General features: G+C 62.8%; 47 protein-coding genes and 1 pseudogene (1 of these 48 running past the window's edge). 12 read left to right on the top strand and 36 right to left on the bottom strand.

Annotation, left to right across the window (positions count from 1 at the left end):
• The 5 genes from PQR02_RS25440 to PQR02_RS25420 form a co-directional block, all read right to left on the bottom strand.
• A protein-coding gene (locus PQR02_RS25440) for a CaiB/BaiF CoA transferase family protein (protein WP_408237627.1) crosses the window boundary here: on the bottom strand, nucleotides 1-395 show its 5' portion. The gene continues 841 nt to the left of window position 1, outside the view; 395 of the gene's 1,236 nt are visible here — the first part of the coding sequence; the start codon lies at nucleotides 393-395; its stop codon lies beyond the left edge, outside the window.
• 181 nt (nucleotides 396-576) lie between these two features.
• Nucleotides 577-1,410, bottom strand: a complete 834-nt coding sequence (locus tag PQR02_RS25435) for an enoyl-CoA hydratase-related protein (RefSeq protein WP_408237624.1) — start codon at nucleotides 1,408-1,410, stop codon at nucleotides 577-579.
• Nucleotides 1,411-1,518: 108 nt separating this feature from the next.
• Nucleotides 1,519-2,790 carry a TRAP transporter large permease gene (locus tag PQR02_RS25430; protein WP_408237621.1) on the bottom strand — a complete coding sequence of 424 codons (1,272 nt, stop codon included), beginning with the start codon at nucleotides 2,788-2,790 and terminating at the stop codon, nucleotides 1,519-1,521.
• An 11-nt stretch (nucleotides 2,791-2,801) separates the two neighbouring features.
• Entirely contained in the window at nucleotides 2,802-3,335 is a 534-nt protein-coding gene (locus tag PQR02_RS25425; protein ID WP_408237618.1) for a TRAP transporter small permease, read from the bottom strand.
• A gap of 12 nt (nucleotides 3,336-3,347) precedes the next feature.
• Nucleotides 3,348-4,379 carry a TRAP transporter substrate-binding protein gene (locus PQR02_RS25420; protein WP_408237615.1) on the bottom strand — a complete coding sequence of 344 codons (1,032 nt, stop codon included), beginning with the start codon at nucleotides 4,377-4,379 and terminating at the stop codon, nucleotides 3,348-3,350.
• Nucleotides 4,380-4,801: 422 nt separating this feature from the next.
• Between PQR02_RS25420 and PQR02_RS25415 the strand changes: the two genes are divergently transcribed.
• From PQR02_RS25415 to PQR02_RS25385, 7 genes are all read left to right on the top strand, one after another.
• A complete protein-coding gene (locus PQR02_RS25415; RefSeq protein ID WP_187631451.1) occupies nucleotides 4,802-5,227 on the top strand; it encodes a MaoC family dehydratase in 426 nt (141 codons plus the stop codon).
• Nucleotides 5,228-5,275: 48 nt separating this feature from the next.
• The gene (locus PQR02_RS25410; protein ID WP_408237611.1) at nucleotides 5,276-6,421 is read left to right on the top strand and encodes an acyl-CoA dehydrogenase family protein; all 1,146 of its coding nucleotides are present in this window, start codon (nucleotides 5,276-5,278) and stop codon (nucleotides 6,419-6,421) included.
• A 43-nt stretch (nucleotides 6,422-6,464) separates the two neighbouring features.
• Entirely contained in the window at nucleotides 6,465-7,658 is a 1,194-nt protein-coding gene (locus PQR02_RS25405) for a CaiB/BaiF CoA transferase family protein (protein WP_408237608.1), read from the top strand.
• The gene (locus tag PQR02_RS25400; RefSeq protein ID WP_408237605.1) at nucleotides 7,655-8,098 is read left to right on the top strand and encodes a MaoC family dehydratase; all 444 of its coding nucleotides are present in this window, start codon (nucleotides 7,655-7,657) and stop codon (nucleotides 8,096-8,098) included. The genes PQR02_RS25405 and PQR02_RS25400 overlap by 4 nt, the downstream gene beginning before the upstream one ends.
• Nucleotides 8,099-8,287: 189 nt before the next feature.
• The gene (locus PQR02_RS25395; protein WP_408237602.1) at nucleotides 8,288-9,181 is read left to right on the top strand and encodes a helix-turn-helix domain-containing protein; all 894 of its coding nucleotides are present in this window, start codon (nucleotides 8,288-8,290) and stop codon (nucleotides 9,179-9,181) included.
• 143 nt (nucleotides 9,182-9,324) lie between these two features.
• Nucleotides 9,325-10,545 (top strand): glycoside hydrolase family protein, encoded by a 1,221-nt coding sequence (locus PQR02_RS25390; RefSeq protein WP_408237599.1) that lies wholly within the window; start codon nucleotides 9,325-9,327, stop codon nucleotides 10,543-10,545.
• A 46-nt stretch (nucleotides 10,546-10,591) separates the two neighbouring features.
• On the top strand, nucleotides 10,592-11,764 hold the full coding sequence (locus PQR02_RS25385) for a fumarylacetoacetate hydrolase family protein (protein ID WP_408237596.1): 1,173 nt from the start codon (nucleotides 10,592-10,594) through the stop codon (nucleotides 11,762-11,764).
• Nucleotides 11,765-11,904: 140 nt separating this feature from the next.
• Here PQR02_RS25385 and PQR02_RS25380 read toward each other — a convergent pair whose 3' ends face one another.
• The 8 genes from PQR02_RS25380 to PQR02_RS25345 form a co-directional block, all read right to left on the bottom strand.
• Entirely contained in the window at nucleotides 11,905-13,437 is a 1,533-nt protein-coding gene (locus PQR02_RS25380) for a methyl-accepting chemotaxis protein (RefSeq protein WP_408237593.1), read from the bottom strand.
• A gap of 11 nt (nucleotides 13,438-13,448) precedes the next feature.
• Nucleotides 13,449-15,050 (bottom strand): aldehyde dehydrogenase (NADP(+)), encoded by a 1,602-nt coding sequence (locus PQR02_RS25375; RefSeq protein ID WP_408237590.1) that lies wholly within the window; start codon nucleotides 15,048-15,050, stop codon nucleotides 13,449-13,451.
• A 100-nt stretch (nucleotides 15,051-15,150) separates the two neighbouring features.
• On the bottom strand, nucleotides 15,151-16,242 hold the full coding sequence (locus tag PQR02_RS25370; RefSeq protein WP_408237587.1) for an Ldh family oxidoreductase: 1,092 nt from the start codon (nucleotides 16,240-16,242) through the stop codon (nucleotides 15,151-15,153).
• An 84-nt stretch (nucleotides 16,243-16,326) separates the two neighbouring features.
• On the bottom strand, nucleotides 16,327-17,664 hold the full coding sequence (locus tag PQR02_RS25365; protein ID WP_408237584.1) for an MFS transporter: 1,338 nt from the start codon (nucleotides 17,662-17,664) through the stop codon (nucleotides 16,327-16,329).
• Between the two features lie 146 nt (nucleotides 17,665-17,810).
• Nucleotides 17,811-18,569, bottom strand: coding sequence for a ribonuclease activity regulator RraA (locus PQR02_RS25360; RefSeq protein WP_408237581.1), 759 nt, complete (start codon nucleotides 18,567-18,569; stop codon nucleotides 17,811-17,813).
• A gap of 42 nt (nucleotides 18,570-18,611) precedes the next feature.
• Nucleotides 18,612-19,778: a porin gene (locus tag PQR02_RS25355; protein WP_408237577.1), complete on the bottom strand. Its 1,167-nt coding sequence runs from the start codon at nucleotides 19,776-19,778 to the stop codon at nucleotides 18,612-18,614.
• A gap of 197 nt (nucleotides 19,779-19,975) precedes the next feature.
• Entirely contained in the window at nucleotides 19,976-21,172 is a 1,197-nt protein-coding gene (lhgD, locus tag PQR02_RS25350; protein WP_408237574.1) for an L-2-hydroxyglutarate dehydrogenase, read from the bottom strand.
• Nucleotides 21,173-21,315: 143 nt separating this feature from the next.
• The gene (locus PQR02_RS25345) at nucleotides 21,316-22,017 is read right to left on the bottom strand and encodes a FadR/GntR family transcriptional regulator (protein ID WP_408237571.1); all 702 of its coding nucleotides are present in this window, start codon (nucleotides 22,015-22,017) and stop codon (nucleotides 21,316-21,318) included.
• Between the two features lie 573 nt (nucleotides 22,018-22,590).
• Here PQR02_RS25345 and PQR02_RS25340 point away from each other — a divergent pair.
• Nucleotides 22,591-23,532: a LysR family transcriptional regulator gene (locus PQR02_RS25340; protein WP_408237568.1), complete on the top strand. Its 942-nt coding sequence runs from the start codon at nucleotides 22,591-22,593 to the stop codon at nucleotides 23,530-23,532.
• A 109-nt stretch (nucleotides 23,533-23,641) separates the two neighbouring features.
• Here PQR02_RS25340 and PQR02_RS25335 read toward each other — a convergent pair whose 3' ends face one another.
• The 9 genes from PQR02_RS25335 to PQR02_RS25295 form a co-directional block, all read right to left on the bottom strand.
• Nucleotides 23,642-25,021, bottom strand: a complete 1,380-nt coding sequence (locus PQR02_RS25335) for an MFS transporter (RefSeq protein ID WP_408237565.1) — start codon at nucleotides 25,019-25,021, stop codon at nucleotides 23,642-23,644.
• Nucleotides 25,022-25,131: 110 nt separating this feature from the next.
• A complete protein-coding gene (locus PQR02_RS25330; protein ID WP_408237562.1) occupies nucleotides 25,132-26,874 on the bottom strand; it encodes a GMC family oxidoreductase in 1,743 nt (580 codons plus the stop codon).
• Between the two features lie 36 nt (nucleotides 26,875-26,910).
• Nucleotides 26,911-27,717 (bottom strand): enoyl-CoA hydratase/isomerase family protein, encoded by an 807-nt coding sequence (locus tag PQR02_RS25325; RefSeq protein WP_408237559.1) that lies wholly within the window; start codon nucleotides 27,715-27,717, stop codon nucleotides 26,911-26,913.
• Nucleotides 27,710-29,296, bottom strand: coding sequence for an AMP-binding protein (locus PQR02_RS25320; RefSeq protein WP_408237556.1), 1,587 nt, complete (start codon nucleotides 29,294-29,296; stop codon nucleotides 27,710-27,712). The genes PQR02_RS25325 and PQR02_RS25320 overlap by 8 nt, the downstream gene beginning before the upstream one ends.
• Nucleotides 29,289-29,816 (bottom strand): (2Fe-2S)-binding protein, encoded by a 528-nt coding sequence (locus PQR02_RS25315; RefSeq protein WP_408237643.1) that lies wholly within the window; start codon nucleotides 29,814-29,816, stop codon nucleotides 29,289-29,291. Before PQR02_RS25315 ends, PQR02_RS25320 begins: the two co-directional genes overlap by 8 nt.
• 29 nt (nucleotides 29,817-29,845) lie before the next feature.
• On the bottom strand, nucleotides 29,846-30,667 hold the full coding sequence (locus PQR02_RS25310; protein ID WP_408237553.1) for an FAD binding domain-containing protein: 822 nt from the start codon (nucleotides 30,665-30,667) through the stop codon (nucleotides 29,846-29,848).
• Nucleotides 30,664-33,726, bottom strand: a complete 3,063-nt coding sequence (locus PQR02_RS25305; RefSeq protein ID WP_408237550.1) for a xanthine dehydrogenase family protein molybdopterin-binding subunit — start codon at nucleotides 33,724-33,726, stop codon at nucleotides 30,664-30,666. Before PQR02_RS25305 ends, PQR02_RS25310 begins: the two co-directional genes overlap by 4 nt.
• On the bottom strand, nucleotides 33,723-34,388 hold the full coding sequence (locus PQR02_RS25300; RefSeq protein WP_408237547.1) for a UbiX family flavin prenyltransferase: 666 nt from the start codon (nucleotides 34,386-34,388) through the stop codon (nucleotides 33,723-33,725). Before PQR02_RS25300 ends, PQR02_RS25305 begins: the two co-directional genes overlap by 4 nt.
• Nucleotides 34,389-34,401: 13 nt before the next feature.
• Complete coding sequence (locus PQR02_RS25295; protein ID WP_408237544.1) at nucleotides 34,402-35,898, bottom strand: UbiD family decarboxylase; 1,497 nt, start codon at nucleotides 35,896-35,898, stop codon at nucleotides 34,402-34,404.
• Nucleotides 35,899-36,242: 344 nt separating this feature from the next.
• Between PQR02_RS25295 and PQR02_RS25290 the strand changes: the two genes are divergently transcribed.
• The gene (locus PQR02_RS25290) at nucleotides 36,243-37,196 is read left to right on the top strand and encodes a LysR family transcriptional regulator (RefSeq protein WP_408237541.1); all 954 of its coding nucleotides are present in this window, start codon (nucleotides 36,243-36,245) and stop codon (nucleotides 37,194-37,196) included.
• Between the two features lie 281 nt (nucleotides 37,197-37,477).
• Here PQR02_RS25290 and PQR02_RS25285 read toward each other — a convergent pair whose 3' ends face one another.
• The 6 genes from PQR02_RS25285 to ehuA form a co-directional block, all read right to left on the bottom strand.
• On the bottom strand, nucleotides 37,478-38,827 hold the full coding sequence (locus tag PQR02_RS25285) for an MFS transporter (RefSeq protein ID WP_408237538.1): 1,350 nt from the start codon (nucleotides 38,825-38,827) through the stop codon (nucleotides 37,478-37,480).
• 207 nt (nucleotides 38,828-39,034) lie between these two features.
• Nucleotides 39,035-39,808, bottom strand: a complete 774-nt coding sequence (eutA, locus tag PQR02_RS25280; RefSeq protein WP_408237535.1) for an ectoine utilization protein EutA — start codon at nucleotides 39,806-39,808, stop codon at nucleotides 39,035-39,037.
• 3 nt (nucleotides 39,809-39,811) lie between these two features.
• Complete coding sequence (gene ehuD / locus PQR02_RS25275) at nucleotides 39,812-40,471, bottom strand: ectoine/hydroxyectoine ABC transporter permease subunit EhuD (RefSeq protein WP_408237532.1); 660 nt, start codon at nucleotides 40,469-40,471, stop codon at nucleotides 39,812-39,814.
• Between the two features lie 4 nt (nucleotides 40,472-40,475).
• Complete coding sequence (gene ehuC, locus PQR02_RS25270) at nucleotides 40,476-41,135, bottom strand: ectoine/hydroxyectoine ABC transporter permease subunit EhuC (protein WP_408237529.1); 660 nt, start codon at nucleotides 41,133-41,135, stop codon at nucleotides 40,476-40,478.
• Between the two features lie 72 nt (nucleotides 41,136-41,207).
• On the bottom strand, nucleotides 41,208-42,050 hold the full coding sequence (gene ehuB / locus PQR02_RS25265) for an ectoine/hydroxyectoine ABC transporter substrate-binding protein EhuB (RefSeq protein WP_408237526.1): 843 nt from the start codon (nucleotides 42,048-42,050) through the stop codon (nucleotides 41,208-41,210).
• Nucleotides 42,051-42,132: 82 nt separating this feature from the next.
• Nucleotides 42,133-43,035, bottom strand: a complete 903-nt coding sequence (gene ehuA, locus PQR02_RS25260; protein WP_408237523.1) for an ectoine/hydroxyectoine ABC transporter ATP-binding protein EhuA — start codon at nucleotides 43,033-43,035, stop codon at nucleotides 42,133-42,135.
• Between the two features lie 332 nt (nucleotides 43,036-43,367).
• Between ehuA and doeA the strand changes: the two genes are divergently transcribed.
• Both doeA and PQR02_RS25250 read left to right on the top strand, forming a co-directional pair.
• Entirely contained in the window at nucleotides 43,368-44,588 is a 1,221-nt protein-coding gene (gene doeA / locus PQR02_RS25255) for an ectoine hydrolase DoeA (RefSeq protein ID WP_408237519.1), read from the top strand.
• 65 nt (nucleotides 44,589-44,653) lie between these two features.
• Nucleotides 44,654-45,745, top strand: a complete 1,092-nt coding sequence (locus PQR02_RS25250) for an alcohol dehydrogenase family protein (RefSeq protein WP_408237516.1) — start codon at nucleotides 44,654-44,656, stop codon at nucleotides 45,743-45,745.
• Between the two features lie 69 nt (nucleotides 45,746-45,814).
• Here the strand turns inward: PQR02_RS25250 and PQR02_RS25245 are convergent, their stop codons facing one another.
• The 7 genes from PQR02_RS25245 to ehuR form a co-directional block, all read right to left on the bottom strand.
• Nucleotides 45,815-47,212: an aspartate aminotransferase family protein gene (locus PQR02_RS25245; protein WP_408237513.1), complete on the bottom strand. Its 1,398-nt coding sequence runs from the start codon at nucleotides 47,210-47,212 to the stop codon at nucleotides 45,815-45,817.
• 44 nt (nucleotides 47,213-47,256) lie between these two features.
• The gene (locus PQR02_RS25240; protein WP_408237510.1) at nucleotides 47,257-48,780 is read right to left on the bottom strand and encodes an NAD-dependent succinate-semialdehyde dehydrogenase; all 1,524 of its coding nucleotides are present in this window, start codon (nucleotides 48,778-48,780) and stop codon (nucleotides 47,257-47,259) included.
• Nucleotides 48,781-48,946: 166 nt separating this feature from the next.
• On the bottom strand, nucleotides 48,947-49,438 hold the full coding sequence (locus PQR02_RS25235; protein ID WP_408237507.1) for an Lrp/AsnC family transcriptional regulator: 492 nt from the start codon (nucleotides 49,436-49,438) through the stop codon (nucleotides 48,947-48,949).
• A 7-nt stretch (nucleotides 49,439-49,445) separates the two neighbouring features.
• Nucleotides 49,446-50,471 carry a N(2)-acetyl-L-2,4-diaminobutanoate deacetylase DoeB gene (gene doeB / locus PQR02_RS25230; protein WP_408237504.1) on the bottom strand — a complete coding sequence of 342 codons (1,026 nt, stop codon included), beginning with the start codon at nucleotides 50,469-50,471 and terminating at the stop codon, nucleotides 49,446-49,448.
• A gap of 54 nt (nucleotides 50,472-50,525) precedes the next feature.
• The gene (locus tag PQR02_RS25225) at nucleotides 50,526-51,530 is read right to left on the bottom strand and encodes a cyclodeaminase (RefSeq protein ID WP_408237501.1); all 1,005 of its coding nucleotides are present in this window, start codon (nucleotides 51,528-51,530) and stop codon (nucleotides 50,526-50,528) included.
• Nucleotides 51,527-52,558: a hydroxyectoine utilization dehydratase EutB gene (eutB, locus tag PQR02_RS25220; protein WP_408237498.1), complete on the bottom strand. Its 1,032-nt coding sequence runs from the start codon at nucleotides 52,556-52,558 to the stop codon at nucleotides 51,527-51,529. Before eutB ends, PQR02_RS25225 begins: the two co-directional genes overlap by 4 nt.
• Before the next feature lie 167 nt (nucleotides 52,559-52,725).
• Nucleotides 52,726-54,123, bottom strand: coding sequence for a MocR-like ectoine utilization transcription factor EhuR (ehuR, locus tag PQR02_RS25215; RefSeq protein WP_408237640.1), 1,398 nt, complete (start codon nucleotides 54,121-54,123; stop codon nucleotides 52,726-52,728).
• Nucleotides 54,124-54,487: 364 nt separating this feature from the next.
• Here ehuR and PQR02_RS41050 point away from each other — a divergent pair.
• A pseudogene (locus PQR02_RS41050) lies at nucleotides 54,488-54,563 on the top strand (IS6 family transposase); the annotation flags it as partial.
• Between the two features lie 3 nt (nucleotides 54,564-54,566).
• On the opposite strand, the gene PQR02_RS25210 reads toward PQR02_RS41050, so the two are convergent.
• The coding region (locus PQR02_RS25210) for an SET domain-containing protein-lysine N-methyltransferase (protein ID WP_408237495.1) at nucleotides 54,567-57,671 on the bottom strand (3,105 nt) is incomplete at its 5' end.

The following is a 57,671-nucleotide window of genomic DNA, read 5'->3' as shown; positions in this document are numbered from 1 at the left end:
GGTCCGTCCGGACCGAATCCCGAGCCGGACGCATAGATGATGTCCGGCTTGACTGTCCTGAGTACCTCGTAACCCAATCCCAGCTGTTCCATCACACCGGGACGATAGTTCTCGGCGACAACGTCGACTTGAGGCAGCAAGCTCATGACGATATCGATCGCCCGCGGGTCCTTGAGATTCAGCGCCAGACTGCGCTTATTGCGATTACCCATCAGAAGCAGCATCGTCTGTCCATCGATGGCGCGGTTCGCGCCGCCCCACTTGCGCTGAAATGCGCCGTCGACTGGTTCGACCGATATGACTTCGGCCCCGCAATCGGCGAGGTGCTGCACGCCTAAAGGTCCCATCAGAAAATGATTGAAGCTGAGAATGCGGATACCGTTCAGCCCGTTCATGCAATCTCCGTTACGTCGTGAGTCCGGCTATCTGGCGAGGCGGACCGAGGCCCTGCTGAACTCCGCGTCGCCCTGAACATTCGAAAGACCGCGGCATGGGTACCTGCATCCGATCCCGCTCAGAACTAAAGGCAAGCGTTGCCAATCGCCATCGAAAGGCGCATGCGCGACGCACCCGTGATCAGCGACCCTTGAAGTGCGGCGGCCGCTTTTCGACGAATGCGCGATGGCCTTCGGCACGATCTTCGGTCTTGAACACGTCGAGATTCGCCTGATGCTCGCACTCCAGGCCTTGTTGAAGGTTGGTTTCGAACGAATCGAGCACGGCGCGCTTGGCCAGTCGGACCGCGAGCGGCGCGCGGGCGGCGATCAGCGACGCGATCTCAACAGCGCGCGCGATGCTGCGTGCCGGCGCGACGACCTCGGTCACCAGTCCGTGGCGCTCGGCCTCGGCTGCCGTCAGCGGCTCGCCGGTAAGCACGAGTTTCATCGCCAGTGTCTTGCCGAGCACCCGCGGCAGGCGCTGGGTGGCGCCATCGCCCGGGAGCGCGCCGATGACGATTTCTCGCTGCGAGAAGGTCGCGTCGTCCGCCGCGACGACGATATCGGCCAGCATCACCAGCTCGTGGCCACCACCGATGGCGAAGCCGTTGACCGCCGCGATCAGCGGCTTCGGAAACGTTTCGATCGCCTTCCAGCTCGCGAGGCGCACCGGGTCCGCATACGCTGCGGCCCCCCGTGCCGCCATGTCGGCAATATCCGCCCCTGCGCTGAAGAAACGCTCGCCGCCGGTGAGCACGACAGCCCTGACGTCGTCGCTGACTTCGGCTGCCGCGAGCACGCGCGCCAGTTCCGCCAGCAGCGGCACACACAGCGCATTGCGCTTATCGTGATGATTCAACGTGATCAACCAGACGAACTCAACGGGTTGTTCCAGCTTCAGGTACTGCAGGTTCTCGCATGCGGCCAGCGGGACCGGCGCCGCGCCGCTTCGCTCGATGTGAGCCGTGTTCATGATGAGCCTCTCGGTAATTCGATCGCTTTGCGCGTGCGAACAGTCGCCGCATACGGGGTCGTGGAGATTGGGCCAGGGGCGTGCAGCCGGCGGCCCATCGTCCTCGTGTTATTTGATTGCCAGCAGGTTCGGCAGGAAGCGTGGGATATGCGGGAAGACGATGATCAGCAGCAGGTCGACCGCCAGCGCGAAGATGAACGGCAGGATCGCCCGAGTCGCTTTTTCGACGGACACACCGCCGATAGATGCCGCCGTAAAGAGGCAAAAGCCGATCGGTGGCAGGTTGATGCCGATGGCCGAGTTGACCAGTACGATGACGCCGAACACGACCGGGTCGATATGCATCTGCACGACGAGCGGCAGAAACACAGGGATCACCACCGCGATACTCGAGATCGTTTCCAGTACCGTATGGGCTACCAGAAGGAAGATATTGATCAGGATCAGCAACACGAACGCGCTGGTCGTCACGGCGAGGAAGCTGTTGGCGACGTGCAACGGAATTTGCGCCTCGATCAGATAGCGGCCGAGCACGAACGCGAGCCCGAGAAGAAACGATACCCGCGTGGTATTGATGGCCGTGCGCGTGAGTATTTCCCTGAAGTGCGACAGCTTGAGCGACTTGAAGATGAAGGCGCTCACCAGCGTCACATAGAGCGCCGCGACGACGCCTGCCTCAACCGGCGTGAAGACGCCGCCGAGGATGCCGCCCAGAATGATCACAGGAGTCAGCAATGCCCAGATCGCCTGTCTGAACGTGGTCCACAGCCGCGCGGCGGAAAACGCTTCGACCGCCGTATAGTTCTGGCGCACGGCAGTCACGTAGTTCACGAGCATGAAGGAAACGACCACCAGCAGCATCGGCACGATCCCCGCGACGAACATCGTTCCGACCGAAACGTTGGCGGTGTACGCATACACCAGCATGCTCATCGACACGGGCGACAGCAGTCCGAGCGAGCCCGCTGCCGACTGCAGCGCCACTGCGAACGCGCGTGAATAGCCCTGCTTGACCATCCCCGGAATCATGACCGAGCCGATCGCTGCGGTGTCCGCAGTCGCCGAACCGGAGAGGTCGGCGAAGAACATGCTTGCAACGATCGTCACCTGCCCGATGCCGCCGCGCATAAACCCGACAAGCGCCTGCGAAAAGTCGATGATCCGGCGCGAGACGCCGCCCGCATCCATGATGGCGCCTGTCAACATGAAGAACGGGATGGCCAGCAGGCCGACGTTATTCAGGTTCGAAAACAGCTGCTGCGGAATCACCAGCAGCGGGGTTCCATTCAGCGTCAATGCAATCGTCGCCGCAATGCCGATGCAAATGGCCACCGGTACACCCAAGCCGAGAAATCCGGCGCCTAGAGCGAGTGCCCACATGTTGATTCACCTCAGATATGTTCGGAGACGCCCTGCAACAGAGAGGGCCTCGTTTGCGCGCCGGGCGCGAGATGGGAAACCGCGATTCGCACCGCGGAATGAAAGACCAGCAACGCGCCGCAGACGGGAATCGCGAGATACGGGTACACCATCGAGATCGGCAGAGAGGTCGCCGTTTCGGTGCCCATCAGCTCCAGCATGTCGCCACCATACATGACGAACACCACGCCGAGCCCGAGGACGACACAGTCGGTCAGGTCCGCCAGTGTCTGCGCGAAGGCGGGCGGACAACGATCGGCCAGTACCCGCACTTCCGGATGAACCCGCAGCTTGGCTCCTGCCGCCGCACCGAGACACGTGAGCCACACGAACAGATAAGCCGCGAGCTCGTCGGACCACGACAACGAGTTGTGCAGGATGAAGCGAAACACCACCCCGAGTCCAGCGACGAGCACCATCACGAGAAGCAGTCCACCGCATAGGAACAGCGTGATCTTCAGGAGCAGGTCGTCGATCAACAGGAGATTACGGGCAAGCTTTTCCATCGCACTCTCCGTTCATTTCGAAGCGACAGCGGACTTGTCGGCCGCCTTGATTTCTTGATAAAGCGCCTGGCCATCGGGAATGTCGCTGAACAGGCTCTGGCGCGCCCTTTCGGTCGCGGCGGCCCACGGCGCTGTGTTGATCACGGTCACCTGGGTGCCGTTCTTCTTCATCGTGGCGAGCGCGTCGTCGTATTCGTGCTTGTATTCCCTCACGTCATAGTCCGCGGCGACGGCGGCAGCTGCCTGAAACGCCTTCTGATCGTCAGGCGAAAGACGCGTCCAGGCGCTCTTGCTCATTGCCAGCACCACGGGCAAGTAGTTCACGTGGGTCAGGTAGTAATGCTTGGCGACATCGGAAAATTTGTCCTGGATGAACTGCTCCGGGGAAGTATCGCCGCCGTCGACCAGGCCTTGCGAAAGCGCCAGAAATAACTGGTTATAAGGCAGCGGCGTCGGGTTTGCGCCCAGTGCCTTATAGCCCGCGATATAGCCGCGACTCTGCATCACTCGCACTTTCATATCCTTCATGTCACCGAGCGAGCCGACGGGCTTTTTAGCCGTGAACAGATTACGTTCGCCCACCGACAGCCACGTCAGGCCGATCATGTTGACCGTCGGCATCATGTCGAGGAACTTGCGGCCGACCGGTCCTTGCAGAACCCGGTTGGCGTCGTCGATGCTGCTAAAGAGATAAGGCGTATCGAAGATCTGCCACTGCTTGATCGTGTTTCCGATGGGCGCCTGTGCGGAAATCATGAGCTCCTGGGTGCCGGTGCGCAGCGCTTGCGCCATCTGCACTTCGCCGCCGAGCTGTGACTGCGGGAAGATCTCGATCTTGACCTTGCCGTGGGTTCGCTGCGCGACCTCCTTCGCGAACACCTGGGCAGTCAGCTGATAGTGATTGTCCGGAGCGAGGGTATGGCCCAGCTTCATGACGATCGGCTCGTCGGCACGGGCGACGCTTGCGATAACGACGCCTGCTGCGAGCAGCGTACCTACCATCATGGCGCGTCCTGCGCGGCGCGCGTTAAAGAATGATTTCATTTCGTCTCCTTCCGTACTGGATGTAATTTTCGCGCCGCATCAGGTCGATCCGTCTGCAGGCGTTTCAAGTATTCGTGAGTGCACGCAGCGGGCGTTAGGACCGGTCTCCCGATTTCTTGTACTTTTTTACGGCGTCTTCGATAGCAAGCGCTTGCCGGACTGTCTGGCGATTTATCCGGCGCACACGGGGGGAAACCCTTGGCGATAGTGACGAATGACTGACCGGGCGCTATCCGCGGGCTCCTTGGGGATCGGGCCAAGACTGAAATCACTACGTGCGTGCAGTCAAAAAAGTCCAAGCATTCGCCCAAACCGTCCTAACGGTCGGCAACCCGCACTGATTAAATTTGAGTCACGCCCGTCGGCCCCAATCAACAAGGAACAGGCCGGCTCCTCAACCGACTCTCACTTTCAGAACCACCATGGCCAAACGCCCGCACATGGATTGTTACGCGGTCGGCGACACTGCCGATTTCGCCAAGACCGTAACTGAATTCGATATCTACGGCTTCGCCGGGATCGTCGGCGATTTCTATGCCGTGCATTTGAACGAGGAATTCGCCAAAACCACGCGCTTTGAAAAGCGCATCGCGCAAGGATGTCTGTCGGTCGGTTTCCTATCGACTGTGATGGGTTATATGGCGCAAAAGGCGCCGAGCCCCGGTGCGGTTTCTTACCGCTACGACATCACGTTCAACGCGCCGGTATTTATCGGCGACACGGTCACTGCCCGGCTCACGCTGCGCGAGAAGGACGACGATCGCAACATATGTGTGTTCGGAGCAGAGGTCACGCGCCAGGACGGCACGGTGGTCGCATCTGGCGATACCTATCTGAAGGTGCTGTAACACAGCGCCCCGCCTTCAACCCATCTCCCGCTTTTCAAAGAGTCGAACATGCCGCATTGGTTAAACGAACAACACACCGCGATACGCGACGCCGTGCGCCGTTTCGCGGAAAACGAAATCGCTCCTGTCTCGGAAGAGCTTTGGGAAGCGGAAGCCTTTCCCTACGACATCTGGAAGCGTGCCGGCGAGCTCGGCTTCGCCGGCCTGCCCTATCCGGAGAGTTGGGGTGGCGGCGGTGGCGAATGGCTTTCCTATGTGATCGTGCTGGAAGAACTCGCACGGGTAGATTGCGCAATCGCCAACTCGCTCATGGCCAATTCGACGGTCGCGAGCCTGCTCTCCAACTATGGCACCGATGAGCAAAAGGACCGCTATTTGCGCCCTATCCTCGACGGCCGCAAGGTCGGCGCGATCGGATTATCGGAGCCCAACGCGGGCTCCGACGCGGCCAACATCGCGACGCGTGCGACGCTGGAAGGCGACCGATGGATTATTGATGGATCAAAGACCTTCATTAGCAACTCCGGCACGGAAGTGACCGGACCAGTCGTCATCGCCGCGGTAACGGGCACCCGCCCTGACGGCCGCAAGGAAATTTCCAACTTCATCGTGCCCAACGGCACCCCCGGTTTCAGCTACGGGCGCAAGCTGCGCAAGATCGGCTGGCGCGCATCGAGCACCTACGAGCTGTTCTTCGAGCGCTGCGCGATCCCGGCCGCCAACCTGCTCGGCGAACGCGGTGCGGGCTTGCGACAGACGCTCGCCCAGATCAGCACCGGCCGAATCCTGATCGGCGCGCTCGCGCTAGGCATCCTGCAGGGTTCACTAGATCGGTCGATCGCGTACATGAAGGAGCGGCGCGCATTCGGCAAGCCGATCGCCGAGTTCCAGGCGCTGCAGTTCAAGATCGCTGACATGGCGGCCCACGCGCACGCCGCGCGGCTGATGCTCTACGATGCCGCCGCGCTGAAAGATGCGGGCGTTCGCTTCGATCAGCAGGCGTCGATGGCCAAGCTCTTCGCCACCGAGCGCGCGATGGAGGCGGCTCATCAGGCGTTGCAGATACATGGCGGTTACGGCGTGATGAGCGAGTACCCGGTGTCGCGCGCATTCGGCGACGCCAAGGTGCTGGAGATCGTCGAAGGGACCTCGGAGATTCAAAGAATGATCATTTCGCGAAACCTGCTTGCCTGAGTCCTCAGTCAACAGATACGGACACGCGTTCAGGAGACAAGTCATGCTGGAAGGCATCAAGGTGGTAAGTTTTACTCACTTCTTGCAGGGCCCCGCCGCCGTGCAGATGTTGGCCGACGTCGGCGCGGACGTGATCAAGATCGAACCGCCGGGCGGCGCGTTCGAGCGTAGTTGGACCGGCTTCGATGCGTATGTCGAAGGGGTGAGCATGTTCTTCCTGCTCGGCAATCGCAATCAGCGCAGCATCTCGCTGGATCTGCGCGACGAGCGCGCGCGAGAGATCGTCTGGCGGCTGATCAAGGAAGCCGATGTCCTGATCGAAAACTACCGCCCAGGCGTCCTGCAGCGCATGGGCTTCGGTTACGACGATGTCCGCGAGATCAATCCGCGGCTCGTGTACTGTTCGTGCACCGGCTACGGATCATCGGGACCCTATCTCAAGCGGCCGGGGCAGGACCTGCTGCTGCAGGCCATAAGCGGCATGACGATGCTCTCCGGCGAAGCCGATTCCCCGCCCACGCCAGTCGGATCCGCGATCGTCGACCAGCACGCGGCGGCGTTGGCAGCCTTCGGCGTCGTCGCGGCCTTGCAGGCGCGTGAACGTACCGGAAAAGGCACGCTGGTCGAAAGCAATCTGCTCAATGCGGCGCTCGATCTTCAGATCGAGCCGTTCACCTACTACCTGAACAAGGGGCCGCTCTGGCCGCGCACAAACCCGCCGACCGGCAGCCGGTTCCATCCGGCACCCTACGGGATTTACCGGACTCTCGACGGCTGGATCGCCGTTTCGCTGACGCCCACTGAGAAGCTGGCGGCGGCCTTGTCTCAACCCATGCTCGCCGGGTTTTCGCACCCAAAGGACAATGTGCGCCGCCGCGACGAATTGAACCGCATCGTGTACGACGCGCTGACCACGCGCACGACGGCCGACTGGATGACGACCTTCGACGAGCACGACATCTGGTACGCGCCCGTGAACGATTACGATCAGGTCGAGGCCGACCCGCAAGTGGCGCACAACCGCATCATCATGGAGGTCGACCATCCGCAGGCCGGGCCGGTTCGTTTGCTCGCGCATCCGGTTCGATACGACGGCGCAGCACCACCGCTCACCCGTCAGCCGCCGCGCCAAGGCGAGCACACCCGCGAGGTGCTCGCCGAACTGGGCTACGAGCCGCACGAAATCGATACGCTGGTCGAAGCCGGCACAGCGCTGACCGAGCGGAGAACCGCATGAACACTCATCTGAATCAGAGCCACGAGATGCTGCGCTTTGACGATATCCAGATTGGCCGCTGCCAGATCCTCGTGCGTACCATTGCGGAAAGTGACGTGAACGCTTTCGGCCATCTGTCGGGCGACCTGAATCCGTTGCACATGGATCAGCACTTCGCGGCACGCACGCCATTCGGCCAGCGCGTGGCGCACGGCCTGCTGACCGCGGCATTGGTGTCGACGACGCATACCGGGTTGACCGGTCCCGGCTTCGTCTACGTTGGGCAGGAGTTGCGCTTTCTCGGACCGGTGTTCATCGACGATACGATCAAAATCCATGTGACCGTAGTCGAGAAGAAACCCGCCAAGCGCATCCTCGTGATGGACACGATGGTTCGCAATCAGGACGGCAAGCCAGTGCTGACCGGACTGTCGGCGCTGAAGGAATTGCGTTTCCAATGAGCTGACAATCAGCACGCAAGGCCGAACCTGTGCGGGTTTTCGACAACAGCCGTCACGCCGCTTTGCTCGTTACAATTACACTACTTTCGATGCCGAACAGGCGAAGGAGAAACAGCACGCTTGACTTAGCTGGGGGGTCAGTTGGCCAAGCGAGCCAGATAGGTGCGCTGGATGCAGGAGACAAATCAGATGCCTAGCGGTTGTGGTTGTGAGTTGCCGGTCTTCAAGATCGCCCACTACGAGTATGGGTCGCGAATCAAGTCGATCGATTTTCATCTCGCGCCTCTCGAAGATATGAAATCGACGTTGCCGTATCCTCATCGGCACGAGTTCTATCACATCGTCTGGGTCGAGTCTGGCAGCGGTTACCACATCATCGACTCGATTCGCTACGAGGTGCGGCCCAATACGCTGTTTTTCATGGCCCCCGGTCAGATCCACGATTTCGCGTTGTCCGACGACACCGTCGGGCACGCGATCAGTTTCTCGTCCGAATTTTTCGCGTTCAAGGTGCAGAACCGCCATTCGCAGACCGAGCTTCCCGTCTACGATTTCGAGCGAATTCCGAACACGGTTTATATGAGCGACGCACAGGCTCAGGACCTTCGTCGTGTGCTGGATGGAATCAATGCGGAATATCAGGGTGAAGAGGCAGGCTACGAGGACGTGATCTGGTCATATCTGCGGGTTCTGCTAATCAAGTCCGCGCGCCTGGGCGGCGACGCCGTCACCGAGGTCAATTCGTCGCGTAGCGTGCTGTTGTCGCGACGCTTCAAAAGCCTGCTGGAAAAACATTTCACCACGATCCACGACGTCGCTCGCTACGCATGCCTGCTGAACGTCACGGAACGCGCGCTGAACGATGCAACGCGCCAGGCGCTCGGCAGCACCGCGGCCAAGCTGATTCGTGAACGCGTGATGCTGGAAGCGAAGCGTCTGTTGCTCCATTCCGAGGTCAATGTGGCGGAGATCGCAACACAGCTTGCCTTCGACGACCCGGCCTACTTCAGCCGATGTTTTCGCAAGCATACGGGCCGCTCGCCAATCGACTTTCGCCGCAGCCTGGAAAAACTGAGCATCTAAAGCAGTGGCACGACAGACGTCCGGTGCGAGTAGAAAAGTCCAACATAAGCCGCACTTCGTCCTAACTGCCAGCACCGCCGCACTCCTAGAATTTGCGTGTCCCCGTCACTCGGGAAACGTGAAAGTAATCAGGAGACAAAGGCGTGAATGCTTCGTACCAAGATCAAGGGCTGTCCTCTGAACGGTTCGCCCTCTTCAACAGTATCCTCGATCGCATGGCGGCCAAAGTTGCAGAGGACGAGCCGACGCTCGGCGTCGAATTCCCTCAGATCACGGCGCCCGATGGAAAGTGGGTGCTGCTTCCGGCGTCGCTGTCCGCGGGCTACAGCGGTTCAGCGTGGAGCCACGGCAACTGGTTTTGCGGGTTCTGGGTCGGACTTCTGCTGACGTCGTATTTGCACACCGGCGAGGACAAATACCTCTCGTGGGCCCGCGAGCGCATGCGCCTCGTCGCGCAGCGCGCGCAGGACCCTAACACGCACGACATTGGCTTCATCTTCGACAGCAGCGCCGTCCCCGGTTACGAAATCACCCGCGACCCGTGGTACGCGCAAATTGCAATGGAAGCCGCGGACAAATTGCGCGCGCGTCTTGTCACCACGCGCAGCGGCGCCTATCTCGCTTCCTGGGGCCCGCTCGACGATCCGCGCGGACGCAGCGCCTCGGCTATCGACACGATGGCTAATCTATCGTTGCTTTACTGGGCGGCGAACCATTCCGGGGACGGCAGTTATCGCCTCGCCGCCGAAGCGCACTCCGTCATGACCGCGAAGGCGTTTATCCGCCCCGACGATTCGACTTACCACGCGGTCGAGTACGACGTGACAACCGGTGTGCGCCGGCGCGGCTACACGTTTCAGGGCGCATTCGACGAATCGGCGTGGAGCCGGGGCCAGGCGTGGGCCGTCTATGGCTACGTGAACACGGCGCGTGAAACCGGCAAGCGCGTCTGGCTGGATCTTGCAGGGCGGCTAGCGGCGTACTATCTGCGCCGGCTCGATGGACGTCAGGTGCCACCGTGGGATTTCGACGCCACCGGCGCGGACGCGGAAATCAAGGACACTGCCGCAGCAGCGGTGATGGCGTCAGCGCTGATCGAGATGGGCCGTCTGCATCCCGACCCTGCCGATGCGGTTCGCTGGCGCGAACACGGACTTGCGATGCTCGAAGCTCTATGTCGTGACGAGTTTGCCTACGAACCTGCGCAGCGCGGACTCCTGAGGAATTCCTGCTATTCGAAGCCGCACAATGAAGGCGTCGACGGCGCGACGATGTTCGGCGATTTCTTCTTCGCCGAAGCGCTGAGTCGCGTAATGCTGCCAGGCAGGCTTCGGCCCGGCACGCAACGCGTATCGCTCGCCTGAAGCGTACCTCCCACGCGGTTCCCAACTCTCGCTAGCCAGTCCGCCCATGATATCGAACAATCTTCCGCATTTTGTACCTGCTGACCTACCCGATGCCCTGCTGGTCGGACGCATCTGGCGAAACGTGCCGATAGACGGGCCGTCGGTCGTCGTTGTTCGTGCCGGTCAGGTCTTCGACATCACGGCGTCGGCGCCGACGACCTCCGATCTGTTCGAGCGCGTGGACCTGTTGGAGTTTGCGCGTCACGTCGAGGGCGAGGCGCTCGGTCCCGTCGAGAACATCGGCCAGGCATTGCTCGCGCCATGCGATCTTCAGGCCATCAAGGCATGCGGCGTGACCTTTGCCGTAAGCCTGCTCGAACGGGTCATTGAAGAACAGGCTGCCGGCGACGCGACGCAAGCCGACACTGTACGCGCGACGATCGCGCAACTGATCGGCACTGATCTCTCCAGGATTCGCCCCGGCACGCCAGCTGCGGACAGTCTGAAGCGGGAACTGGAACGGCGCGGCGCATGGTCGCAATATATGGAGGTCGGCATTGGGCCTGACGCAGAGGTGTTCACCAAGTCTCAACCGATGTCGGCAGTCGGCTACGGCGCGGACGTCGGGCTTCACCCGGCCTCCCACTGGAACAATCCCGAGCCGGAAATCGTTCTGGCGGTAAACAGCCGCGGAACGATCGTCGGTGCAACCCTTGGCAACGACGTCAATCTGCGCGACATCGAGGGCCGCAGTGCGTTGCTGCTCGGCAAAGCGAAAGACAACAACGGCTCATGCGCGATCGGTCCTTTTATCCGCTTGTTCGATGATCGCTTCACGATGGACTCGGTGCGGGCGGCCAGCGTGTCGCTCAGGATAGAAGGCGCGGACGACGGATTCATTCTCGAAGGCGTGAGCCACATGCGCGAGATCAGTCGTGACCCGGAGGAACTCGTCGCCCAGACTGCCGGGCCGCATCACCAGTATCCCGACGGCTTCATGCTGTTCCTCGGCACGATGTTCTCTCCGATTGAAGACCGGCATGCGCCGGGCAGCGGCTTCACGCATCACCTCGGAGACAAGGTGACGATTGCAACGCCGGAGCTCGGCGCACTTGTCAACACCGTGCAGTCGTCAACTGAGATCGCGCCCTGGCGATTCGGCGTACGCGCTCTTTACGAGGCCCTTGCAAAGCGGCGGGCGCTTGCCCGCGCCAAGGGGCAGGTAAGCGATGCGTAAATCAGCGCTGAGCGTAATAAGAAAGTTTCCGCGAGACCGTCGGTGACGGTCGGTCGAAGGCGGTCTGTCGCGTTGTGCTGACGCGGCCGAGCGCACTTTTTATGTACAGGTGCGCTTGGAATGGTGGTGTCGTCGCTTGTCTAGAGACGAAACACCGCGACCGTCTCCTCCAACTGCCGCGCCTGTTGCTCGAGCAACTGCGCCGCTGCCGCCGCCTGCTCGACCAGTGTCGCATTCTGTTGAGTCGCCGTATCCATCTGCGCTACCGCGAGAGCGACCTGTTCGATACCCGAGCTTTGCTCGGACGAGGCGGCCGATATCTCGCCCATAATATCGGCCACGCGCTTCACACTGGTGAGGATTGCCTGCATGCGGCCACCCGCCTGGTTCACCAGCGCGCCTCCCACCTGCACTTTTCCGCTCGACGTCTCGATCAGTTCCTTGATCTCCTTGGCCGCCGCCGACGAGCGCTGCGCAAGCGTGCGCACTTCGGAGGCGACCACCGCGAAGCCGCGCCCCTGCTCACCCGCACGCGCGGCTTCGACAGCCGCATTGAGGGCAAGGATATTGGTCTGAAACGCGATTCCTTCGATGATCGCGATAATGTCGCCGATGCGTGCAGAACTCTGATCGATCTCGGCCATCGTCGCCACCACCCCCTCGACCGCACTGCTGCCATGGTGGGCCGTATCCGTGGCACTGGTCGCGAGCGTCAGCGCCTGGCTCGCGTTCTCGGCATTCTGCCTTACCGTACCGGTCAGCTCTTCCATGCTTGCCGCCGTTTCCTGCAATGACGCCGCCTGCTGTTCCGTGCGTGAAGACAAATCGAGGTTGCCCGAGGCGATCTGCTGCGCGGCTGTTGCGATAGTGTCGCTCGCGCGGCGCACAGCATTCACCGTGTTCGCGAGACCGTCGCGCATTTGCGAAAGACCCTGTAGCAGCGCGCCCATTTCATCGTTTGAACGAATTTCGATTCGTTGCGACAGGTCACCCGCCGCGATCCGGTCGAAGTGCCTCAGCGCCTCGTCGAGCGGACCGCTGATCGCGCGGCGCAGCGACACGAACGTTAACGCGCCGGCGAGCAGGCCGAGCACGACGGTACCGGCCGTTATTGCGCGAAAAAGCCGGAAACCGCCTTCTGCACCAGCGTACCGCGCCTTCGCTTCGTCACGCTGAAACTGCTTGAGATTCGCACTTGCCGTGACATAGTCGGTATTGGCCAAAGCAATTTTCTTCAACGCGAGTTTGACCGCCGCGCCGTCCATGCCCTTGACCGAATCCGCGAAAGCATCAAGGTCATTCTGCACCTGACTGCGCTTTGCGTTGACCACTGCGGCAAGACTGCTTTCAGTCGACATGGCGGGCAGCGCCAGGTATTGCGTCCAGGCCTCCATGCCTTGCCCTTTGAGCATGCGGTAAGTGGCCACGTCTTTGTCGACGGTGGGTGCTGTGGGATCGAAGGCGATCCGGTCGACGGTCGTCCGCTCGCGGCTGATCGACAGTTCGGCATCGCCGATCAGCCGTGTGCTGGCGAGCCGGTTTTCGTATGTCTCGCGGTTGGCGTCGTTGCTGCGCGCCATACCGGTCACGCCCAGCGCGCCGATGACGATCAGCAGCACCGACAGCAAAAGTATCGCGGCGCCAAGTCGCGCGCGTATGGACAATTTTGGCATCGTGTCTATCCTCAACGGGCGCTCGAACCGTCGAGCGGACGCTGCGTCATTTCTCCATCGACAAGCCGCATCAGCTTGAGCGGATTGGCATTCTTCAGCGCGTCGGGCAGCAGTTCGTCCGGGTAATTCTGGTAGCACACCGGCCGCAGGAAGCGGTCGATGGCGAGCGTGCCGACCGAGGTGCCGCGCGCATCGGATGTGGCGGGCCAGGGTCCACCATGGACAATCGCGTCCGAGACTTCGACGCCGGTCGGATAGCCGTTCACAAGCAGACGGCCAGCCTTTTCCTCGAGCCGCTCGATCAGCGTGCAATGCGACCGCAGATCATCGGATGAGGCGATCAGCGTGGCCGTCAGTTGACCGCGCATTGCCGATGCAAAGCGCAATAGCTGGTCGGCATCATCGACTTCGACGACGATGGTGGCCGGCCCGAAGATTTCTTCTTCGAGTGGCCGGCTTTGATCGAACAGGAGGTTCGCGTCGGCAATGAACAGTTGCGGTGCGGCTTGCCGGGCGTCGCCTCGGGCGCTCGCGTGCAACCGGATGCCGCGCTGCGCAGCGGCGCGTTCGACCGCCGCGTTGAAGTTCGAAAAAATGCCTGGGTTCAGCATGGTCTGCGGCGCCTGCCGCTCGATCGCGCGGCTGAGATGGTCGACAAACGCGCTGAAGCTTGCCGAGCGCACGCCGAGCACAAGACCCGGGCTCGTGCAAAGCTGTCCGCAACCGGTGGCCACCGAGGCCGCCAGTTCATTGGCGATCGCCAATCCCCGCTCCTCCAGTGCGCCATTCAGCAGGAACACCGGATTCACGCTCGACATCTCCGCGAACACCGGAATCGGCTGCTCGCGAGCCGCCGCGAGATCGCATAGCGCACGCCCGCCACGCAGTGAACCGGTGAAGCCTACCGCCTGAATGCCGGGCGCCTGCACGAGGCGCGCGCCGACGCGTTCGCCGTAGATCATGTTGAAGGTTCCCGCCGGCATGCCGGTGCCTTGCACCGCCCGTTCGATTGCGTCCGCGATGTATTCGGCTGTGACAAGATGGCCGGAATGAGCCTTGACCACCACCGGGCAGCCGGCCGCCAGCGCGGACGCGGTATCGCCGCCCGCGACCGAGAACGCCAACGGAAAATTGCTCGCGCCGAACACTGCGACCGGGCCGACACCGATCCGATACTGGCGCAGATCGGGACGCGGAATCGGCTGCCGCTCGGGCAAGGCCCGATCGATGCGCGCGCCGTAAAAGTCGCCGCGGCGCAGGACCGTCGCGAACAGGCGCATCTGATTGCTCGTGCGTGCGCGTTCGCCGACAATCCTGCCGTTGGGCAGCGCCGTTTCGCGCATCACCTCGGCGATGAAATCGTCGCCGAGCGCGTCGATCTCCGCAGCAATCGCGTCGAGAAAGTCCGCGCGGGTGCTGGCGGGCACCGCACGATAACGCGCAAACGCGGCAGCCGCGGCCTCTGCCGCGGCGTCGATTTCTTCGTCGGTCGCCTGCGCGAAGGCCACCGGATAGGTCTCCCCGGTCGATGCCGACAGACTGTGCAACGTGACGTCGCCACGCGCGCTGCGCTGGCCGCCGATGTAGTTGTAGCCGAGAACGGTTGTTGTCATTAGCTTTTCCTGGGAAATGACGGAGACCGGCGCCCGCCTGCCGCGTCGTGGCTGCGCCGGAAACAGGTTGAAAGTGAAGGCCGCTTGAAAAGCAGCGGACTCAAACCGTCAGCAGGAACGGCGCACCCGCCGCTTGCGCGACTTCGCGGATCTTTTCGCGCAACGAATCGGGCATCGGTATGCCCTGCTCGCTGCGCTTCGCGCGCGTAAGACGTTCAGGATCACCAGGGATCAATACGGGCTGCGCCGGGTCGGCGGGCTGGCTTTCACGCAGCGCATCGATTACCGCGTCGAGGTCACCGTGGTATTCATCGAGGGGACGGAACGCCGCCGGATTCATAGCAAGGAAGAAATGGCCTATGTTGTCCGGCTCATCGCTCCTTTGGGTGCGGTTACGCACAGGCGAGAACGAACCGCCGCCCAGCGTGCTCCCGAGAATCTGAGCGAACAAACCGAGGCCGTAGCCTTTGTGACCGCCGAGTGTCTTGCCGTCACCGCCCAACGGCGCGAGGCCGCCACCGAGGCGCTCGAACAGCAGCCGGTAGGCTTCGGCCGAATCGGTCAGCGGGTTGCCGTTCGCGTCGAGCGCCCAGCCCGGCGGTAACGGCTTGCCCTGCAACGCGTACACCTTGACCTTGTTCGACGCGACCACGCTGGTCGACATGTCGAGAATCACGGGCGGATGCCGGCCCGCCGGCGTGGCAAAGGCGAACGGATTGGTGCCGAGCATGGGCTCGGCACCGAAAGTCGGCACCACCGTTGCAAGCCGGGTTGAGCACGACACCATCGCGATCAGTCCGCGTTCAGCCGCCATTTCCGCGTAGTAGCCCGCCGCGCCGAAATGCTGCGAGTTGAAGACGGAAACCGCTCCCATATCGCATGCCAGCGCTTTCTCGATGGCCAGTTCCATCGCCATGCGCGACGTGGGGTGCCCCATTGCCGCGTTACCGTCGATCAGCGCGGTGGTCGCGGTCTCGCGCACGACACGCGCGCTCGCCTTCATGTCGATCTGACCGGCGCGATACAACTGGTCGTAGAACATCAGCATCGAGATGCCGTGCGAGTCAATGCCCTTCAGATCGGAATCGATCAGGATGTCGGCCGAAGCCGCGACCTGCCCGGGCGACATGCCCCAAGCTTGAAGGATGACCTCGATTTGCTGCCGTGCGATTGCGGCCCCGACTCGGGGCATAGTGTCTGCCATGACTGACCTGCCAAACGAAAGAATTGAAATGAAAAAATGGCCGACGCGTTGCGTTAAGTTAAGCGTTAAAACTTACTGCGCTGTGGACATTGACTCCGGTCCGCCGCGGCCCGCGAGACCGAGCCGCAACCAGACCACCAGTGCGCCGGTGCCGAGCAACAGCAGGCTGACGGCGGGCACGAGCATCGGCGCGGACGTGCTGCCCGTCACCTTGCCGACCCACGGCATGATGTTTTGCGCAAGGAAACCGCCGACGCTCGAGCCCGCCGCGATCACCGCGAGCGCCGCTGCGCCGCCCGCACCCTTCATGAATGAGGCCGGCAGCAGGCGCGGCGGCAATGCCCAGAAACACGGAATCATCAGATACAGACACGGTGCGCCGAGCGAGAGCGCTGCGAAACGCACCGCGTTGCTGAACGGACCCACGCTGGCGACGAAGCACAGAATGCCGAGCACTGCTGCGCAGAACGCGGCGATCAGCACGCGGCGCGGCGTTTTCAGACGACGCGGCAACCACAGCAGCATCAGCGATGTGATGAGCCACGGAATCATGTTGAGCATGCCGTTGACGCTGCTCGTCACACCGAAGCCTTTGACCAGGGTCGGCAGCCAATACGCGATGCCGTAGATCGCGATGGAGATGGTTCCGTACCCGACGCTAAAGAGCCCCACGGTAACGAGCGCGGCCAATGACCAGCCACTGCCGCCGGCAAGGCGTGCTGCGGGCGGGTCCGCGCGCAGCCGGCTTTCGACGATGTCTTTCTCGCGGGTCGTCAGAAAGTTGGCGGACTGCGGGCCATCTGGCAGGCAGTACAGCGTGACGAAGGTCAGCAGCACGGCAGGCGCGCCGGTAGTCAGGAACACCCACTGCCAGCCGGCGAGGCCGGCTACGCCATGCAGTTCCAGTGAGAAGCCACCGATCAGCGAGCCCAGCATGTTGCCCATGCTGCTGCCGAGCGTCAGCAAGCCGATGATGCCCGTGCGCTGCCGTTCAGGAAACCACATGCCGAGATAGAGGATGATCCCCGGATAAAGGCCGGCTTCCGCCGCGCCGAGCAGAAAGCGCAGGATCTGGAACGCCAATGCTGAAGGCGTCCACGCGAGCAGTAGCGTCGCGACACCCCACGTGAACATGATCCGCGAGATCCAGCGGCGCGCGCCGAAGCGATGCATCAGCAGATTGCTCGGCACCTCGCATACCAGATAGCCGATGAAGAACAGCGACGACGCAAAGCCGTACGACGCCTCGCTCATCTTCAGGCTGCTCAGCATCTGCAGTTTGGCGAAGCCGATATTGGCGCGGTCAATATACGCGACCAGGAAAATCGCAATCAGCAGCGGCACGAGCCGCCACGCTATGCGCGTAAAAAGTGGGTCTTCACTGCTTCGATCGGTCACTGTCGTCTCCATGCGGGACCGCCTTTTGCGCGGTCCGTCGTAAATGCTGATGCGGGTGGTTTCGTACGGCCTCGCCGCACGGAATCATTTGTTGGAGCGGCCACCTGCGCTCGCGCGATTGCATCATTGCGCGGCACAACAGATAACCGTTTCCCTGCTTATAGTCCAGCCCCCTTTGCAGACGGGCTCCTTTTCCACGCTTCGAAGTCGGCGCGCGTCGCCTCGTCCGGCGGGTACAGTCCGAAGGTCGAGCGGCCAGCACGCACCTGTGCGTCGACCCAGTCTTCGAATACCGTCATTGCGGCGGCTTCTTCAGCGATCTCGTTGGCCAGATGCGCCGGAATCACCACAACCGCTTCCGCATCGCCGACGATAATGTCGCCCGGATACACCGCCACGTCGCCACACGCGATGGGCACGTTCAGATCGACAGCATGGTGATGAATCAGGTTGGTCGGCGCTGACGGCCGCGCCTGATAGCATGGAAAGTCGAGCTTCTGCAGATCCGGCGTATCGCGAAAGCCGCCGTCGGTGACGACGCCGGCCACGCCGCGCATCATCATCCGCGTGATCAGAATGCCGCCAGCCGAGGCCGCGCGCGCGTCCTTGCGCGAATCGACCACCATCACGTGACCAGGTGGAATCTCCTCGACACCGCGGCGTTGCGGATGGCTGCGGTCCGAGAACACGCCGATGTGATCGAGGTCCTCGCGGGCCGGAATGTAGCGCAGCGTATACGCTTCGCCAACCATGCGCGCGGCCGCCGGGTTGACCGGCAGCACGCCTTGCACGCAAACGTTGTGAAGGCCGCGCTTGAAAAGCGCGGTGGTCAGGGTCGCAGTGCTGACGTTGCGCAAGCGGGTGCGGTTCTCGTCAGTGAGCGGGCCCGGGATAGTCACTGCGGTCGCTGAGGTCACAGATTTACTCCTGGTTTCGGTGAAGTGGTGGCCGGCAGGGCGTCAGAACTTGTGGCGGATCGCGAAGCGCACCGTCGCCTGCTGGTTACCCGACGCAGGCGTCAGGCCATTGAGCGAGGCGCGCGCTGCGCGCCCGGTCGAATCGGTGCCCGACGCGTGCTGCAAAACGCCGATCAGATAGAAATCGGTGCGCTTGGAGACGAGGTAGTCGGCACTCAGCGAACCCTGTTGGTATTTCGCGTGATTCGCGCCGCCGCCGTCAGTGTAGTTGTAGGCTGCGCCGAACGAGAGTGCCGGCGTCAACTGATACTGGAAGTTGACTTCCGCGCTGTTGAAGCTCGCGGTGCCGCCCACGCCGGCCGGATTGAGCGGCGACACCGCGCCGCTCAGATGCTTGAATTTCGTGTTCGAATAAATCCCGCCGAGGGTCGCCGCGCCGATCACGTAGGTGGCGCCGGCGCCGATGATCTCTTCGCTCTGCGCCGAGGCATAGCCGTTGATCACCGGCGAGCTGCCGAAGTTGTTGGTGGCCGCCGTCGCGCCGACTGCCGTACCGAAGAAAGAGGCATTCGGATTGCGCGCATTCAGATAGCCGACGCCGACCGTGAGCGGCCCGCGAGCGTAACCGGCACCGAACGAGTAGATCTGGTTGCCGGCCATGCTGCCCGGTACGCCGCCGAAGCTGTACATGCCTTCCGCGGTCAAGCCGCCATAGCTGGCCGTGCGGTACTTGACCGCGTTGTTCACGCGATTGGTGTTGTTGAGGTTATCGAGGTCGCCCGGATGCGCGCCGATGCTGCCCGAGAACATCGCGCTCGGCATCAGCGGATGGATGTAGTCGACCACCGGATCGTACTGACGGCCGAGCGTGACCGTGCCGTACGGGCTCGAAACCCCCACATACGCCTGGCGGCCGAACAGCAGCGAACCCTGGCCCATCTTGCCGTTGTTCACGTCGAAACCGCTTTCGAGCACGAAGATCGCCTTGATGCCGCCGCCCAGATCTTCATTGCCGCGCAGGCCCCAACGGCTGCCGCTCAGAATGCCGCTCGACAGGCTGTACTGGCTGTGGCCCTGGCCCGGGCTCGTTTGTACGTTGCTCGTGTAGTTGATGCCCTCGTCAATGATGCCGTATAGCGTCACGCTGCTTTGCGCGTGAACTGCGGCCGGCGCTCCCGCAGCGGCAAGCGCGGCGAATGCGAATGCCACCTGTGCGGCGAGAGGTTTCGAGGAGGTTGCGAGGGACTTATGCGCTGCGAGGTCTCTAGTCACTTTTTTTTCGATGCAGAGAGGAGTTGCGCTTTGCCGATGCACGGCGGACACAACAGAAAATCCAACGAGGCGATGACCGGCCTCGTCGGCGGAAACGGTGTTGTTCAATGAGCGTGCCGATGGGTGCCAGTCAGTTACGCGGCCTTCAGAATGCGATCGGCGATCATCGAGCCGATCGGCATGGCGGAGGTCGCGGCCGGCGAAGGCGCGTTGCACACGTGCACCATGCGCGGTGTGTCGGCGAACAGGAAGTCGTGCACCAGCGTGCCGTCGCGCATCACGGCTTGCGCGCGAATGCCGGCTTCGTAAGGCAGCAGGTCGTCGACCGTCAGCGACGGGCAGTATTTGCGGCACTGATCGAGATAACCGCGCTTGAACAGCGAGTTCTTCATCTCGCCCATGCCGGAGCCCAGGTTGCGCCAGATGGTTTTCCAGAAGCCGGGGAAAGCGGCGTATTCGGCGACGTCGCGCAGATTGATGGAAAGCTTCGGATAGGTTTCGCGGCCGAACCCGAGCACCGCATTTGGTCCGACTGTCACGCTACCGTCGATCATCCGCGTCAGATGCACGCCGAGAAACGGCAGATCCGGGTCGGGAATCGGATAGATCAGATGGCGCACCACGTCGTTCTTCGAGGCCGGCAAGCGGTAGTACTCGCCGCGAAACGGCACGATCTGGTGATCGATTTTCACGCCCGCAAGCCTGGCTAGCCGGTCAGATTGCAGGCCGCCGCAGACCACAAGCTTCTTCGCCCGCCATTGCTGTTCATCCGCGGCGCCGACGGTGACGTAATCGCCCAACTCGGCAATCGACGTGACCTGCGTGCCGAGGCGAATATCGCCGCCTGCTTTCTTGATGACGCGGGCCATCGCTTCGCATACCTGACGGTAATCGACAATCCCGGTCGCATCGAGGAACAGGGCACCCAGACCGACGATGTTCGGCTCACGGCGCTGCAACTCGGCGGCGTCGAGCCGCTCGACGCGCAAACCATTCTGTTGCGAGCGCGCGTACAGCGCTCCCATGCGCGAGAGTTCGAGCGGATTGGACGCGACCAACAGCTTGCCGCACACGTCGAACGGAATCGCATGCTCCGTGCAAAACTGCTTGGTTGCCTCGGCGCCGCGCTTGCACAATTCCGCCTTCAGACTGCCCGGCTGGTAGTAGATGCCCGCGTGAATCACGCCGCTGTTGTGCCCGGTCTGATGCTTCGCGAGCGTGGTCTCTTTCTCGAGCAGCAGGAGTGAAGCCGCGGGCTCCCGCTGCAGCAACTCCATCGCCGTCGCGAGACCGACGATGCCGCCACCGATGATGCAAAAGTCATAAGTCATGTTTCTTCTTCGCACTTGGCGGATCTAGCGTGCTACTGCTTTCTCGTCCGCTTATCAGGTTGTCCGACTAACTAGCCAAAAAAAGAGAACCGCCTCGCGGGTGAGCGAATGACCCGAAGGTCCGCGCCGCCCGCCCGCTATCGTCAATCGCTAGGGGGTAAATCGATTTTCTGGCGTTTGGCTGCTGCGCGCAGATGCCGCTCAGCCGATTCGGCAGCGGCCCGATGGTCGCCACGCTCGATGGCGTCGTACAGTTCGCCGTGTTCCTGGCGCGCGTAGTCGCCCGCGTGGCTCGCCGTGTTGGCCCACTGCGCGCGCCGCACTGCCATCAGTTGGCCGCGCAGGAAATCGTGGAACGCGACAAAATACTCGTTCTTGGTGGCCGCGGCGACGGCCCGGTGAAACGCGACATCGGCTGCGGAAGCCGCGTCGAAATCAAGGCGTTTCTTTTCGATCTCGCGGATCGCGTCGCTCATGCGCTTCAGATCTTCGGGCGTACGCCGGCGAGCTGCGGTCATCGCCGCCTGCGTTTCGATCCACAGACGCATTTCGAAAAGCTGGGCAAGATCCAGCTTCTGCTTGCCGCCACTCGGCAGCCGGAAAACCGTGCCCGAGGGCGTCTGCGAAATGAAAGACCCTGCGCCGCGCCGGGCAACCAGCACGCCGTCCGACTTCAGCTGCGCGATTGCCTCGCGCACAACTGAGCGGCTCACGTTGAGCCGTTCCGACAGTTGCTGCTCCGTGGGCAGGCGCGACTCGGCGGGAAAATGACCAGCATCAATTTCCGCGCGCAGTGCGCTTACCACCCGCTGCACAAGCGAATCGGGACGTTCAAGCTCAAGCATCAAGAGTCTCGTTTTAATCAGGTTGTCAGACAATACCGAGTTACTTAAAAAGTGTCAAGCGGTGGCCGAACTCGCAGGCTCACAGAGCCCGCATGACATTCTCTTTAGCCCTGCGCGACAAGCGGGGACCACGCCGCCACCGGAGAGGCCATGGCGCCGTCCCTCCCCGCCGCTCCTATCGACCGGGATCAGTGCCCGTCCGGAATCGCGCCATCCTTTGATCACCGTGTCCGGTGGAGTTCGGGGCTGCTCCGGAGTCCGGAAACGGAATGGGTTCGCCTGGTCTGGGGCGATCGAGCGTGTGGAGCAGCGTGAAGGTGCGTGGCTTCGAATGTTCCTTGTCTGGTGGATAGCAGTCCTACGAGAGTCGCGCGTCAGGTATCAAACGAACTGAATATGGAACATCTGAATGCCGGGCGCCGCCCATCCGCCAAACGACTGACTGTCGAAAACGCTCAGGCAACGCGCGGACCCAGTGTGCTTCCTTCGAGATGAAATCGGGTTCGCCGTTGCCCCCACGCGTCGATGTCGTTACACTCGATGTCTGGCCATCGCTCCCTCGCCTCCCGGCTCATGGATCTAAAGCAGATTCAGTATTTCATCGCGCTGTTCGAAGATGGCTCCGTAACACGCGCCGCCAAGCGGCTCAATATCGTGCAGCCCGCGCTCAGCATGCAGATCGCAAAGCTCGAAACGGAACTGAACAGCCGGCTCTTTGAGCGCGGCCCGCATGGCATGACGCCCACCGACGCCGCACGGCAGATGTACCGCCTCTACATGCCGATCATGCGCGACATCGACCACGCGCGCGAGCAGCTCAGCCGGCACGATGTGATCGTGGCCGGGCGTATCTCGCTCGGGATGGTGGCGTCGGAAGCGCAGAGCGTATTGCCGGAATCGCTCGCGCTATTCAACGCACTCTATCCGCATGTGGAGGTGTCGGTGGCTGATGGTTTCAGCGCGCAACTGATCGACGCGGTGGAAGCGGGCCGGCTCGACGCGGCCATCATCAACCGGCCCCGCGGGCGCCTGTCGCTCGATACGTCTCCACTAGTCGTCGAAGAGATGGTGCTCGTCACGAGCGCGGAACACGGCCCTGCGCTGCCCGACACCATTACGGCATCCGCGCTGACGGAGCTCGAGCTCGTGCTGCCGACGCGCCGCAACGGCCTGCGCGGCGTGCTCGACGCCGCGCTGCTGAATGCCGACATCGTGATCAAGCCGCAGTTCGAGATCGACCTGCTGACCACGATCGTGCAATTTGTCGAACAAGGCAGCATCGCGACGATCATGCCGCGCGTGGTCGTGCAGCGGAAGGTCGACGACGGCCTGCTGCGCGCGACGCCGATCTCGGCGCCGCGTATCGTGCGTCACATCGTTTGCGTGAGCCATCCGAAGCGGCCGATCGGTCCTGCCACGACCGAGCTCATCGATATCATCGCCGACCAGATCCGTCGCGTCACGACGGGGATCGAGATCGCGGACCCCGATCCGGCCAACGGCAACGAGGCGTGAGCCGCTTCGCTGGCGCCGGCCTTCCGCCGGCTCGCGCCCGTCGCTACGCGCATCGCTGCGGGTAGCGAACGGCGCGACGCCAGTCGGCCTGTCGCGCGCGGTAGCGCGATCAGTACGGATCCCGCACCGGCGTGTTGTCGAGCTTGCCGAGCGTCTCCGGCACGACGAACGCGCCGATGAGAAAGATCACGCTGATCGCGCCGACGAACACGGCAAGCGTCATCGGCAGATCGAGTGGCGTCTTCGCGACCAGCGAGACGAGCGTGGGCATCATCCCGCCGATCGCAAAGCCGATATTCCACGACAGACCCGTGCCGGTCGCGCGGATCGCCGTCGGAAACCGCTCGTTCAGGAAGATCAGAATCGGCGCATAACCGGCGCTGCCGAGCGCACTCAGGATGACCGCGTAGACACCGACCATCGTGAGGGTCTGCGCCGTCGGCAACAGCAGGAACAGTGCGGGCAATGCAAACAGACGGATTGCGCCGAGCAGGATGAAGGTCCGTTTGCGGCCGATGAACGTGCTCAGGTGACCGGCCGCGACTGATGCGATTACCACGGCCACGCTGCACAACATAAGGATCGCAGCAGCCGTCCCATTCGGTGCGTGATTGACGACCTTGAGGAAGGTCGGCAGATAACCCGACGTCAGGTAATAACCGCTGCCGCCGCCGATCGTCAGCAGCAGGTTGACGAACAGGATCGAACGATAGTCGCGCGAGAACAGCGTGCGGATCGGCGAACGAACCACCTCGACCGGCGCGTTACGCGTCTTGTCGGCGGCGGCACGCGCGGCTTTTTCCTCGGCAAGCTTCTTCCACAGCGGCGATTCTTCGAGGCTATTGAAGACGAAGAGTCCGAGCACCGAGCTGATGATCCCGGTGAAGAACATGCAGCGCCAGCCCCACACGTCGAACAGGTCGCCGGGAAACAGCGAAGACATCGCCAGATAGGTGAGCGAAGCGAGCAGCGCACCCAGGCCTGCCCCGCCGCCGCCGATCAGCCCCGACACCGCACCGCGATACTTCAGCGCAACGGATTCCGTGCCGATCGTGTGCGTCGACGCCACCACGCCGCCGACGAATACGCCCTGCACAAGACGCAGCAACAGAAAGAGCACCGGCGCGATCACGCCCACCTGGGCGACGGTCGGCAGCAAACCGAACGCCGCCGTCGACAGACCGACACCGACCACCGCGAGAATCATCGCGCCCTTGCGGCCACGCCGGTCCGCATACGAGCCGAACATCGCGGATCCGAGCGGCCGCATCAGCAGCGTGACGGCGAACGACGCATACACCGCGGCGAGCGACAGCATCGCGTGTTCGGAGGGGAAGAACAACCGGCCGACCACCGGTGCGACGAACAACAGGACGAACAGATCGAACAGATCGAGTGCCCATCCCAGACACGACGCTACCACTGCGCCCATCACCTGCCGCCTGTTGATTGCGGGCACGGCGGCGCCACTTTGCGCTGCAACGGACATCATCATCTCCTAAATTAATACCGGGCTGTCCCAGATCCGGACTCACCCGATGCGACGCGCTTCAGCCTCGTCAAAGGCACGGCGCGCTCTTGTTGCGTTGACGAAAATCGTTATGAGGTCAGGCGAGTCAAACTGCGCTCGTCTTGCGCCGCAAATTGCGTCTTGCCAAGCATCGCGTCGGCGATCTTCTCGGCGATCATGATGGTCGGAATGTTCGTATTGGCTGACGGCAGACGCGGCATCAGCGACGCATCGACCACCCGCAGTCCATGCGCGCCGTGTACGCGCCCTTCGGGATCGGTCACGGCGCTGCGCTCGCGCGCGTCGCCCATCCGGCAAGTGCCGCTCGCATGCCAGACGCCGAACACATTCGCCCGAATGAAGTCGTTCAATGCGCTTTCATTAGTGAGCACCGACGACATCTGCACGCCACGCGTGAAGAAGCGTTCGATCAATGCCCGACGCATCGGTGCGGGTGTATCGAGCAGCAGTGCCAGCAGCGACGTGATCACTGCATTGGTTTTGCTCACGCGGCTCAACGCCTTCACGCGGGGCGAAAAAGCGGCGGGGAAGAAGTCGCGCTGATCCGTGCTCAGTCCCGAGGCCGCGACCACGCGGGCCAGCATGCGCACGCCCGCGGCGAGCCGCGCGACATCGCGCTCGTCGTCGAGCAGATTGAGATCGACCTGCGGTGCGGCGAACGGATCGCTCGAAACGAGCTGCACGCGGCCGCGCGAATACGGACGGTTGCACCACAGGAAAAACAGGCCCAGCCGGTTACCGAGCGAATGCCACGCGGCGCGCGTCGCGCTCGACAGATACAGATCGGACGCCTCGCAATCCGCGACACCCGAGGTGAATCGCGCTGCCGTCATGCTGGCGCGGCGCCGCGCGAGCGGCATGCGAAAGCGCGGCTCGAGAAAATGACAGAACGTCAGCGACGGATGGTCCTGCAGATTCCGCCCGACGCCCGGCAGATCGAGCACACACTCGATGCCGAGTGCGCGCAGTTCGCTCGCGTCGCCAACGCCCGCGCGCATCAACAGTGCCGGCGACTGCAACGCGCCGGCGCACACGATCGTTTCCAGCGCGTTGAAGCGCAGTCGCTCGCCGTGCGGCGAAACGGCAACCACGCCGCGTGCAGCCACCCCTTCCATCACGATGCGCTCGACGCGCAGGTTCGAAAAGATCTGCAGGTTCGGCCGCTTGCGCGTTTGTGCATCGAGATAGGCGACCGCGGTCGATACGCGCCGGTCGTCGCGATTCGAAAACGCGCCGGGAAAATAGCCGTCGTCGAACTGCGCGTTCTGGTCCTGCAACGCCGCGAAGCCGTTGCTGCGCAATCCGTGGGCGAACGCGTGGCAAAACGGCGGCCACTGCTGCGGCATGATGCGGCGGATCGGTACCGGCCCATCCGCGCCGTGCAGCGGACCCATTGGAAAGTCGACGTCGCTCTCGAGCTTGCGAAAATACGGCAGCACGTCATCCCACGCCCAGCCTGCCGCACCGCTCGCGGCCCAGTCGTCGTAGTCGCGCGGCAGGCCGCGATTGGCCGACTGCACGTTGATGCTCGAACCGCCACCCATCACGCGGCCCTGCTCATAGACTTTAGCCGCCGACTTACGCGTGGCCTTCGCCTTGAGCTCAGGCCAGATCCAGGTCTCGCCGCAGAAAACAGGCATCGGGTAGCTGTCGAGGATCGCCTCCGGCACCGCGCCCGGCGGCGTATCCGCGCCCGCCTCGATCAGTGCGACGCTCACCGACGGCACGGCCGACAGCCGATGCGCGAGCACGCATCCTGCCGACCCGCCGCCGACGATCACATAATCGAAACACGCGCTTCCCCGCTCCATGCCTGTCTCCTGAATTGCTCGATCTATGCGCTGCTATCAGCTACCGCGAAACATGGGCTTGCGTTTGCCATGAAACGCTTCGACGCCTTCACGGAAATCGTCCGAACTGCGCAGCCGGCTATAGCAATGTCCTTCCAGTTCGATCGCGATCGAAAGCGGCGCGTCTTCGGTGTCGTTGAGCAGCTTCTTCGCAGTGCGCTGCGCGAGCGGCGAGAAGGCGCGCAACTCGTCGACGAGTGCATCGGTCGCGGCTTCGAGCTCCGCATCGGGCACGCAGTCGACCACGATGCCCCAGTCATACGCCTGCTTGCCCGGAATGCGGCGCGAGCGCATCACGATGTCCTTCGTGCGGCCGACGCCGACCATCTTCTGCAGACGCGCCGAGCCGCCTGAACCCGGAATCTGGCCGAGCTTCTGTTCCGGGAGTGCGTAGAAGCTGGTGTCGGTCGCGATGCGGAAATCGCACGCGAGCGACAGTTCGAAACCGACGCCGAAGCAGAAGCCGCGATTGGCCGCGATCACCGGCTTCGAGCACCGTGCGGGCGCGGCGACGTTCCACGCCAGCTTCGACACGTGTTCCGGCGACGCTTCGAGAAAGCCCTTGATGTCGCCACCGCTCGAAAAGTGCTCGCCTTTCGCACGCAGCACGATCACGCGGACACGGTCGTCTTCGTCGAGTGCTTCGAATGCGGCGCGCAACTGGTCGCGTGCATGCATCGAGATCACGTTGAACGGCGGGCGGTGCAGGATGATGTCGGCGCGTTCGCGCGCGGCGTCGATTTCGATCGAGAAGCCGTCGAGTTCCTGCAGCAGCGTCTGGCCGCGATGAGTCAGGTCAGTCATGTGTTACTCCTTTTGTGGTTCGGTCAGGTTGTACGGCGCCGTGCTCCGGTTCGTACTCGCCTGCGGAAAGCTTGCGGCGCAGGATCTTGCCGACCGGCGATTTCGGAATGTCGTCGACAAACACGTATTCGCGCGGGCGCTTGAAGTTGACGAGATCGGAAGTCCGGCAAAAGTCATCGAGCGCCTGGGCTTCGACGTATTCGCTGCGCTTGATGAAGGCGACGACACGCTGCCCCCAGCGCTCGTCTTTCACGCCGGCGACGGCCACTTCGTCCACCGCCGGATGCAGCGACAACACCGATTCGATATCGACCGGCGAGATGTTCTCGCCGCCGCTGATGATCATGTCGTCGACGCGGCCCGACACGAAGAGATCGCCGTCGTTATCGAAGTAGCCGGTGTCGCCGGTGAAATACCAGCCGTCGCGCAGCGACTTCGCGTTCGCGTCGGGCCGGTTCCAGTAGCCTTCGAACGACTCGTCGCCGAGCAGGTCCGCGATGATCTGGCCTTCTTCGCCGGTTTGCGCGAGTTCGTCGGGCGACGTTGCGTCGAGCTTCACGACGCGCAGCCGCGTATTGATGCCGGCGCGGCCCGCGCTGCCGGGTTTGAGCGTCGCGTCCTGATCGATACTGAACGTGTAGACCTCGGACGAGCCGTAGTGATTGACGAACAGTTCCGGCTTGAAAGCAGCCGAAAGACGCTTCAGCAGACCGTCGTTCATCGGCGCGCCGGCAAAGCCGAGTTTCGTCACCGAACTTTTGTCGGTGCGCGCGAACTCCGGCGCGGCGAGCAGATCGTGATAGAGCGTGGGCACCAGATACAGACACGTCAGCCGGTACGTGCAGATCGAATCGAGCGCAAGGGTCGCATTCCAGCGGCGCACGCAGACGAACAGCCCGTCGACGAGCGCCATCGCCAGCAGCGAGCGCACGCCCATCGTGTGATAGAGGGGCATCACGCCGAGCGTGCGTTCGCCGTGGCGATAGAGGTTCTGTGCGACGTGCGCGAGCGCGGCGGCGCGTTCGTGGCGATGCCGGCGCGGCACGCCCTTCGCCTTGCCCGTGGTGCCGGACGTGTAGAGGATCAGCGAGTAGTCTTCCGCGGTGGCCTGCGGGGTGGCCGCGGCCGTAGCTGCGCCTTCGTGCCGACGCTCGCGCAGCAGTGCCTCGAACGAAATCGACGCGCCCGCCGCATCGTCCAGCGCAATGCGCGCAACGGCCTTCGCGGCGGCGCTTTGCGTGACGGCTTCGGCGGAAACCGGCTCGTACACGATGGCCTTGACGCCCGCATCGGTCACGCAGTAATCGAGCTCGTCGGGTTTCGCCCGCCAGTTCAGCGGCACGATCACTACGCCGGCGAACTGGCACGCCCAGTGCAGCGTCGCCATTTCCCAGCGGTTTTGCAGCACGACGAGCAGACGGTCGCCGTGTGCAAGACCAAGTTCGCGCAGACCGTCCGCAACGTTCAGGATGATCCGGTGCCACTGCGCATACGTAAGCGTCAGTTCGCCATCGACGAGCGCGAGCGCGCTCGGGCTACGCTCCACGCTTTGCAGAAAGGTTCGGCCGAGATCAAGCATCGCTGGTCTCCTTCTCTTCCTGCGCCTTGCGCCGGCGCGCCGCCACATCGAGCACGGCGGCGACGATCGGCGTATAGCCTGTGCAGCGGCACAGATGGCCTGACAGCATGTCGCGCACCTGCGCCTCGTTTGGATCCGGCACGCGCTTCAGATAGTCGGCGCACGACATCAGAATGCCGGCGGTGCAAAAGCCGCACTGCAGCGCGTGATGTCGCTGGAACGCTTGCTGAAGGTCGCCAAGCGTCTGGTCGGGCGCGAGGCCTTCTACCGTATCGATGCGGCGGCCGTCGGCCTGACCCGCGAGCATCAGGCACGAACGTCCCGCCACACCGTCGATATGAACCGTGCAGGCGCCGCACACGCCGTGTTCGCATCCGACATGCGTGCCGGTTGCGCCCAGTTCGTGCCGCAGAAGATCGGACAGCAAATCGCGCGGCTCGCAATAGCCGCTGCGTTCGCGGCCGTTGAGCGTCACGGTGATTCGCCGCCGTTCGCCGCGCGGTTGTATGCCCTGCGGCACGGTATTAACAGGGGTCTTCGGGGTCTTGCTCACTTCGCCTCCTCTATCACGCGCCATCCCAGTTGCCGGACCAGATGCCGGCGATACGTCGCACTGACATGCGCGTCGTCCTGCGCGCCCAGCTTCCAGCTCAAATCGTTCAATGCAGCACGCAGGTCGTCGCCCTGCAGACGCGGCCAGCGCTCCACCACCGGCCGGTCGGCGACGCCGCCCACTGCGAGCCGGATCGCGTTATTCGTCACCACCGCCGCGCACGACACGAGCGCGAAATCGCCATGACGTGCGGAGAATTCCGCGAAGGCGTAGCGCTCGCCCGGCTTTTTCAGCGGAAAACGCACGGCCTCGACGAGTTCGTCCGGCTCGCGCGCCGTCATCAACATCCCCTGAAAAAAGTCCTCGGCGGCGAGCACGCGCTTGCGTTTTGTCGAGCGCAGCAGCACATCGCCGCCCAGGGCTGCCAATGCGAGAGGCAACTCGGCGCTCGGATCCGCGTGAGCGATCGAGCCGCATACGGTGCCGCGATTGCGGATCTGAAAGTGGGAAATGAGCGGGAACGCGAGAGCGAGCAACGGCACTTCGTCGCGCAGCGACGGGCGCCACTCGACGTTGCCCTGCGTCGCCGCCGCACCGACAACGAGCTGCCCCGCCTCGTTGTCGACACGCACCGTATTCAACTCGTCGGTGCGGGAAATATCCACGAGCCAGCGCGGTTGCGCGAGGCGCATGTTCAGCACCGCCATCAGCGACTGGCCGCCGGCCAGCACGCGCGCGTCTTCGCCGCCATGCGCGAGCGCTTCGAGCGCATGTTGGGTACTCGTCGCGCGCAGATAATCGAACGGCGCCGGTTTCATGTTCTGCTCCTGAAGAACGCGAGGAAGCGCGAGAGCCACGAGCCTTGCGCGCGGCCTTGATCGACGGGTTTGCCTGACGCTTGCCGGCCCAGCGATTCGAACAGTTGCCGCAGCACGACTTTCGCCGCGCCTTCGAGCATCCGTCCGCCGACTGCCGCAACCTTGCCGGACACCTGCGCTTCATAGTCGTACGACAGCCGCGTGCCCTGCTCGGTGGGCGTCAGTTCGACGAGCCCTTCGCCACGCGCCGTGCCAAGCGGCGAGCTGCCGGCGCCTGCCAGACGCAAACGATGCGGTGCGTCGATATCCGACAAGCCGATCCGCGCTTCGAAGCGTGCCTTGATCATGCCGACGCCGACCGTCACATCCGCGCGATACTGGTTTGGTCCGGTCGCTTCGAGCGCGTGGCAGCCTGGAATGACCTTCGCGAGCGCCTGCGGGTCCATCAGCACCGCAAAGATCGCTTCGGGTTTGGCGTCGAGATCGACAGTGCCCCGCGCCGTCAGCGCCTTGCCGCCTGCGAGCGCCTTGTTCGGCGCGGCGGCCGCCGCCGCTTCGAGTAACTCGGGACGTGAAGGCGGTGGATCGTCGATGCCGATCAGGTGCATCACCTTCGCGGGCGTGAGCGGCAAGCGGATATCCTCGACGCCGAGTGCATCGGCCACCGCATTTGCGATGCACGGGGGCGTGCTCATGTTGTTGCCTTCGCCGAGCCCTTTCGCACCGAGCGGCGTGAACGGCGACGGCGTTTCCAGATGCACGATCACCGGGTCGGGCACTTCGCAGGTGGTCGGCATCAGGTAGTCGGCGAGCGTGCCCGACTGGAAACTGCCGTCTGCGCCGTAGCGGAACTCTTCCATCAGTGCCGCGCCCAGGCCCTGCGCGAACGCGCCGCGAATCTGGCCGTCGGCGAGTGCCGGATTGAGCAGCGTGCCGGCGTCGTGTGCGGTCACATAGCGGTCGATGCGCACGCGGCCGGTTGCGCGGTCCACTTCGACGGCGCACATGTCGAACGCGAAACCGTAGGCCGCCGATGTGTTGATGCGATCCTGCTCGTCGGGCGCGTCCATGTGCGGCGGCGTCCAGAACACCGTCTCGCGCAGGCCCGGCTCTTCGCCTTCGGGCAACAGCGCGGGCGCCCAGTGCGGCGCATTGCTCGCGACGCGGCCAAACGGCAGCGCGCGGTCTTCCTTGCCCTTCGCAAAGATGCGGCCGTCTTCGAAACAGATGTCCTCGGGCGCACAACCCGATTGCTGCGCGACGATGCGGGCCACCTTGTCGCGCACACGCATCGCTGCCAGATGCACCGTGCCGGCCACCGCACCGGCAAACCGACTCGAATAGTTGCCTGCCGCCACCGACCACGCGTCCTTGTGCGTGTCGAACTCGACGTTGACGACGATGTCCCGCGGATTCAGACCAAGCACGTCGGCCACGACCTGCGCGCAGACCGTCATATGTCCCTGCCCCGCCGGCGTCGATGCAACCGTCACGACCACGCCGCCGAGCAGATCGACGCTGACCGTCGCGCTCGCGATGGCGCCGCTCTTCGGGCCGGCTTTTTTGCGCGCCTCGGCGGGCATCACGGTCGTGATGTAGCCCATGTTCGACACGGAAGGCTCAACGATCGCCGCAAAGCCGATGCCATACAGACGTCCTTCGCCGCGCGCTGCATCGCGACGCGCGACGAGTTCGTCGTAGCCGCCTTCAGCGAGCGAGCGGCGCAGCGCTTCCTGATAGTTGCCGGAATCGAGCAGCGCACCCGCTGCGGCGCGATACGGGAACGCATCGGCGGCGACGAAGTTGCGGCGATACACGTCGAGCACATCGAGCTTCAGTTCGATCGCGATGCGCTGCATCAGACGTTCAAGCGCGAAATACACCTGCGGTCCACCGAAACCGCGGACGAGGCCCGTCGGCGTTTTATTCGTGAGCGCCACGCGGTTGCGCACGACGAGATTCGGAATCGCGTATGCGCCCGTCAGGCAGCCGTGCATCCGGTAGAACGTTGCAGGCTCCGGCGCACGCAGATAGCCGCCGCAGTCCTCGATCTGGTCGTATGAGAGCGCGGTGATGCGGCCGTCGCCCTCGACGGCGGCTTCGAGCGTCGTCAGTCGCGCGGTGGCGGAGGTGGCCGCGCTCAGATGTTCGAGGCGATCCTCGACCCATTTCACCGGTGCGCCCGCCTTGCGCGACGCAAGGCACATCAGCACCACATACGGAAACACCGCCTGTTTCACGCCGAAGCTGCCGCCCGAATCGCGCGGCGCCTTATGCCGCAGACGATTTGCCGGCACGTTCAGCGCCATCGACATCACCGCATGCAGCGAGAACGGCCCCATGAAATTCGACGTGACGTCATAGCCTTCATCGCCGGACAGATACTCGGCGATCACCACGCCGCATTCGATCGGCGCACAGGTGTTGCGCGGATAGTGCGCGTCGATTGTCACGCGATGCGGCGCGCGTTCGAATGCCGCTTCGGGCTCGCCATAGCGATAGTGACGATCGCTGATCACGTTCGTGCCGACCTTCGGATGCAGAACGGGCGCATCGTCGGCGATCGCATTTTCGATCGACGTCACCGGCGGCAGCGTCTGGTACTCGACCTTGATCAGATCGAGCGCGTCTTCAGCGAGCGCACGCGATTCGGCCAGCACCACAGCAACCGGCTCGCCGACATAGCGCACGCGATCCATCGCGAGCGCCCACTGCTCCATCGGCGACTTCACGCCGACCACGAACGGCCGCGACCAACCCGGCAGATCGTCACGTGTGAGCACGGCGCGCACGCCGGCCAGTTTCAGCGCAGCGTCCGTATCGATGCTGCGCAGTTCCGCATGGGCGTGCGGCGAGCGCAACACCGCGGCGTGCAGCGTGCCGGGTTTCACGGCGATGTCGTCGCCGTAACGTCCGCGGCCGGTCAGGATCGCCGGATCTTCGACGCGTTCCATCGAGCGGCCCACATGGCGCTGGCGCTGGCGTTCAGCCGACGTTTCGGGCTCGCCAGCGGGGCGTGCCTCCGCTACCAGTTCGGCAACCGTATCGCGCTGATTCATTTCATTGCTCCCTGCCCGCGCGTGGCGGTTGCATGGGCGTCGTCGCCCTCGTCGTTCCCGCGTCGGTTGAACTCGCTGGCAAGACCGCTCCAGCGGCGCGCAATCTCGCGATGCTCGATGCCGAACAGATCCATGATCCGGCCGACCGTGTGATCGACGATGTCGTCGACGGTTTGAGGGTGCGCATAGAACGCGGGCACCGGCGGCATCACGATCGCGCCCATTTCGGTGGCGAGCGTCATGTTGCGCAGGTGGGCGAGATTGAGCGGCGTTTCCCGCGCGACGAGCACGAGGCGACGACGCTCCTTGAGCATCACGTCCGCGGCGCGCGTCAGCAGGTTGTCGGCGAAACCGTTGGCGACGCTCGCCAGCGTTTTCATCGAGCACGGCGCGATCACCATGCCCGCGGTGAGAAACGAGCCGCTCGCCACCGTCGCGCCGATGTCGCGCACGTTGTGGACGACGTCGGCGAGGCCGTCGAGGTCCGAACGCGTCAGACCGAGCTCCTGCGCGGCGGTAATGGCGCCCGAGGGCGACACGATCAGATGCGTCTCGGCCGTGCCGAGCCGGCGCAAGGCCGCCAGCAGTCGCACGCCGATGACTGCACCACTCGCACCCGAAATGCCGACGACGATCCGTTCACGCGTTTGCGTTGACTGCATGGCTATGCCTCGCTCAGACCGCGTCGCGCAGCTGGCCGCTGTGCAGGTAGGCATCGAACGCCGCGTTGCTCGTGGCGACGAGCCGGTCGAGATCAACGGTGTCCTGCCCCGGAATCCGCACGCGGGTGAATACATGTGCCGGATAGACGACCGGGCGCGTCGCGTCGAGACCCATCTTGGCGCTGACGCCCTGCATGTGCGGCGGCGCATCGTCGGGCTGGCCGACGGTCGTCGACGGATCGAGCGGCGAGCCCTGTGCGCCGGCCACGATCACGAGATCCCGATCCGCCTGGAAGCGCGTCGCGATCGCCCATTCGATTTCGGCGGGATCGTGCACGTCCACATCGGTATCGACGACGACCACCTGCTTGATGTCGTAGTGCGCGCCGAACGCGCCCAAGATCACGTTTTTCGCTTCGCCTTCGCGCTTCTTGTCGAACTGGACCCACAGGTGATACCGACACACGCCGCCCACCGACAACTCCACGTCCTTCACGCCTGGATGGCTGCGCTGCAGATGCGCCAGCAATGTCGCTTCGCGCGGAATGGCGCCGAGCAGCAGATGCTCCATTTCAGCCGGAACAATCGTGTGATAAATGGGCTGTTCGCGGTGTGTGACCGCCGTCACCTCGATCACCTCACGCGCTTCGCGCGCGCTGTAGTACTTCGGAAATTCGCCGAACGGACCTTCGGGCTCGCGCACCTTGGGCAGGATGCGGCCCTCGATCACGATTTCCGAAAACGCGGGTACACGCACGTCGTTCGTCACGCATTTCACGACCGGCAGCGGCACGCCGTGCAACGCACCGGCGATCTCCAGTTCGTCGTTGTCGATCGGGGAAATGGCCTGCGACGCCAGCATCGTCAACGGATCGACGCCGATCGCGATCGCCACGTCGAGCGCGTCGCCCGCCGCTTCCGCGGCCTGATAGAACGCCAGCAGATGACGCGGCAACATCAGGATCGCCATGCGGTCCGGGGCGTGCACCTGAATGCGGTTGATCGACACGTTCTGGATGCCGGTACGCGGATTACGCGCAATCACGAGGCCGGCCGTGATGTAGGGACCGTTGTCGTGCTCGCTGTGGGTCGGGATCGGCAGCAATGCGTGCAGATCGATGCCCTGCGTGCGGACGACCTGCTGGCACGCGGCCTCTTCGCGTGGCAGTTCGTGCCAGGCAACTGGATGCGCGGCCGCATCGCGAAAGCGTTCGAGCAGCGCGGCCTCGGGCACGCCCATCGCTTCGGCAATCCACGCGCGCTTCGACATGAAGCCGCTCACCACCGGAATGGCGTGGCCGCCGGGCTTGAGAAAGAGGGCGGCCTGTTCGCCGTCGAGCCGTTTGGCGACTGCCGCGAGTTCGTGTTCGAGTGAAACCGGCTGCTCGATCGTCGCGACGCGGCCCGTTGCCGACAGGCGTTCAAGCCAGTGGCGCAGCGTCGGCGCGGTGCTCTGCGGCGCCCATGAGGATTGAGGTGTGCCGCTGCCTGCGGCATCGCGTGAGTTCATTGACGTCTCCATCGGTGCTTGCCGTCGGGTGCCGGAACGATTCTGTCGGGCGGACATGCAGCAAGTTGGAATGAAGCGTAGCGAGAACGGGCTATAACTTCTAATATTGTTTTTTGATGTTTTTCATCATTAGTTTTGATATCAGTGTTAGCCCCGATGACGCCCTTCGTGCTCTCGGTTATCAATAGACAACGCTTCCGGCCAGGGTCTTTCTCAGCGATTCAGATAGTTACGCGGTGTGCTGTGGCCACCGGCTCTCGTGAGTGACCTGATAGACCGCGCAGCGGATATTAACTTTCGTGATGCACCCCGCGGCGCCCTTCGGGACATCAAATGGACCTCGCATGGACCTGAAGCAGATCCAGTATTTCATCGCGCTTTTCGAGGACGGCTCCGTGACACGCGCCGCCAAGCGCCTGAACATCGTGCAACCGGCGCTCAGCATGCAGATCGCCAAGCTGGAGGAAGAACTGCATCAGCAGCTGTTTGACCGTGGCGCGCACGGCATGGCGCCCACCGCCGCCGGACGGCTGATGTACCGCCTCTTTCTGCCGATCATCCGCGATCTCGCGCATGCACGTCAGCAAATGGTTCAGCGCCACGAGATCGTGACGGGCCACGTGTCGATCGGACTGATCGCATCGGTGACGGAAAGCGTGCTCGCCGATTCGCTGTCACGCTTTCACGCGCGCTATCCGCATGTCGAAGTCACCGTCGCCGACGGCTACACCGCGACCTTCATCGACTGGGTGTCGGGCGGCCAGCTCGACGCCGCGCTGATCAACAAGCCACGCTCGCGCCTGTCGCTCGACTCGCAGCCGCTCCTCGATGAAGAGATGGTGCTCGTCACCAGCGCCGAACACGGCCCCGAACTGCCGCATGCGATCGAGCTCGCGCAATTGCCCGAACTCGAACTCGTGCTGCCCACCCAGCGCCACGGCCTGCGCGGCGTGCTCGATACGGCCGCGCAGCATGAGGACGTGCTGCTTGCGCCGCGCTTCGAAATCGATGTGTTGAGCACGATCGTAAAGCTCGTCGAAAGCACCCGCTTTGCGACGATCCTGCCGCGCATCGCGGTTGAACGCGCAGTGCGTCGAGGGGCGTTGCGCGCCTATCCGATTCTCGCGCCGCGCATCGTACGCCATATCGTGCGAATCAGTCATCCGCGGCGGCCGTTGAGCGCTGCTGCCGAAGCGCTGATCGACATCATCGCCGACGAATTACGTGAAGTATCGAGCGAATCAGCGCCCTGTGCCACGCATGATCAAGGGACCACCGCTTCGAGAATTCATCCATGATCAGTTTCCGTCCTGTAAGAAAGCCATCAGGACATGAGCGGCCAAGCCAGACGAAGTTCGTATTGCCGATATGCGATCTTTCATGAGCGGTGCGAAGTCGTAAGCACGATGAGCGCGACGTAGCGACGGATGATTCGTTGACGCGTCGCGCGATTGAAAGCAGACTCGCTCGCTATGCAAGCCCTCGCGTTTGACGCGATCGCGAAAGCCTGTTGCAACAGGCGCTTTTGCTCGCGCGTGACCGAACCGCAGCGATAGGCGGCCGGCCACGCCATGTCACTTCAACCAATCACTTCCTGCTTCCCCGGAATGCCTGACCCGCGCAACGAACACCCGCGCGTTTCGGTGACGAAGAGCAGCGCAATCGCGCCAACGACGCACGCGGCCATCATGTAATAAGCGGGCACCAGCGCATTGCCCGTATGCGCGACGAGCCATTCGTTCGCCATCGGCGCGGTACCCCCGAAAATCGACGTCGACACGTTATAGGCAATCGCCATCCCCGCATAACGGACCTGCGTCGGGAACATCGCGGGAAACATCGCCGAGATGCTGGCGAGCTGCGGCACGTACAACAGACCGAGCACCGAAAAGCCGATCATGGCACCGACCAGGCCGAGCTTCATCAGCAGGAACATCGGAATCGCCGCGACGAACAGGCCGATCAGTGAAAACCACCAGACGTTCTTGCGTCCGACGCGATCCGAGAACGCACCCGCAAAAGGCAGAAACACCATCATCGCAAGCATGCCGATCAGCGGCACGAGCAAGGACATATTGTCGCTCATGCCCAGCTGCTTCTGCATGAAAGTCGGCATATAGGCGAGCAGCACGTAGTTGACGACGTTCAACGCGACCACGAGTCCGCCGAGCTGGATCAACGGTTTCCAATAGTCGCGCAGCAACGCTTTCAGCGTGACGCGGCTACGCTGCTCCTCGTGCATCGATTGTTCGAGTTCGCGAAAGACCGGCGTGTCTTCGAGCTTCGAGCGCAGATAGAAACCAATCAGTCCGAGCGGAGCCGCGACCAGAAACGGCAAACGCCATCCCCAGGCATGCATCGCCGTATTGCCGAGCACGACGGAGCAACCGAGCATCAGCAACGCGCCGAGCGAGAAACCCGACAGTGTCGCGAATTCGAGGAAGCTGCCGCAAAAGCCGCGCTTTTTATCGGGTGCGTATTCGGCCATGAAAGTCGCCGCGCCGCCATATTCGCCGCCCGTCGAAAAGCCCTGAATCATTCGCAGCACGATCAGTATTGCCGGCGCCCACCAGCCAATGCTCGCGTAAGTCGGCACAAGTCCGACCAGCAACGTTGCGACCGACATCAGGATGATCGTCAAGGCGAGCACGTGCTTGCGGCCGAGGCGGTCGCCGAGCGGTCCCCAGAACAGACCCCCTAGCGGACGCACGAGAAACGAAATGGCGAACGTCGCGAGCGCGAATAACGTGGCCTGCGCGGTGCTGCCGGGGAACAACGCCGCCGAAATATAGCTCAGACCATAGGCGTAAATACCGTAGTCGAACCATTCGGTTGCGTTGCCGAGTGCCGACGCGGCGATCGCGCGTCGCAACAGGCTACGCGCCTGCGGTTGCGCGGTCAGCGCGGTCCATGAATGTACGTAGTGCATCTCTCCTCCTAAATGTCTCTTTGCGACACAGGCAACGTCGCCCGAGTCCACGATACCGACGACGCGCGCCCGCAACGATGTTCTAGGACGATGCAGGCATCGGGGTTTTCCATCAAGCCGGTAGCGGATGCGGTAATCCGTACGCGTGCGTCAACGACGCGTCCTGCGCGGTCGGGAAAATAACCCGATCGGCCTCGGGCACTGCATTCAGCGCATCGACAACGGCAGCGTCATCAAACGGCCCTGCGCCGGCCTCGCCTCGTTCTCATCGCACAGCCGCAAACACATCCATGCGGTCGCGAGATTGCTGCTCACCACTGGTTTGCCCGTGGCGGCTTCTATTCGAGCGATAATCGGCGCGGCCCTCACCGCGGTGCACGAGATAAACAACGCATCGGAGTCCCGGGCCATCGCGTCGCACGCGAAGGCGACGATATCGTCGTGCGAAATCCGTGCCATCTCCCGATCGTCGGTCAGACCCATGCACGTAAAGCGATCGATAGCGAAGCCTTGCGCGGCAAAGTATTCGGCCATCGGTTGACTCGTATCGGCGGTGTACGGCGTCAGCACACTGATACGCCGCGCGCCGAGCGTGTCGAGCGCAGTGACCGCGGCCCCGGTTGGGGTGACGACTCGGGCCGATGGTTTAGCCGCCTGAATAGCGCGCTCGATCTGCGCATCGCCGATCATCACGGATGCCGACGTGCACGAAAACATCACGACGTCGAGCGTTTCGTCGGGTAGGATCAGCGCCGCGCCCGCGGTCAGCGACGGTTGCATCGCGCGCAGATTGTCGGGTGTCACCGGGTTCGCGTAGGGCACGCGATTCACATAGATGCCGATAGGCTCGTTCGCGACCAGCGCGGCGAAGTCCGGCTCCGTGGTGTGATCGGTCGCGAGAATCACGAGGCCGATGCGTTTGTCGAAAGGGCGTTCGATCAAATGCGGCGCGCACGTGAACTGCCGAATAGCTGTTTGCATCGTTCAATGCCCCGGCGCGGGAAAGCGCTTCTCAAGTAGCCGCACACAGGCCACCGCGATCAGGCTGATAATCAGGAAGAGCACGCCGACGAGCGTCATCGGTTCCAGATAGCGGTAGTCAGTGTTCGCGATGATCTTCGCTTGATTCATCAATTCGAGGACCGTGATTGCCGACAGCAACGGCGTTTCCTTGAACATCGAGATCAGATAATTGGCGAGCGCGGGCAGCATCGGCGGCACCGCTTCGGGCAGGATCACGTGCTGCCATGTTTGCGCGGGGCGCAGGTTGCAGGCCTTCGCGGCTTCCCACTGCCCGCGCGGAATGCTTTCAATGCCGGCGCGATAGACCTCGGCCGCGTACGTCGCATAATGCACGCCGATCGCAAGCACACCGGCCGCGAGCGCCGGCATCCGTATGCCGATATCGGGCAGCACGTAGAACACGAAATACAGCTGCACGAGCAGCGGCGTGCCGCGAATAAAACTTGCGACCGCCGACGTGCCGCGCGACACCACGCGATTCGGCGCCAGCCGCAAAATGGCGATCGCCATGCCGACCACGGCCGCCACCACCGCGCCGAGCAAGGTAGCGAGCACGGTGATCTTCAGCCCTTGCAGCAGGATCGGCAGAATCTCGCGCACGAAGCTCCAGTCCCATTCCATACGTCTATCTCCTGATGCGGTCGAGACCGAAACTCATCCGGTTTTCCAGCTTGCGCATACCGAAAGAGATCAGACAGGCCATTGCGAAGTACAGCGCGAGAATCGTCGCGAACGGGATCAGCGTGTTGCCGGTTTGCGAGCGCACCACCTGCGCCTGGAACGTCATGTCGCCGAGCGAGATCAATGAGACGACGGCCGTGCCCTTCAGCAACTCGATCGCGTTGTTGCCGAACGTGGGCAGCATCAGCGGCAAGGCCTGCGGCAGGATGACGTGCCGCATGCGCTGATAGCGGGAAAGATTCAGCGCGATACAGGCGCTGCGCTGCTCGTTGCCGATGGCGGCAACCGCTCCGCGCACCACTTCGGCACCGTACGCACCGACGTTCAAGCCGAGCGCGAGCACGCCGGCCTGCAGCGGCGTCAGCGTCAGACCGGCCATCGGCAATACGAAGTACGCCCAGAACAACTGCACGAAGATCGAGGTGCCGCGAAAGAACTCGATATACGAGGTGGCCAATGCGCGCACCACGGAAAAACGCGACAGGCGCCCGAGCCCCGCGACGAACGCCATCACGAGCGCGAGTACCGCGCCCATCAACGTCAGTTCGACGGTTGTCTGCGCCCCTTGCAGAATCAGCTGCAAATAGCCGGACCAGTGGTTCATCGACGCACCTCGCGCTATGTTGGGGAAGCCATGCGCGCTAGGATTCCGCGCGCATGGCGTGTTACCGCGGACTCAGTTTTTCGCCGCGCACAGTTTCTCGCGGCTCGTCGACATCGCGGCCTTCGCCGAGAAGCCATAGGGCTCGACGATCTTCGCGAACTCGCCGGATTCCTTCATCTTCTTCAGCTCGACGTCGAATGCATCGCGCAGCGCGGTGTCCTGCTTGCGGAACGCGACGCCGTCGCATTGCACCGGCGTGTTCTGCACCGGCGCGATCGATTCGAGGTTCGGGTCTTTCGCTTTTGAAAGCAGATCGCTGATCGACAGCAGCGGCAATGCGAATACATCGATGCGGCCGTCCTGCAGCATCTTCAGACCGCTTTGCCCGTCCGGCACGATGATCACGCGATCGGTCGGAATGTTCGCGGCGCTCGCGAGCTTCTGTTCGGTGGTTCCCCCTTCCACACCGATCACCGCTTTGGGATCTTTCGCGATTTCCTCGTAGGTCTTGATGCTCTTCGTGTTGCCTTTCTTGACCGCGAACGCTTCGACCGCGCACAGCACCGGCTGCGAATACGCGACGGCCGCGCAACGTTGCGGCGTCATGAAGAGCCCCGCCGCAATCGCGTCATGCCGCCCCGCCGCGAGGCCCGGAATCATCGCGCCATACTCGGAGACCGACGCAACGACGTCGTTGACGCCGAGCTTCTTGAACACCGCGCGCGCGACATCCGGCGCCGCGCCCGTCACCTTGCCGTCGGCGCCGACCGCGGTGAACGGCGGTTCGTTCGCAATCGCGATGCGCGCGAAACCTTGCTGGCGCAGCTGCGTGAGCTTGTCGTCGGCGGCATGAGCGAGGCTCGCGAGCGTCAGCAGCGACAGCCCTCCCGCAATCAGAATCCCCTTCAGCTTCATGATCTCTGGCTCCTATGGCGTATTGGTATGGCTTAGTTGTGAGTGATGTGCAGCGTGGGAAAACAATGTGTTGCGGCTCGACTCAGATTCGATGCCCCGCGGCGAGAATCTTGCGAAGGAAGGTCTGGGTCCGCTCGTGCGTCGGATGCGTGAAGATGTCTTCCGGCTTGCCTTCTTCGACGATCCTGCCGCGGTCGAAGAACAGCACGCGATCGGCGAAGTCGTGCGCGAAGCCCATCTCGTGCGTGACGAGCAGCATCGTCATGTCGGTCTCGCGCGCGAGCCGCTGCATCACGTTCAGGACTTCTTCCACGAGTTCGGGGTCGAGCGCGGACGTCACTTCGTCGAACAGCATGATCCGCGGTGCGAGCGCGAGCGCCCGCGCGATCGCCACGCGCTGCTTCTGCCCACCCGACAGTTGCGCGGGACGGCTCTTCGCCTTGTCCGCCATGCCGACCATATCGAGCAGTTCGAGCGCGCGCTTTTCCGCAGACTCGCGGCTCTCGTTCTTCGTCAGCATCGGCGCGAGCGTCACGTTGTCGAGCACGCTCTTGTGCGGAAACAGATTGAAGTGCTGAAACACCATGCCGATCTTCTCGCGCATCTTTTGCAGATGGCGTTCGTTCGCGGGCACCATCTGGCCACCGCTCGGCATATGAAACAGCTGTTCGCCATCGACTTCGATATGGCCGCCGTCGATCGTCTCCAGCGTCATCAGAATGCGCAGAATCGTCGTCTTGCCCGATCCCGACGGGCCGATCAGCGCGAGCTTCTCGCCGGGCATCACGTCCAGCGACAGTTCGTCGAGCACGGTCAGTGCGCCATATCGTTTCGTGATCCGGTCGAGCCGGATCAATGGTTTCGTCGCCGCGCTGTCGTCGCGGCGCGCTAGCGTAGCGTTGGGCGCGGCCGCGCGCCCGGAAGAAAGACTCGCTGGGACGATGTCTGAAGGGCTCAACAGGTCGGTAGCTCGCGCGGTGTTCATATCGATTCGATCCCGTTCGTCGTTCATGACTTGAGTGAATGGATGCGGCAGCGGCGCGGGAAACGCCAGTGATGCGAACCAGAATACAAAGCAATATTTGCGATCCGATTGCTCTAGAACAATTCTTTTTTTCCGCGCGAGAGAAGGCAGCGCACGGTCCACTGCAACAACCATGCTGCGCCGATCGATAACGCCACGAACATTGAACTAGCACATTGGGAGGCGTTTTCTCGCGGCATTAGACTGCAGCCAGAAGTACCTGTGGACGCCCCATTCACGTGCACCCGGGGTGCCACTTTCCGCAACGACGTCACGCTCAGAGAGAGAGGAAGATGTCAGATACGACGCAACACGAATCGCGAATTGAGGCGCCCGTCGTGCGCCTGCCGTTCGAACGCGAGGAATACGCCGCGCGTCTTCGCAAGACGCGCAAGGCCATGCAGGCAGCCGGCATCGAGCTATTGATCGTGTCGGACCCGACCAACATGGCGTGGTTGACCGGCTACGACGGCTGGTCGTTTTACGTGCATCAGTGCGTGCTGCTCGCGCTCGACGGCGAGCCGGTCTGGTTCGGGCGCGGTCAGGACGCGAATGGTGCAAAGCGCACCGTCTTCATGCAGCACGATCAGATCGTCGGCTACCCGGATCATTACGTGCAATCCATGGTGCTGCACCCGATGGACTATCTCGCGCGCGACGTGATCGCGGCACGCGGCTGGAGCAACGCGAAGATCGGCGTCGAAATGGACAACTACTATTTCAGTGCAGCCGCTTATCGCTCGCTCGTCGCGCATCTGCCGAACGCGAACTGGCAGGACGCGACCGGCCTCATCAACTGGCAGCGCGCGGTCAAATCGGTGCGCGAGATCGAGTACATGCGCGTGGCCGCGCGCATCGTCGAGAAGATGCACACGCATATCCTCGAGCGAATCGAGCCGGGCATGCGCAAGAATGACCTCGTCGCGGAGATCTACTCCGCGGGCATTACCGGTGTCGACGGTCATGGCGGCGACTATCCGGCGATCGTGCCGCTGCTGCCGACAGGCGCCGATGCGGCCGCCCCGCATCTGACCTGGGACGACACGCCGTTCGCGAAGGATGCCGGCACGTTCTTCGAAATCGCCGGCTGCTTCAAGCGCTATCACTGCCCGCAGTCACGCACCGTGTACCTCGGCAAGCCGCCGAAGCATTTCATCGAGGGCGAGCGCGCGGTGGTCGAAGGAATCGAGGCCGGGCTCGCCGCGGCGAAACCCGGCAATACCTGCGAGGACATCGCCAATGCGTTTTTCGCCGTGCTGCATAAATACGGCATCGAGAAGAACAGTCGCTGCGGTTATCCGATCGGCGCGAGCTATCCGCCGGACTGGGGCGAGCGCACGATGAGCCTGCGCCCTGGGGACAAGGCCGTCCTCGAACCCGGCATGACTTTCCACTTCATGCCGGGCCTGTGGCTCGACGATTGGGGCCTCGAAATCACCGAGAGCATTCTGATTACCGGCTCCGGTGTCGAGACCTTCTGCAGAACGCCACGCAAGCTGTTCGTCAAACCGTAATCGCGCGGGCGTCGTGCCAGCGTGAATTCGCGAAGCATGACGCCCGCCTCAACGAAAGGGGAAACATGCTTCCGAAAACGATGAAGGCCGTTGTGCTGAGTGGGCATGGCGGCCTCGACAAACTGGTCTATCGCAACGACATGCCGGTGCCGTCCTGCGCGGCCGGCGAGGTGTTGATCGACGTGAGAGCATGCGGGCTCAACAACACCGACGTGTGGGTCCGCCAGGGCGCCTACGGCACCGACGACGACCCACAAGCGGTGTCGACGTGGCGACGCGGCCGCTCGACGCTGACGTTCCCGCGCATCCAGGGCGCGGATATCGTCGGACGCGTGGTCGCCGTGGGTCGCGGCGTCAGCGATGCGCGTATCGGCGAGCGCGTGATCGTCGACGCGTCGATCTACAACCGCGACGACGACAGCCTCGCCGATATCGACTACATCGGCCACGGCCGCGACGGCGGGTACGCCGAATACACGGCCGTGCCCGCCGAAAACGCGCATCGTATCGACTCCTCCTATTCCGACGCCGAACTCGCCACTTTCTGGTGTGCTTATCACACCGGCGAACAAATGATCGAGCGCGCAGCCGTCAAGCGCGGCGAAGCGGTGCTGATTACCGGCGCGTCCGGCGGCGTCGGCTCGGCCATCATCCAGCTATGCCGCGCACGCGGCGCAATTCCGTATGCGGTGGTCAGCAAGGGCAAGGAAGAGGCCGTGCTCGCGCTCGGCGCGCAAGGCGTGATGCTGCGCGACAGCGGCGATTTCGTCGCGGACGTCGAACGGATGACCGACGGCAGGCCGGTCGACGTGGTCGCCGATCTGGTCGGCGGGGCGCTGTTCGGCAAGCTGCTGAACGTGCTGCGGCCCGAAGGACGATATACGACCGCGGGCGCGATCGCGGGACCGGTCGTGCAGCTCGATCTGCGCACGATGTATCTGAAGCAGTTGCAGTTGAATGGATCGTCGCAGGGCACGCGCGGCGCGTTCAGACGCGTGCTCGACTATATCCGGAATGGCAAGATCCGCCCGGTTCTGGCGGCGACCTATCCGCTGTCGAAGTTTCATGAAGCGCAGACGCGGTTCATGGAAAAGCGCTTCGTCGGCAATATCGTCGTGATTCCGGATCGCCACTGCGGCGACCAAGCCGCGCATTGACTCCCGTTGCAATGAAAACGCCGGCCGCTGCATCACAGCGGCCGGCGTTTTCTTTACTACGTCAGTCCATCAAAGCGAAGCAGCGGGCGCAAACACCTGCGACGCCACCTCATCCACCGCCTCGCGAGTCAGCTTCACGATTTCGTCCACGTCGCTGCGCGACGTCACCAGCGGCGGTGCAAAGCCGAGAATGTCGCCGTGCGGCATCGCCCGCGCGATCAGACCCCGCTGCATCGCGGCGGCCGACACGCGCGGCCCGACCTTCAGCGCCGCATCGAACGGCGTGCGGACATCCTTGTCGGCCATGAACTCCAGCGCGGCCAGCATGCCCTCGCCGCGCACTTCGCCGACGAGCGGATGCGAGTCGAACGCCGCATGGAGTTGCTCGAGCAGATACGCACCGGTTTGCGCCGCGTTCTGCGTGAGGTTTTCGCGTTCGAGAATCTCGAGGTTCGCGAGCGCGGCCGCCGCGCAGATCGGGTGGCCAGAATAGGTCCAGCCATGCCCCATCGCGCCCGACTCCGGGGATGCCTTATCAATCACGTCCCATACGCCCTCGCTGACGATCACGCCCGACAGCGGCGCATACGCGCTGGTCAAACCCTTCGCGACCGTAATCAGATCGGGCTGGATACCGTAGTGCTGCGCGCCCATCTTCGAGCCGAGCCGGCCGAAACCGCACACCACTTCGTCGCAGATCAGCAGGATGTCGTGCTTCTTCAGCACCTGCTGGATCGCGGCCCAGTAACCCGCCGGCGGCGGTACGATACCGCCCGTGCCCATCACCGGTTCGGCGATGAACGCCGCGATCGTATCGGCGCCTTCGCGCGCGATCAGCTTGTCGAGTTCCTCGACGCAGTACGAGACGAACTGCGTTTCGTTCATCCCGGCCGGCGCGCGACGATACCAATGCGGACACACGGTGTGCTTGACACGTTCGATCGGCAGATCGAAGAACTGATGAAAGCTCGGCAGACCGGTCAGACTACCGGTGACGATGCCCGAGCCGTGATAGCCGCGCTCGCGCGAAATGATCTTCTTCTTATTGGGCCGGCCCTTCACGTTGTTGTAGTACCAGACCAGCTTGATCTGCGTTTCGTTCGCATCCGAGCCGGACATGCCGTAGTACACCTTCTTCATGCCCTGCGGCGACCAGTCGATGATGCGCGACGACAGCTCGATGATCGTATCGGTCGAATGGCCGACATACGTGTGGTAATACGCGAGTTTCCTGGCCTGCTCGTAGATCGCGTCGGCCACTTCGGTGCGGCCGTAGCCGATGTTGACGCAGTAAAGGCCGGCAAATGCGTCGATATAGGACTTGCCTTGATGGTCTTCAATGCGGATGCCTTTGGCGCCGGTCACGATCCGGACCGGCAGCGCGCCGCTCGCGTGATCGTGCGCGTGCGTCGACGGATGCATGAAGTGCGCGCGGTCGGCGCTCAGCAGTTGATCGAATTGATTCATGGGTCGCTCCTTCGTGTGATGTATGGATGAATGAGTCAGCAGGTTCAGGCCGTTGCGTCCGTCGCGATTGCGTGCGCCGCGGCACGAGCGGGCGCGCTGTCGCTCACCGGCAAGCCGAGCTGGCCAAGACAGAAATAACGCGTCTCGACGAACGGCTCGAAGCCTTCGACGCCGCCTTCGCGTCCAAGCCCCGACGACTTGATGCCGCCGAACGGAATCGGCGCGCCGGTGAACTTCGCGCCGTTGACGGACACCATTGCGAAGTCGAGGCGGCGGATCAGTTGAAACACGATGTTCAGATCTTTCGCGCACACGTAGGCGGCGAGACCGTACTCGGTGTCGTTCGCGCGTTCGACCACTTCTTCGAGCGAATCGAACGGCGCGACCGCCGAGATCGGCGCGAAGTTTTCTTCGTCGTAGATGCGCATGCCGGGCGCCGCATCGGCCACGACGGTCGGCTCGAAGAACCAGCCGCCGCGCTCGTGCGCCGCGCCGCCTACCGTAATGCGCGCGCCTTTCTCACGCGCGTCGGCGACGCGCTGCACGGTCGTGTCGAACGCCGTCTGGTGCATCAGTGGGCCGACGTCCACGTTCGCGTCGAACGCGCCCCCTACCTGCAACGCTCTCACGGCATCGCTATATCGCGCGACGAATGCTTCGTACAACGGACGAGCGACGAAGATCCGGTTCGCCGCGCAGCAGTCCTGACCCGAGGTCTGAAACTTCGCCGCGACCGCGAGGCGCACCGCCTGTTCGAGGTCCGCATCTTCGGTGACGATGAAAGGCGCGTTGCCGCCGAGTTCGAGCGCGGTCTTCTTGATGCCCGCCTGCGCGGCTGTTTGCATCACTAGCGCGCCGACGCGCGTCGAGCCGGTGAAGCTCACCGAGCGCACACGGCTGTCCGACACCAGCGTTTCCATCGCCATCTGCGGCTCGCCGAGCACGACGTTGAACACGCCGGCCGGAAAACCCGCTTCTTCCGCGAGTTGCGCGAGCGCGAGCGCCGAGAACGGCGTTTCATGCGCCGGCTTCGCGACTACCGTGCAACCAGCGGCCAGCGCGGCGGCGGCCTTACGCGTGAGCATCGCGCATGGGAAGTTCCACGGCGTAATCAGCGCGGCCACGCCGACCGGCTCGACGATCGTGCCGAGATGCGCGCCATCGATATGCGTCGGAATCGTGCGGCCGTTCAGGCGCCGCGCCTCGTGCGCGAACCATTCGACGAAGCTCGCGCCGTACGCAATTTCGCCGCGCGCCTCGGCAAGCGGCTTGCCCTGTTCGAGCGACAGAATCGCGGCGAGATCGTGCTGATGACGCATGATCAACTCATGCCAGCGCAACAGCAGCGCCGAGCGTTTGGCAACCGGAACCCAGCGCCAAGTGTCGAACGCGCGCTGCGCGGCATCGACTGCGGCGGTGACCTGCGCCGCGTCGAGCATCGGCACATGGCCGAGCACTTCCTGATTGGCGGGATTCTGCACCGCGACGCTCGCGGCGCCCGCGCTATGAACCCAGCGTCCATCCACGTAGCACAGCGATTTGAATAGGATGGGATGACCCAGCAACATGGCGACCTCCTGTGTGCGATATCTGCTATCACTGTAGGTCCTGCGGCACTGACTTTTCTTTTGTTGTCGCTTCCACAAGACCGCGTTTTTTCTGCAATTGGCCCTATGGCTGGCGTTTTTTCGGGTGGTGGTTTTCGTCGTACTTCGCCCGCATTTGTCGCGCCATTCAACCGTTGTCGCCAATCGACTGTTCCGCCCATTCGGGCAAGCCTTCGGCGCCGGTTTTCACCACCTTCGTGACGATGTAGGTAAAGTACTTTTCGATGCCCAATTCGTCGGTGAGCAGCGTATCGATGAAGCGCTGATAGTGGTCGATGTCGCGCGACAGCACATGCATCACATAGTCGACGCCGCCGCCCGTCGCGAGGCATTGCACGACGTCGGCCGCAGCCGCGATGCGCTCCTCGAAGCGCCGCATATCGGGCGCGGTATGACGCGCGAGCGTGACCTCGACCACCACGCGGCTGCCTTTAAACGCGCGCACCCAGTCGATATCCGCGCGATACCCGCGAATCACGCCCTCTTCTTCGAGGCGCTTCACGCGCTCCCATGCCGGCGAAATCGACAGATTGATTTCTTCGGCGAGGCGCGACTTCGTAATGCGTCCGTCGCGCGCGAGGATGCGCAGAATCGCGAGATCGTAGCGGTCGAATTTCATCGTGCGTTCAGACCGTCACCGGTATGCCCCGCTCGAGCACGTCGGCGACCACCGCGACCGTATCGCCGATCCGCACGAGTCCCGGAAAATGCCGAGCGGCCAGTATGCCGCCGCGTCGCGCGCGATATTCGATCGGCGCGGCGCCACTGCGCTTCGCGTCGTAAATTCGCGCGATCACCTCGCCGCAGTCGACCATCTCGCCCAGGTCCTTGCACAGTTCGAGCAAGCCGTCGTGCTCGCTCGCCGTGTAGCAGGTGCCGTCGGGCATGTCGAGTAGCGTCGTCGTGCGCGGCGCGTGGCCGCTTGCTTCGCTCTGCCTGATAATTCCCGCATGCTGAAGAAAGCCGCGCACGCCGCGCTCCGTAATCGCCACGCTTTGCACGGTCGCGGAGCCGCCGCCGCCAAGCTCGGTCGACACGAACACCTTGCCCGCTTCCTCGACGGCCGTATCGTAGAGGCCGACGCTATCGAGTTCGAGCATCCGCATCGAGTACGGCGCGCCAAACGCGCGCATCGCCGCTTCGCAGCGCGCCTGCTGCGTCGCGTCGGGCAGCAGATGAATCGCGGCGAACGGCACGAAGTCGAGCGTGCGGCCGCCCGCGTGCAGATCGAGCACATAGTCGGCGAGCGGCAGCAGATAGCGCTGGAAATAATCGGCGATCTTCTCGGTCACGGTGCCGTCCGGTTTGCCCGGAAAGCTGCGATTCAGATTGCCGCGATCGAGCGGCGACGTGCGCGTGCCCGCGCGAAACGCCGGAAAGTTCATGAAAGGCACGATGATCACGCGCCCGCATACGTCGCTTGCCTTCAAGGTGCCGGCGAGCTTCGACAATGCGATCGGTCCTTCGTATTCGTCGCCGTGATTGCCGCCGGTCAGCAGCGCGGTCGGCCCTTCACCGTTGCGGATCACGGTGATCGGAATCATCTCCGCGCCCCACGCGGAGCCGTCGTGCGAATGAGGCAACTTCAGGAAACCATGCTGTTCGCCATCGGCGTTGAAATCGACCGTCGGTTGAATCGGGGATGCCCGCATCTCTGCTACTCCTTCTTGAGCCGCTTGCGCGGCGTATTGCCCTTCGTCCGCGCGTCATTTCACCGGCGCGTCGTTGCTAAATGTCGTTCCGGCTTTCGCCGCCTGCGCACGCTGCAACGCGAGCGCGGCAATCGCGGTGTCCTGCGCGCCGGTTCCGGTCAGATCGCAGATCGTCACGTCGGCGTCGCTCGTGCGGCCCGAGGCCTGGTTCGCGACGACCTGACCCAACTCGACGATTGCGGCATCGGCTCGCATAGCGCCCGCCGCGAGCGCGTGATGCAGTTCGCCGAGCACGCGCGTTTGCTGCGCGCGGTCGCACACGTAACGCGCCGCTGCCAGGGCGGCCGGTGCGATTTCATTCTTGTGCTCGGCGTCCGAACCCATCGCCGTGATGTGCAGGCCCGGATGCAAATCGGCGGCTTCGATCAGCGGCGTGCGGCTCGGCGTCGTCGTAATCGCGACGTCCGCTTCGGCGAGCGCGTCGTGAACGCTGGGAGCGACATCGCATCGGACGCCGAGCGTGGTGCTCACCTCCGTGGCGAAACGCAGCGCGTTTGCTGCGTCGCGTGCCCAGACGCGCACGTGCTCGACGCGGCGCACCAGCATCAAGGCCCGCAGTTGCAGACGGGCCTGCTCGCCCGCGCCGAGCATCGCGACCTGCGGCGTGTGCGGTTTCGCGAGCCAGCGCGCCGCGACCGCGCCGGCCGCGGCAGTGCGTATCGCGGTCAGATAGCCGTTGTCGAGCAGCACCGCTTCGGTCAGCCCCGTCTTCGCCGACAACACCAGCATAAGGCCATTCAGACTCGGCAAACCGAGCGACGGGTTGTCGAAGAAGCCCGGACTTACCTTGATCGCGAAGCTGTCGAGGCGCGGCAGCCATGCTGTCTTCACGTCGACTTCGCCGTTGTGGGCAGGCAGATCGAGCCGCAGGATAGGCGGCATCGCGACCGCTTCGGTCGCGAGCGCGACGAAGGCTGCTTCGATCTGATCGACAGCGGCGAGATCGAGCGGCACGAGTTCGCGAAGCTCGGCTTCGCCAAGGAGCGTGATCGAGGTCATGATGGGGTGTGTAAGTTCGGTTGCGCTGCGGTGTCCGGCGCGTCGTTGCCGACGATCCGCCGATGCAGATCCATATCGATGTTCGCGCCCGTCACGACGAGCACGAGCGCCCCGCGCGCGATGCGTGCAGCAGGCAGCGCACGATCGAGCACCGCAGCGATGCCCACCGCCGCCGCGCCCTCGACGACGAGCCGCTCCTGCCGATACGCGTGCACGATGCCGCGCGCGATCGACGCCTCGTCGAGCAATACGGTCTCGTCGATCAGATCGCGCGTCAGCGCATACGTGTAGCGGTTTTCGAGTCCGACACCGCCGCCGAGCGAATCGGCGAGCGTGTCGAGTTCCTCGACCAGCACCGGCTGACCGGCCGCGAGACTCGCATGCATCGCGGCGCCGCGCTCCATCGTGATGCCGGTCAAACCGATCGCGGGATTCGCGCTTTTCGCCGCCAGCGCGATGCCCGCGAACAGCCCTCCGCCCGACAGCGGCACGACGATGTTCGCGACGTCAGGCAACGCCTCGACGATTTCGAGCCCGATCGTCCCCTGTCCGGCGATCACGTACGGATCGTCGAACGGCGGCACGTACGCAAAGCCTTCTTCGCGCGCGAGCCGCAATGCCTCGTGCTCAGCCTCGTCCTGGCTTTGACCGGTAATCCGCACGTGCGCACCGAGTGCGCGCACCGCCTCGACCTTGTTCGCGGGCACGAGCCGCGAAAGACACACGGTCGCGTCGACACCGAGCGCGCGCGCCGCATGTGCGAGCGCGCGGCCATGATTGCCGGTCGAAGCGGTCACGACGCGAGTGCAGCCCTGTTCGGCCAACCGCGCGAGCGCATTGGTCGCGCCGCGCAGCTTGAAGCTGCCGGTCGGCTGCACGGTTTCGAGCTTCAGATAGACCGGCGTGCCCGCGAGCGCCGACAGGCTCGGCGATTCGACGAGCGGCGTACGGCAAACGCGGCCGTCGATACGGCTGCGCGCGCGGTAGATGTCGGCTAGCGACAGATCGGCTGACGATGGGACGGACATGCACCAGGCCCTGCATCAAAGAGGTCGATTTACTATTCGATGCGGGCAGTCGCAGTGGTCGTGGCCGCATCGCTTTTCATGCAGCCCAGTCTAGTGTTCTAAAAAAGGATTTTGATTGTCCTAGTTCATTTCGAGCGGTGCGCTGCGCAATCCGCGTAGCTGCGCGATCAGGTGAAATCGTGCACTTGTGGATATTGCTCGAACACGTCGCCCATCGTTTCGAGCGCGGCCTTATAGGTGTCCTCGCTGACCTCGGCGCCGACGCAAACCCGCACCGCGTTGGGACGGTCCGCGTCGCGCACCAGAAACGGATCGGGCGACGTCACCGCGATGTCGCGGTTGCGCAGCTCGCGCACCAGCCGATCGGTGCTCCAATGATCGGGCACGCGCAGCCACGCCGACAGCGCCTGCGGATGCGCGCCGAGCACATATTTACCGAGCGTCTGCTGCAATTGCGCCTGACGCCGCCCCAGACGTTCGCGCTGAATCTCGACGAGCCGCGCGGCGGTGCCATCGACGATCCAGCGCGTCGCGACCTCCGCCATCGGCGGCGTCGCCATCCAGCTGCTCACGCGCAGCACGCTTTCGGCGCGCAGCGCGAGTCGCCGCGGCGTGGTCATATAACCGATTCGCAAGCCGGCCATCACCGATTTCGTCAAACTTGTGCAGTAGAACGAAAGCTCGGGAATCAGGCTCGAAATCGGCGTGGAGTGTTTGGCGGGTAGCGGGCCGTACACGTCATCCTCGATCACGTAGACGCCATAGCGTTCGGCGATTTTCGCAATCGCGCGACGCCGCGACTCGGGCATCAACGCGACGGTCGGATTGTTCAGCGTCGGCGTGCAGACGAGCGCTGAAATGCGCTCGCTGTCGCACATCTCCTCGAAGTGCTCGGGGTGAATCCCGTACTCGTCGATTTCGAGGCCCTTCAGCGTGAAGCCGAGCACGTTGGCCGAACCTATCACGCCGTGATCCGTCAGGCCTTCGCATAGCACGGTGTCGCCCGGCCCCACCAGAGAAGCGAGCGCGAGAAAGATGCCGTGCGCGGCGCCGTTCGTGACGAGCAGCGTATCGGCCGAAGCCGGCATGCCGAGCGACGCGAGCCACGCCATGCCCGCCTGGCGATGATGCTCGAAGCCCGCGATCGGCCGGAATGCGCGAATCCACGGCTGATCGTCGAGCGTCGACAGCGTCGCGCAGACCTTGCGCCACATCGCATCGTGCTCGGACGTGTGAATGATGCGCGCGATCGAAAAGTCGACCACCGAACGCTCGGCCGTATCGAGCATGTAGCTCGACATCGTTTCGGTTACGCGCGCCGCGACGAAACTGCCGCGCCCGACCTCGCAGCGGATCAGCCCCTGCCGCTCCAGCTCCTTGTACGCGTTGGTGACGGTCTGCACGCTGATCGCGAGTTCGGCGGCGACGTCGCGCTGCGGCGGCAGGCGCGCGCCCGGCGGCAGCGACGTGCTCTCGATGTCGCCGGCAATCGCCTTGACCAGCCGCTTGTATTTCGATTCCACGCCGTGCACCGCGCGCACGGCCTCGCGCCACTGCTCGATCACCGTTGCTCCTCCGTTATGGCTGACGCCGGCTCCGCCGTGGAGCGCGTCGTCGCGCGTCGACTCCATAGTGAGGCCAAAACGGGGCGGAAAATTATTGTCCTAGAGCAATTGGCGCGAAAAAGTGTGGGGCGCGATGCGCAATGCACTTCCACTAGATAATCATGGTCGCGGCCTCAGTGACCTTGCGCTTGTCAACAAACGCTCTCGCGTCGACCGGGATACTCCTTTGCCGTGGATATCACGACCTCTCCACTCCGGCATAAACTTCTCGCTGCGTAGCGGGAGTCGTCCATCACATCAGAACGACCTCGACTATCGTATCGTGTCGCAACGGATCTGCGCGAAGGACCCAGGGGACTTCCTCCGGGGCGTGCGCGGCTTTCGCGACCCGAAACGCACACAGAAATTTCTCTCGTGCTTCGGGCCGATCCGGCAGTTTTGCTCTAAGAATCGGAAACAGGTTCTGACGCCGCTGGCCAGGAACCGCTCGGGTTGTACTCCTCCCCATAGCTCACAAAAAGCTCATCTCCTGCCTTGATTTCCTTGAGAGCGACGTAAAAGGTCAGATTTTTCCCTACTCTGATTGCCCCCAGGTTGTTCTCCTTCGGGGGCACCTCCGCGGACACGCCTGGCAGACGGCCTGTATTGATCAGACTCAACGTGTTGCCATGCGTAAATGCACTCACAGACCGTTGCCCCGAGTTTGTGGCCCACAGATACGTCAGCACATTCTCATCGCCCAGTTTAGCCATCTCCTCTCCCAACGACGCATCAGTATCGTGCAGTACGCCAGCATAGGGACCTATTACCTCGAATTGCCTGATATCGCGCCTGGCGTAAACCGACATGCCCCTGTATGGGCCATCATCCAGAGGAATGCTCAAATCCACCAAGTCCTCAAATTTACCCTTATGATTGCCTTCGCTCTTCAGCCATTCATGCACTTCCCGGAGTATCTCCTGTTTTACCCGCTTCTGTTCGGACGCTGGAAGCTTTGCAAGTTCATCACGCAATTCGGCCCACCTGGTAACAGCAATACTGTCGATCGTCCCCTCAGCCTCTTGAAGTACACTGCGCGTTGGATCTGCCGGATCCCTAAGTATCGGGCCGTTGTCCTCAATTTCGTGGCGAATGAATCCGGGATCATCAGGCTCTGTTTTTATGGCGACATCCTCACCCACAGATGGCCCCTCTTTAAGTTTACGATTCAGAACTAGCTGTCCATACTGTTTGATCGTCCCATCGGCAGCAACGGCGTTCCGCCAGTTATTGAAACGGAGCTTGTTATTGCGGGCGAATTCCGCCATGCCAATTTTAGTGCGCTCCGCCTGTGGCATAGCGTGCCACTGATTGATGTGGTCGGCGGTGACGGGACTGTATTGGACTCCGGTGGCACGGTCCAGAACTGCCTGCCCTTGCGGTCTGATCGTCCCATCGGCAGCAACGGCATTCCGCCAGCTATTGAAACTGAGCTTGTGATTACTGGCGAACCCGGACATGCCAATTCTATTGCGCTCCATCTGGGACATAGCGTGCCACTCATTGATGTGGTCGGCGGTGACGAAACGGTATTGGACTCCGGTGGCATGATCCAGAATTGCCTGCCCTCGCGGTCTGATGGTCCCATCGCCAGCCACGACGTCCTGCCAGCTATTGAAGCTGAGCTTGTGATTACTGGCGAACCCGGACATCCCAATTCTATAGCGCTCCATCTGTGGCATAGCGTGCCACTCAATGATGTGGTCGGCGGTGACGGGACTGTATTGGACTCCGGTGGCACGGTCCAGAATTGCCTGACCTAGCGGTCTGATCGTCCCATCGGCAGCAACGCTGCTCTTCCAGCTATTGAAACTGAGCTTGTTATCGCGGGCGAATTCCGCCATGCCAATTTTAGTGCGCTCCGCCTGTGGCATAGCGTGCCACTCATTGATGCGGTCGGCGGTGACGGGACTGTATTGGACTCCGGTGGCACGGTCCAGAACTGCCTGCCCTTGCGGTCTGATCGTCCCATCGGCAGCAACGCTGCTCTCCCAGCTAGCTAGACTGAGCTTGTGATTACTGGCGAACCCGGACATGCCAATTCTATTGCGCTCCGTCTGTGACATAGCGTGCCACTCATTGATGTGGTCGGCGGTGACGAAACGGTATTGGACTCCGGTGGCATGATCCAGAATTGCCTGCCCTAGCGGTCTGATCGTCCCGTCGGCAGCAACGGCGTTCCGCCAGCTACTGAAACGGAGCTTGTTATTGCAGGCGAATTCCGCCATGCCAATTCTATTGCGCTCCGCCTGTGGCATAGCGTGCCACTCATTGATGCGGTCGGCGGTGACGGGACTGTATTGGACTCCGGTGGCACGGTCCAGAATTGCCTGCCCTTGCGGTTTGATCATCCCATCGGCAGCAACGGCGTTCCGCCAGCTAGCTAGACTGAGCTTGTGTTTACTGGCGAACCCGGACATGCCAATTCTATTGCGCCCTATCTGGGACATAGCGTGCCACTCATTGACGTGGACGGCGGTGACGGGACTGAATTTCTTCGCATTCCCATGGCTCTGGCTTGATGGACTGGCCTTCGAAGTTGAACTGTTGCTGGAGCTGGCTGTAGTACCAGGATTGCTGTCTGGACGAGATATTTTAGTATGCGGTGACGCCTCTGTTGTATCGACGGGCCCGGATGCATCATCTCCAGACGGCGCAGGCCTCTTGATACCTGATAGTCCGAGCTGTGGTGACTGATTACCAGCATTAGCAATATTCTTTTCTGTGCCTTCCGCGCTGGGAATTTTTGGTGGTTCTATTGGTCCCAAAGGATAACCGACCTGCCCATTGACACGCTGTAGTGGCGTAAATTTGAATTCACTCATTCCCGGATTAAATTTCCATCCTGAATCATGGATACTGGAGGAATTCAATACCGAAGGCGGTTTGCCAAACGTTGATTCCGCCGCGCCGGGTACCACATCGTGCACCAGTTGCAGGCCCGATATTGCCGCGGCCACATTGCCCCCAATGCGATCTTGCTCCGTCATGCCATGGAGGCCGTCATGAATTCCGAAGACAATATCACCAACGCCGCCGACAATGGGTAGGTAGCTGAATGTCTTACCCCACAACCCCTTTGCCGATTTCCAGTTTCGCTGTGCAGCGCCGAATATCTCTGTTTGATCAGCCCATCTAGCGTTATTTACGTTCACAGCCCGATATTGGGATGCAATCCCAGCCTCATCCTTGTCGCCAGCACCTGCTGTTAAATTGCCATACTTCAGTTGATAATCACTGTCTCGCGATCGGGTGTAATTAAATAATTCCCTGACAGGAATTCTCTGATCGGAGAGAAGATTCTTATATCCATAAGAAGTGGTTTGGTTCCCCGCAATCAGTTTGTCGAGAGCCTCATCCGCTTTAGGCCAATGCGCATCCCTGCCTCCCTGCCTGTCGCTATCATTGAAACTCTGAAGCAAGTTGCCACGGTTGTTTTTAGCCCATCTGGCAAAGTCGTCGTCCCCATGGATTTCACTGACGCTGCCTCGATTCAGATCCATCATCAC

The organism is Paraburkholderia sediminicola, assembly GCF_046026895.1.
Lineage (GTDB): Bacteria > Pseudomonadota > Gammaproteobacteria > Burkholderiales > Burkholderiaceae > Paraburkholderia > Paraburkholderia sediminicola_C.
This window is presented reverse-complemented; position numbering and strand designations above follow the sequence as displayed.

Coding starts and splice junctions, on each gene's coding strand:
- PQR02_RS25435 (WP_408237624.1), bottom strand. CDS start 1,410: ATGAACACGGCTCACATCGAGCGAAGCGGCGCGGCGCCGGTCCCGCTG.
- PQR02_RS25430 (WP_408237621.1), bottom strand. CDS start 2,790: ATGTGGGCACTCGCTCTAGGCGCCGGATTTCTCGGCTTGGGTGTACCG.
- PQR02_RS25425 (WP_408237618.1), bottom strand. CDS start 3,335: ATGGAAAAGCTTGCCCGTAATCTCCTGTTGATCGACGACCTGCTCCTG.
- PQR02_RS25420 (WP_408237615.1), bottom strand. CDS start 4,379: ATGAAATCATTCTTTAACGCGCGCCGCGCAGGACGCGCCATGATGGTA.
- PQR02_RS25415 (WP_187631451.1), top strand. CDS start 4,802: ATGGCCAAACGCCCGCACATGGATTGTTACGCGGTCGGCGACACTGCC.
- PQR02_RS25410 (WP_408237611.1), top strand. CDS start 5,276: ATGCCGCATTGGTTAAACGAACAACACACCGCGATACGCGACGCCGTG.
- PQR02_RS25405 (WP_408237608.1), top strand. CDS start 6,465: ATGCTGGAAGGCATCAAGGTGGTAAGTTTTACTCACTTCTTGCAGGGC.
- PQR02_RS25400 (WP_408237605.1), top strand. CDS start 7,655: ATGAACACTCATCTGAATCAGAGCCACGAGATGCTGCGCTTTGACGAT.
- PQR02_RS25395 (WP_408237602.1), top strand. CDS start 8,288: ATGCCTAGCGGTTGTGGTTGTGAGTTGCCGGTCTTCAAGATCGCCCAC.
- PQR02_RS25385 (WP_408237596.1), top strand. CDS start 10,592: ATGATATCGAACAATCTTCCGCATTTTGTACCTGCTGACCTACCCGAT.
- PQR02_RS25380 (WP_408237593.1), bottom strand. CDS start 13,437: ATGCCAAAATTGTCCATACGCGCGCGACTTGGCGCCGCGATACTTTTG.
- PQR02_RS25375 (WP_408237590.1), bottom strand. CDS start 15,050: ATGACAACAACCGTTCTCGGCTACAACTACATCGGCGGCCAGCGCAGC.
- PQR02_RS25370 (WP_408237587.1), bottom strand. CDS start 16,242: ATGCCCCGAGTCGGGGCCGCAATCGCACGGCAGCAAATCGAGGTCATC.
- PQR02_RS25365 (WP_408237584.1), bottom strand. CDS start 17,664: ATGGAGACGACAGTGACCGATCGAAGCAGTGAAGACCCACTTTTTACG.
- lhgD (WP_408237574.1), bottom strand. CDS start 21,172: ATGACTTATGACTTTTGCATCATCGGTGGCGGCATCGTCGGTCTCGCG.
- PQR02_RS25345 (WP_408237571.1), bottom strand. CDS start 22,017: ATGCTTGAGCTTGAACGTCCCGATTCGCTTGTGCAGCGGGTGGTAAGC.
- PQR02_RS25340 (WP_408237568.1), top strand. CDS start 22,591: ATGGATCTAAAGCAGATTCAGTATTTCATCGCGCTGTTCGAAGATGGC.
- PQR02_RS25335 (WP_408237565.1), bottom strand. CDS start 25,021: ATGTCCGTTGCAGCGCAAAGTGGCGCCGCCGTGCCCGCAATCAACAGG.
- PQR02_RS25330 (WP_408237562.1), bottom strand. CDS start 26,874: ATGGAGCGGGGAAGCGCGTGTTTCGATTATGTGATCGTCGGCGGCGGG.
- PQR02_RS25325 (WP_408237559.1), bottom strand. CDS start 27,717: ATGACTGACCTGACTCATCGCGGCCAGACGCTGCTGCAGGAACTCGAC.
- PQR02_RS25320 (WP_408237556.1), bottom strand. CDS start 29,296: ATGCTTGATCTCGGCCGAACCTTTCTGCAAAGCGTGGAGCGTAGCCCG.
- PQR02_RS25310 (WP_408237553.1), bottom strand. CDS start 30,667: ATGAAACCGGCGCCGTTCGATTATCTGCGCGCGACGAGTACCCAACAT.
- PQR02_RS25305 (WP_408237550.1), bottom strand. CDS start 33,726: ATGAATCAGCGCGATACGGTTGCCGAACTGGTAGCGGAGGCACGCCCC.
- PQR02_RS25300 (WP_408237547.1), bottom strand. CDS start 34,388: ATGCAGTCAACGCAAACGCGTGAACGGATCGTCGTCGGCATTTCGGGT.
- PQR02_RS25295 (WP_408237544.1), bottom strand. CDS start 35,898: ATGAACTCACGCGATGCCGCAGGCAGCGGCACACCTCAATCCTCATGG.
- PQR02_RS25290 (WP_408237541.1), top strand. CDS start 36,243: ATGGACCTGAAGCAGATCCAGTATTTCATCGCGCTTTTCGAGGACGGC.
- PQR02_RS25285 (WP_408237538.1), bottom strand. CDS start 38,827: ATGCACTACGTACATTCATGGACCGCGCTGACCGCGCAACCGCAGGCG.
- eutA (WP_408237535.1), bottom strand. CDS start 39,808: ATGCAAACAGCTATTCGGCAGTTCACGTGCGCGCCGCATTTGATCGAA.
- ehuD (WP_408237532.1), bottom strand. CDS start 40,471: ATGGAATGGGACTGGAGCTTCGTGCGCGAGATTCTGCCGATCCTGCTG.
- ehuC (WP_408237529.1), bottom strand. CDS start 41,135: ATGAACCACTGGTCCGGCTATTTGCAGCTGATTCTGCAAGGGGCGCAG.
- ehuB (WP_408237526.1), bottom strand. CDS start 42,050: ATGAAGCTGAAGGGGATTCTGATTGCGGGAGGGCTGTCGCTGCTGACG.
- ehuA (WP_408237523.1), bottom strand. CDS start 43,035: ATGAACACCGCGCGAGCTACCGACCTGTTGAGCCCTTCAGACATCGTC.
- doeA (WP_408237519.1), top strand. CDS start 43,368: ATGTCAGATACGACGCAACACGAATCGCGAATTGAGGCGCCCGTCGTG.
- PQR02_RS25250 (WP_408237516.1), top strand. CDS start 44,654: ATGCTTCCGAAAACGATGAAGGCCGTTGTGCTGAGTGGGCATGGCGGC.
- PQR02_RS25245 (WP_408237513.1), bottom strand. CDS start 47,212: ATGAATCAATTCGATCAACTGCTGAGCGCCGACCGCGCGCACTTCATG.
- PQR02_RS25240 (WP_408237510.1), bottom strand. CDS start 48,780: ATGTTGCTGGGTCATCCCATCCTATTCAAATCGCTGTGCTACGTGGAT.
- PQR02_RS25235 (WP_408237507.1), bottom strand. CDS start 49,438: ATGAAATTCGACCGCTACGATCTCGCGATTCTGCGCATCCTCGCGCGC.
- doeB (WP_408237504.1), bottom strand. CDS start 50,471: ATGCGGGCATCCCCGATTCAACCGACGGTCGATTTCAACGCCGATGGC.
- PQR02_RS25225 (WP_408237501.1), bottom strand. CDS start 51,530: ATGACCTCGATCACGCTCCTTGGCGAAGCCGAGCTTCGCGAACTCGTG.
- eutB (WP_408237498.1), bottom strand. CDS start 52,558: ATGTCCGTCCCATCGTCAGCCGATCTGTCGCTAGCCGACATCTACCGC.